Source organism: Tolypothrix sp. VBCCA 56010, from assembly GCF_050875635.1.
Classification (GTDB): Bacteria; Cyanobacteriota; Cyanobacteriia; order Cyanobacteriales; family Nostocaceae; genus Hassallia.
In genome coordinates, this window is sequence record NZ_JBPAOH010000031.1 from 1 (window position 1) to 57,671 (window position 57,671).

At 41.1% G+C, this 57,671-nt stretch carries 55 protein-coding genes and 2 pseudogenes (1 of these 57 running past the window's edge); 16 read left to right on the forward strand and 41 right to left on the reverse strand.

All coding sequences use genetic code 11. The features are described 5' to 3' along the window. The 4 genes from AABK37_RS13165 to AABK37_RS13180 form a co-directional block, all read left to right on the forward strand. Positions 1–566, forward strand: a 566-nt coding sequence (locus AABK37_RS13165; protein ID WP_432552014.1) for a glycoside hydrolase family 68 protein, incomplete at its 5' end; no start/stop codon positions are given. Between the two features lie 520 nt (positions 567–1,086). After that, entirely contained in the window at positions 1,087–2,037 is a 951-nt protein-coding gene (locus AABK37_RS13170) for an ADP-ribosylglycohydrolase family protein (protein WP_432552015.1), read from the forward strand. Between the two features lie 27 nt (positions 2,038–2,064). Beyond that, on the forward strand, positions 2,065–2,613 hold the full coding sequence (locus AABK37_RS13175; RefSeq protein WP_432552016.1) for a hypothetical protein: 549 nt from the start codon (positions 2,065–2,067) through the stop codon (positions 2,611–2,613). 10 nt (positions 2,614–2,623) lie between these two features. After that, complete coding sequence (locus AABK37_RS13180; RefSeq protein WP_432552017.1) at positions 2,624–2,782, forward strand: hypothetical protein; 159 nt, start codon at positions 2,624–2,626, stop codon at positions 2,780–2,782. A gap of 1 nt (position 2,783) precedes the next feature. On the opposite strand, the gene AABK37_RS13185 is transcribed toward AABK37_RS13180, so the two are convergent. The 10 genes from AABK37_RS13185 to AABK37_RS13230 all read right to left on the reverse strand — a co-directional run bounded on the left by AABK37_RS13185 (position 2,784) and on the right by AABK37_RS13230 (position 16,699). Beyond that, positions 2,784–4,127: a GH39 family glycosyl hydrolase gene (locus AABK37_RS13185; protein WP_432552018.1), complete on the reverse strand. Its 1,344-nt coding sequence runs from the start codon at positions 4,125–4,127 to the stop codon at positions 2,784–2,786. Between the two features lie 5 nt (positions 4,128–4,132). Next, on the reverse strand, positions 4,133–6,169 hold the full coding sequence (locus AABK37_RS13190) for a GumC family protein (RefSeq protein WP_432552019.1): 2,037 nt from the start codon (positions 6,167–6,169) through the stop codon (positions 4,133–4,135). Between the two features lie 88 nt (positions 6,170–6,257). Next, on the reverse strand, positions 6,258–7,595 hold the full coding sequence (locus AABK37_RS13195; RefSeq protein ID WP_432552020.1) for an O-antigen ligase family protein: 1,338 nt from the start codon (positions 7,593–7,595) through the stop codon (positions 6,258–6,260). A 21-nt stretch (positions 7,596–7,616) separates the two neighbouring features. Further along, positions 7,617–8,738: a glycosyltransferase gene (locus tag AABK37_RS13200; RefSeq protein WP_432552021.1), complete on the reverse strand. Its 1,122-nt coding sequence runs from the start codon at positions 8,736–8,738 to the stop codon at positions 7,617–7,619. 235 nt (positions 8,739–8,973) lie between these two features. Further along, positions 8,974–10,410 (reverse strand): oligosaccharide flippase family protein, encoded by a 1,437-nt coding sequence (locus AABK37_RS13205; RefSeq protein ID WP_432552022.1) that lies wholly within the window; start codon positions 10,408–10,410, stop codon positions 8,974–8,976. A gap of 41 nt (positions 10,411–10,451) precedes the next feature. After that, positions 10,452–11,423, reverse strand: coding sequence for a glycosyltransferase family 2 protein (locus tag AABK37_RS13210; RefSeq protein WP_432552023.1), 972 nt, complete (start codon positions 11,421–11,423; stop codon positions 10,452–10,454). A 236-nt stretch (positions 11,424–11,659) separates the two neighbouring features. Next, positions 11,660–12,604, reverse strand: coding sequence for a glycosyltransferase family 2 protein (locus AABK37_RS13215; RefSeq protein ID WP_432552024.1), 945 nt, complete (start codon positions 12,602–12,604; stop codon positions 11,660–11,662). A gap of 33 nt (positions 12,605–12,637) precedes the next feature. Next, a complete protein-coding gene (locus tag AABK37_RS13220; protein WP_432552025.1) occupies positions 12,638–13,576 on the reverse strand; it encodes a beta-1,6-N-acetylglucosaminyltransferase in 939 nt (312 codons plus the stop codon). Positions 13,577–14,080: 504 nt separating this feature from the next. Beyond that, on the reverse strand, positions 14,081–14,827 hold the full coding sequence (locus AABK37_RS13225; protein ID WP_432552026.1) for a WecB/TagA/CpsF family glycosyltransferase: 747 nt from the start codon (positions 14,825–14,827) through the stop codon (positions 14,081–14,083). 561 nt (positions 14,828–15,388) lie between these two features. Beyond that, positions 15,389–16,699, reverse strand: a complete 1,311-nt coding sequence (locus AABK37_RS13230; protein ID WP_432552073.1) for an aminopeptidase P N-terminal domain-containing protein — start codon at positions 16,697–16,699, stop codon at positions 15,389–15,391. A gap of 494 nt (positions 16,700–17,193) precedes the next feature. Here AABK37_RS13230 and AABK37_RS13235 point away from each other — a divergent pair, with 494 nt between their 5' ends. Then, positions 17,194–18,375, forward strand: coding sequence for an FG-GAP repeat domain-containing protein (locus AABK37_RS13235; protein ID WP_432552027.1), 1,182 nt, complete (start codon positions 17,194–17,196; stop codon positions 18,373–18,375). 303 nt (positions 18,376–18,678) lie between these two features. Next, positions 18,679–19,854 carry an FG-GAP repeat domain-containing protein gene (locus tag AABK37_RS13240; RefSeq protein ID WP_432552028.1) on the forward strand — a complete coding sequence of 392 codons (1,176 nt, stop codon included), beginning with the start codon at positions 18,679–18,681 and terminating at the stop codon, positions 19,852–19,854. Between the two features lie 7 nt (positions 19,855–19,861). On the opposite strand, the gene AABK37_RS13245 is transcribed toward AABK37_RS13240, so the two are convergent. Together AABK37_RS13245 and AABK37_RS13250 are read right to left on the reverse strand one after the other, a co-directional pair. Beyond that, positions 19,862–21,274, reverse strand: a complete 1,413-nt coding sequence (locus AABK37_RS13245) for a reverse transcriptase family protein (protein ID WP_432552029.1) — start codon at positions 21,272–21,274, stop codon at positions 19,862–19,864. A gap of 585 nt (positions 21,275–21,859) precedes the next feature. Beyond that, positions 21,860–22,669: an alpha/beta fold hydrolase gene (locus AABK37_RS13250; RefSeq protein WP_432552030.1), complete on the reverse strand. Its 810-nt coding sequence runs from the start codon at positions 22,667–22,669 to the stop codon at positions 21,860–21,862. Between the two features lie 165 nt (positions 22,670–22,834). Between AABK37_RS13250 and AABK37_RS13255 the strand changes: the two genes are divergently transcribed. Continuing rightward, positions 22,835–22,987 carry a hypothetical protein gene (locus AABK37_RS13255; RefSeq protein ID WP_432552031.1) on the forward strand — a complete coding sequence of 51 codons (153 nt, stop codon included), beginning with the start codon at positions 22,835–22,837 and terminating at the stop codon, positions 22,985–22,987. A gap of 100 nt (positions 22,988–23,087) precedes the next feature. Here AABK37_RS13255 and AABK37_RS13260 read toward each other — a convergent pair whose 3' ends face one another. The 12 genes from AABK37_RS13260 to prfB all read right to left on the reverse strand — a co-directional run bounded on the left by AABK37_RS13260 (position 23,088) and on the right by prfB (position 34,914). Next, a complete protein-coding gene (locus AABK37_RS13260) occupies positions 23,088–24,725 on the reverse strand; it encodes an SWIM zinc finger family protein (RefSeq protein WP_432552032.1) in 1,638 nt (545 codons plus the stop codon). A 33-nt stretch (positions 24,726–24,758) separates the two neighbouring features. Further along, entirely contained in the window at positions 24,759–24,977 is a 219-nt protein-coding gene (locus AABK37_RS13265; protein WP_432552033.1) for a type II toxin-antitoxin system HicB family antitoxin, read from the reverse strand. Then, complete coding sequence (locus AABK37_RS13270) at positions 24,974–25,228, reverse strand: type II toxin-antitoxin system HicA family toxin (RefSeq protein ID WP_432552034.1); 255 nt, start codon at positions 25,226–25,228, stop codon at positions 24,974–24,976. Before AABK37_RS13270 ends, AABK37_RS13265 begins: the two co-directional genes overlap by 4 nt. A gap of 17 nt (positions 25,229–25,245) precedes the next feature. Then, positions 25,246–28,413: a HEAT repeat domain-containing protein gene (locus AABK37_RS13275; protein ID WP_432552035.1), complete on the reverse strand. Its 3,168-nt coding sequence runs from the start codon at positions 28,411–28,413 to the stop codon at positions 25,246–25,248. Between the two features lie 1,581 nt (positions 28,414–29,994). Further along, entirely contained in the window at positions 29,995–30,606 is a 612-nt protein-coding gene (locus AABK37_RS13280) for a hypothetical protein (RefSeq protein WP_432552036.1), read from the reverse strand. 74 nt (positions 30,607–30,680) lie between these two features. Next, positions 30,681–31,454 carry an MBL fold metallo-hydrolase gene (locus tag AABK37_RS13285; protein WP_432552037.1) on the reverse strand — a complete coding sequence of 258 codons (774 nt, stop codon included), beginning with the start codon at positions 31,452–31,454 and terminating at the stop codon, positions 30,681–30,683. Positions 31,455–31,456: 2 nt separating this feature from the next. Further along, positions 31,457–32,056 carry an anthranilate synthase component II gene (locus AABK37_RS13290; protein WP_432552038.1) on the reverse strand — a complete coding sequence of 200 codons (600 nt, stop codon included), beginning with the start codon at positions 32,054–32,056 and terminating at the stop codon, positions 31,457–31,459. Between the two features lie 163 nt (positions 32,057–32,219). Continuing rightward, positions 32,220–32,708 carry a diacylglycerol kinase family protein gene (locus AABK37_RS13295; RefSeq protein WP_432552039.1) on the reverse strand — a complete coding sequence of 163 codons (489 nt, stop codon included), beginning with the start codon at positions 32,706–32,708 and terminating at the stop codon, positions 32,220–32,222. 142 nt (positions 32,709–32,850) lie between these two features. Continuing rightward, positions 32,851–33,378, reverse strand: coding sequence for an rRNA maturation RNase YbeY (gene ybeY / locus AABK37_RS13300; protein WP_432552040.1), 528 nt, complete (start codon positions 33,376–33,378; stop codon positions 32,851–32,853). A 40-nt stretch (positions 33,379–33,418) separates the two neighbouring features. Beyond that, positions 33,419–33,574, reverse strand: coding sequence for a DUF3285 domain-containing protein (locus AABK37_RS13305; RefSeq protein WP_432552041.1), 156 nt, complete (start codon positions 33,572–33,574; stop codon positions 33,419–33,421). Positions 33,575–33,592: 18 nt separating this feature from the next. Then, entirely contained in the window at positions 33,593–33,787 is a 195-nt protein-coding gene (locus AABK37_RS13310; RefSeq protein ID WP_432552042.1) for a hypothetical protein, read from the reverse strand. A 10-nt stretch (positions 33,788–33,797) separates the two neighbouring features. Then, a protein-coding gene (gene prfB / locus AABK37_RS13315; RefSeq protein ID WP_432552043.1) for a peptide chain release factor 2 occupies positions 33,798–34,914 on the reverse strand; the annotation gives its coding sequence in 2 pieces (ribosomal slippage) (positions 33,798–34,841 and positions 34,843–34,914; 1,116 coding nt in all). A 192-nt stretch (positions 34,915–35,106) separates the two neighbouring features. On the opposite strand from prfB, the gene AABK37_RS13320 reads away from it, so the two are divergent. From AABK37_RS13320 to AABK37_RS13350, 7 genes and pseudogenes are all read left to right on the forward strand, one after another. Beyond that, positions 35,107–35,817, forward strand: coding sequence for a GAF domain-containing protein (locus tag AABK37_RS13320; protein WP_432552044.1), 711 nt, complete (start codon positions 35,107–35,109; stop codon positions 35,815–35,817). 769 nt (positions 35,818–36,586) lie between these two features. Beyond that, positions 36,587–37,270 (forward strand): annotated as a pseudogene (locus AABK37_RS13325) (acyltransferase); the annotation flags it as partial. 57 nt (positions 37,271–37,327) lie between these two features. After that, on the forward strand, positions 37,328–37,831 hold the full coding sequence (locus AABK37_RS13330) for a GAF domain-containing protein (protein ID WP_432552074.1): 504 nt from the start codon (positions 37,328–37,330) through the stop codon (positions 37,829–37,831). Positions 37,832–37,972: 141 nt separating this feature from the next. Beyond that, on the forward strand, positions 37,973–38,608 hold the full coding sequence (locus AABK37_RS13335; RefSeq protein ID WP_432552045.1) for an HD domain-containing protein: 636 nt from the start codon (positions 37,973–37,975) through the stop codon (positions 38,606–38,608). A 120-nt stretch (positions 38,609–38,728) separates the two neighbouring features. Beyond that, positions 38,729–38,800: pseudogene (locus AABK37_RS13340) on the forward strand (Uma2 family endonuclease); the annotation flags it as partial. A gap of 198 nt (positions 38,801–38,998) precedes the next feature. Beyond that, the gene (locus tag AABK37_RS13345) at positions 38,999–39,253 is read left to right on the forward strand and encodes a type II toxin-antitoxin system Phd/YefM family antitoxin (RefSeq protein WP_432552046.1); all 255 of its coding nucleotides are present in this window, start codon (positions 38,999–39,001) and stop codon (positions 39,251–39,253) included. Continuing rightward, the gene (locus tag AABK37_RS13350; RefSeq protein WP_432552047.1) at positions 39,250–39,675 is read left to right on the forward strand and encodes a type II toxin-antitoxin system VapC family toxin; all 426 of its coding nucleotides are present in this window, start codon (positions 39,250–39,252) and stop codon (positions 39,673–39,675) included. The genes AABK37_RS13345 and AABK37_RS13350 overlap by 4 nt, the downstream gene beginning before the upstream one ends. Before the next feature lie 209 nt (positions 39,676–39,884). Here the strand turns inward: AABK37_RS13350 and AABK37_RS13355 are convergent, their stop codons facing one another. The 17 genes from AABK37_RS13355 to AABK37_RS13435 form a co-directional block, all read right to left on the reverse strand. Continuing rightward, positions 39,885–40,646, reverse strand: coding sequence for a phycobilisome rod-core linker polypeptide (locus tag AABK37_RS13355; RefSeq protein WP_432552048.1), 762 nt, complete (start codon positions 40,644–40,646; stop codon positions 39,885–39,887). Positions 40,647–40,809: 163 nt separating this feature from the next. Next, positions 40,810–41,553, reverse strand: coding sequence for a phycobilisome rod-core linker polypeptide (locus tag AABK37_RS13360; protein ID WP_432552049.1), 744 nt, complete (start codon positions 41,551–41,553; stop codon positions 40,810–40,812). Positions 41,554–41,700: 147 nt separating this feature from the next. Further along, positions 41,701–42,534: a phycobilisome rod-core linker polypeptide gene (locus AABK37_RS13365; protein ID WP_432552050.1), complete on the reverse strand. Its 834-nt coding sequence runs from the start codon at positions 42,532–42,534 to the stop codon at positions 41,701–41,703. A gap of 54 nt (positions 42,535–42,588) precedes the next feature. Continuing rightward, complete coding sequence (locus tag AABK37_RS13370) at positions 42,589–43,194, reverse strand: HEAT repeat domain-containing protein (RefSeq protein ID WP_432552051.1); 606 nt, start codon at positions 43,192–43,194, stop codon at positions 42,589–42,591. A 146-nt stretch (positions 43,195–43,340) separates the two neighbouring features. Further along, on the reverse strand, positions 43,341–44,165 hold the full coding sequence (locus tag AABK37_RS13375) for a HEAT repeat domain-containing protein (RefSeq protein WP_432552052.1): 825 nt from the start codon (positions 44,163–44,165) through the stop codon (positions 43,341–43,343). Positions 44,166–44,173: 8 nt separating this feature from the next. After that, positions 44,174–44,449, reverse strand: coding sequence for a phycobilisome linker polypeptide (locus AABK37_RS13380; RefSeq protein ID WP_432552053.1), 276 nt, complete (start codon positions 44,447–44,449; stop codon positions 44,174–44,176). Between the two features lie 114 nt (positions 44,450–44,563). Beyond that, entirely contained in the window at positions 44,564–45,433 is an 870-nt protein-coding gene (locus tag AABK37_RS13385; protein ID WP_432552054.1) for a phycobilisome rod-core linker polypeptide, read from the reverse strand. A gap of 163 nt (positions 45,434–45,596) precedes the next feature. Continuing rightward, positions 45,597–46,085 carry a phycocyanin subunit alpha gene (gene cpcA, locus AABK37_RS13390; protein ID WP_432552055.1) on the reverse strand — a complete coding sequence of 163 codons (489 nt, stop codon included), beginning with the start codon at positions 46,083–46,085 and terminating at the stop codon, positions 45,597–45,599. Positions 46,086–46,165: 80 nt separating this feature from the next. Beyond that, positions 46,166–46,684: a phycocyanin subunit beta gene (locus AABK37_RS13395; RefSeq protein WP_432552056.1), complete on the reverse strand. Its 519-nt coding sequence runs from the start codon at positions 46,682–46,684 to the stop codon at positions 46,166–46,168. A gap of 516 nt (positions 46,685–47,200) precedes the next feature. Further along, positions 47,201–47,461 (reverse strand): hypothetical protein, encoded by a 261-nt coding sequence (locus AABK37_RS13400; protein ID WP_432552057.1) that lies wholly within the window; start codon positions 47,459–47,461, stop codon positions 47,201–47,203. Between the two features lie 47 nt (positions 47,462–47,508). Then, entirely contained in the window at positions 47,509–48,138 is a 630-nt protein-coding gene (locus tag AABK37_RS13405; protein WP_432552058.1) for a HEAT repeat domain-containing protein, read from the reverse strand. Positions 48,139–48,272: 134 nt separating this feature from the next. Next, entirely contained in the window at positions 48,273–49,043 is a 771-nt protein-coding gene (locus AABK37_RS13410) for a HEAT repeat domain-containing protein (RefSeq protein WP_432552075.1), read from the reverse strand. A 388-nt stretch (positions 49,044–49,431) separates the two neighbouring features. Next, positions 49,432–50,262 carry a phycobilisome rod-core linker polypeptide gene (locus AABK37_RS13415; protein ID WP_432552059.1) on the reverse strand — a complete coding sequence of 277 codons (831 nt, stop codon included), beginning with the start codon at positions 50,260–50,262 and terminating at the stop codon, positions 49,432–49,434. Positions 50,263–50,451: 189 nt separating this feature from the next. Continuing rightward, on the reverse strand, positions 50,452–50,940 hold the full coding sequence (locus AABK37_RS13420) for a phycocyanin subunit alpha (protein ID WP_432552060.1): 489 nt from the start codon (positions 50,938–50,940) through the stop codon (positions 50,452–50,454). A gap of 54 nt (positions 50,941–50,994) precedes the next feature. Next, positions 50,995–51,513, reverse strand: coding sequence for a phycocyanin subunit beta (locus AABK37_RS13425; RefSeq protein WP_432552061.1), 519 nt, complete (start codon positions 51,511–51,513; stop codon positions 50,995–50,997). A 646-nt stretch (positions 51,514–52,159) separates the two neighbouring features. After that, positions 52,160–53,092 carry an RluA family pseudouridine synthase gene (locus tag AABK37_RS13430; protein ID WP_432552062.1) on the reverse strand — a complete coding sequence of 311 codons (933 nt, stop codon included), beginning with the start codon at positions 53,090–53,092 and terminating at the stop codon, positions 52,160–52,162. Next, complete coding sequence (locus AABK37_RS13435; RefSeq protein WP_432552063.1) at positions 53,089–53,784, reverse strand: Uma2 family endonuclease; 696 nt, start codon at positions 53,782–53,784, stop codon at positions 53,089–53,091. The genes AABK37_RS13430 and AABK37_RS13435 overlap by 4 nt, the downstream gene beginning before the upstream one ends. Positions 53,785–55,084: 1,300 nt before the next feature. On the opposite strand from AABK37_RS13435, the gene AABK37_RS13440 reads away from it, so the two are divergent. Both AABK37_RS13440 and AABK37_RS13445 read left to right on the forward strand, forming a co-directional pair. Continuing rightward, positions 55,085–56,170, forward strand: coding sequence for a response regulator (locus AABK37_RS13440; RefSeq protein WP_432552064.1), 1,086 nt, complete (start codon positions 55,085–55,087; stop codon positions 56,168–56,170). 925 nt (positions 56,171–57,095) lie between these two features. Further along, positions 57,096–57,671 carry the 5' end (the start) of a HEAT repeat domain-containing protein gene (locus tag AABK37_RS13445; protein ID WP_432552065.1) on the forward strand. It continues 2,136 nt past the right edge of the window, so the window shows 576 of its 2,712 coding nt (coding positions 1–576); its start codon is at positions 57,096–57,098; its stop codon lies off the right edge, out of view.

Here is a 57,671-nt window from a genome sequence, read left to right on the forward strand (position 1 = left end):
GAAAAACTTTATACAATGCTCTGGGAATAAATGTAGCACGTTTAAAACCAAATGGTATAAGGAGCATTTGTGCGTTTTTAAAGGAAGGAGGAGAAGGAAAATTTCGGGGATGTGTTGGTGTGGCAGTAGCAGACAAAATTACTGGACCTTACGAACTACTACCTCCAGCTGCTATATCCGTTGTCGAGGGAACAAAAGAATCGGCTTATTATGAAATGGAACGACCGCAGGTGATTTATAAAAATGGCAAATATCATTTGTTTTTCTCGTGTTGGACTAAGTGGCTAAACCCCAAATGGATAGAAAAAGTGGGTCAAGAGCAGATCACCAATTCATCACTGTACTGCTATGTTTCCGATCATATTACTGGTCCCTTTAAACCTGTAAATGAAAAACCTGTTGTTAAAGGTAGCGATAAAACTGGAATGTATGGAATAAACTTTTTTTCAGCATTGGATAATCCAGAAGAATTTATAGCGTATGGATGGTATCACAGACGGATGACGTTAGCAATTTCACCAGTGTATCAAGTTCGCTGGAACAATAACTCAATTGAAATCGAGTAGCTTACATTATACAAGAGTGCAAAAATCTTAATTTAGTAAATAAAAGCTGCTCCTCTGTCTTCCCCCCTCACCCCTCTATAGTCTCCCGTTTCAGGGAAGAGGCTGCTCCCGAATTTACTTTCCGTGGACAACAAGTAGCCGACTTCCTTAGCAGAAGCACAGAAGTAAAGCTTATTCAAGTCTCAATGAATAGATTTGAGTAGGTTTTACAAAGCGGCATCTCATCATCCCTTTTCTTGTGCTACCTACAAGGGGCTGTTTTATTTTCAAGGCTGGTAATCATGAAAGTCTATGCTGTGCCACTCAGGACTAGTGGACTTTCAAGGCAGGTCTATTCTGATTGAAGAGCGATCGCTCTTCAAGTGAGAGAGGTTAGACCCCGGAGCAATTCGCCAACAGTATCTTTTAGTCGTCGGGTACTTTTGTTATATTACATCAATAATACAAAATTTGCTGTTACATAAATGCTGGTAACAAACAATGCTCGCCTCATCCCTCTCTGCAAAAAGTAGCCAGTAGTTTGTTTGCCGGACAAGGTTCTTATGGGAATGGTGCAGCGATGCGGGTTGCACCTGTGGGAGGATATTTTGCTGAAGATTTAAATTTGGTTGTCACGCAAGCAAAGAAAAGTGCGGAAATTACTCATACTCATCCGGAAGCGATCGCCGGCGCTATTGCTGTAGCGATCGCAGCAGCTTTGGCTTGGCGATTACGAGATTCTTTACCTAGCAAAGAAGAATTTCTCAACTTTATTTTGCCTTATGTTCCAGAAAGTGAGGTAAAGTCAAAGATACGCCACGCTCGTGATTTATCCGAAAAAACACTTATGAAATCAGCCGCTGCTATACTAGGAAATGGTACTAATATCTCTGCACAAGATACGGTTCCTTTTGCTTTGTGGTGTGCTGCTCAACACCTCAATAACTACGAAGAAGCACTGTGGTTAACTGTGAGCGGATTGGGGGATAGAGATACCACTTGCGCCATTGTCGGCGGTATTGTCGCGCTGTCTGCTGGTGTAAAAAGCATCCCGACAGAGTGGTTGCAAGCGCGAGAACCTTTATCTAACTTCGATGCAGAAACTATGACTCTGTACCGTCCTACGGGAGCAAACGAACTGGCTTTGATTCGAGAAAGCGGTTATCGAGAGTTTCCACCGCGACTACCAGAACAGCCAATTTTTTACCCAGTACTTAACGAAGAATACGCTGTACAAATTGCCTGCGATTGGAATGCAGCAACCAATGATACAGGCATTGGCTATGTAACGCGCTTTCAAGTGAAGGCAGATTTTTTAAGTCGCTATTCAGTGAAAACCGTAGGAGCTTTGATGCATCAGGAATATTGGATACCTGCGGAAGATTTGCCAAAGTTCAATCGCAATATTGTGGGTTTGATTGAAGTGATAGCTGAGTTTCGCAAAACTTACAGAGTGAAAATCCGAAATAATGAAGATGGTAAGTGTAGATAAAAGCATACCCATTTTTATTTATATAAAATGAATAGCAAACATAAATTATTAACTTTAATTACGGCAACAGTTGCGTTTTCTTCTTTGACTGTCGGGACTGTTTTAGCGCAAGCGAAACTGACAAACCAATCGAAACTAACTCTCAACGGTATGGGAACAGTGCGAGTGGGAATGACTGTGAAAGAAGCAACAAGAGCTGCTGGTACAAAATTAGTTGACGATTCGCCTAATAATAATAGTTGTTACTATGTGAAGCCGCAAGGGGAACCGCAAAATATTGGGTTTATGGTGACAGGGGGTCGCATTTCTAGGGTGGATGTGTATAAAAATAGTCGTGTTGCTACTTTCAGCGGTGCGCGTATTGGGGATACAGAAGCGCAGATTAAATCTCTCTACCCAGGACAAATTACGGTAACACCTCATAAATACGTGCAAGGTGGACATTATCTGACTTTGATACCGAAAGACCGCGCTTATGGTAATTATCGCTTAATATTTGAGACTGATGGCAAGCGTGTTACTCAGTTGCGATCGGGTAAACTGCCGGAAGTGGAATTTGTCGAAGGGTGTTCTTAAAAATTCTGTAGTGAGCGGTTTACCCTTCGGGTTCGCCAGTCGCTCATGGGGGAAACCACGGCAGATGCTTCAAGTCGGCGAAGCCGCCCAACGCACTGCCTCCCCAAGACCGCGCTGGCTCACCGCTCATATCTTCGGTTTTAAGGGCTTCAGCCCTTACTACCTATAAATTAACCAGATAAACGAACTAAAGCCAGAGAATAGGCTTTTAAATTAAAAGCTTTTCCCAACAACAATTGTTGAGTGATGCTAGTATTTTGTACTCCATCTGCATTTAGGTAAAAAATAGGCAAAATATTCGGGAGTTTGATTTTTGACATACCTGTTAAAATAAGTTCGGCAGGTTTAGCTGATTTGTTGATTAACAATAAAGAACGTCTTCCGTCAGCATTTATGACTGCCATTGCTTCTACACTGGAGCGATCGCTTTTTGTCTGCATGACTGTACCTGTTAAATACTTTACTCCCCAGGCAAATACAGTCGCGGCGGGTCGCAAACGATTTTCTGAGTCAATCATGCCGTAAATTCCGTCTTTGAGATGCCAGGAGGTTGCCATATCTACACCCGCTTCTGCTAGATGTTTGAGTACGGAAGCAAACCAAACTGCCCCAATATAAGTATTTTGACGCTTTTCACCCGATTCCCAAGAGTAGTTAATGTTGTATTCGCCTAGTAATAAGGGTATATGACGCTGGGGAATATATTTTTTGGTAATTGCCCGGAATTCTCGCACTTGTTGACCGTAATTGGGCGTGTAAGCCATGATTTTATCGGTGGAGTCATTAGCATCACCGCTGGCATAACGATGCCAAGAGATAAAGTCTACATTAGAAGCGCAACTTTGCAGAAATGATGCGAGTCGGCTTGATTCATCCCAAGTGAGGACGGGACCGCCAATTTTAATTTTAGGGTCTTTGGCTTTCATTGCTTGAGCAACTTTGTTATATATACGCCATAGTTCGTCAAGCTTTCCTGCTTTGTGATAGCGCACATCTTGTTCGTTAAATGGTTCCCAATACACTATGTTGCGAGATAGACGTTGATTGAGAATTACCACCAACTCTGCACAAAAAGCTGCATAGTTGTCATATTCTTCAGGGTGTAGCAGACCATCTGGAGTTTTTCGCATCCACTTAGCCCAAGTGGGGATATTTTGAATAATAATGGGTTTTTGGGGATAGGATGCATCGTAACCTGCTTTAATTTTGGCTATATCCCAGGTTTTAGTCGCTGCATTCGACCAGCGATCGCTCAATTCAGCATGATGGATGCGAATTAATTTGATATTTAACTCAGATAATAATTTTTGGTATGCAGAGTCTCGCGCACGTTCGGGTGTGGTAATTTCATAATCATTAGAACCAAAGGTGTTGACTGTGGATTTAGCTATTGATGTTTGCCAATCCACACTGACTCGGACTGATTTTGTATTTTGGTGTAGCTGGAAGATTGTATGCCATAGCGATACTGCTGCGGCACTTGATACTCCCATCAAAACGTCTCTTCGTCGCATAATGCTTATTCATTTATCACGACATCATGCAAGCGATGCGTGTAAGGTTTAGCTGTAGTTTCCACGTCATTAACTACCAAAGCTAAAATTGATGCCTGATGTTGGATCAATTGTTCGAGGCTATCACGAACCAAGCTACTATGACTTATACTCGGTCGGACAACAAACAATACATTGGGAATTTGGGCTGTCATTAATGCTGTAGCAGTTGTGGAACTTACAGGAGCAGTATCAACTAGAACATAATCATACTCATCATGCGATTTGGCATCTGCCAGCGCTTGTTGAAAACGTCCCCCGGATATCATCTCCAGAATTTTGCCGCGTTGTGGGATGGCAGGCAATAAATGTAGATTGCGTTCTATGGAAATGGGCGTTAAAGTACTGTTAAGCTCTTTAGTGTAACCTAATTTGTGAGTAAGTTCTGCCTGGAAAAAATCTCCATCCACCATTAGTACCCGAAAACCTAAATCTACTAATGCCCTTGCTAACCCCAAGGTAACAGTTGTTTTACCTTCACCTTCCATTGCACTGGTAATCAATAAATGGCGGTTATTTAGAGGTTGCAAGCTGATTGTGGAAGCAAGACGTTGAAAGAAGTTGACCTTTCTATCATCTAGTTTTGATTTAAGTTCGGTATCTTTGATTCGAGGGATAGAGACAACTATCGGGAACTTCATATATTGTAAGTCTTGAGGACTCAACAGCGGGTTGCGTCTTTCTAGCAGTAATAATAGGGCAATGCTGCCAATTATTCCTGCCAGTAAAGCATTCAAGACTATTAACGATAACTTGGGAGAAACAGGCTTGCTATCAACTCTGGCTGCATCTAATATTTCCACATTGGGATAAACATCAAAGACATCAATATTAGTTTGCTGCACTTGGGCAACTAAACCTTTATAAACACCCTCTGCTACATCGACACTGCGTTGAAGTTCAGCTAACCGTTCTTGTTGACCGGGTATAGAATTTAAATTAGCTTTGAGCTGGTTTAGTTGACTTTGTATTTGTTCAGCGAGACGTTGCTGACCCTTAGCTTCTGTTTCTGCCAAAATTAACTGTTCGACTAAACTGGCACGTCCTTCTCCTTGACTGTTGAGTGTGGTGTCGATAGACGAACCAGCAGCAGTTTGGTTAACTTGGCTTTGTATCTGGCTCAATAATGCTTGCTTTTGTTGCAAAAGTTGTTTAACAACAGGATGGTCATCAGTATATTTAGTACTTTGCCGCACTAAATCAGCTTCTACTTCTGATAGTTTGGCTTTAAGAAATTGGTAATCTTTATTTTCACCCAAACTCAAAGAGCTAATAGCTTGATTTGGTGACATTCGCAGACGATTTGATAAAGTAGCAACCCGATTTTGACTGTATTCAGCTTGGGACTGTGCCTGTAATTGAGCTTTAGTTAAACTATCAATGGTACTAACTATTGCTTTTGTTTGCTCTTCAGCGTCAACTAGTCCGGTAGACTGCTTAAACCTGGCTAAAGCTTGTTGTGCCAAAATCAAATTATTTTTCGCGTCTGCTAATTCTTTTTTGTTTAACTGTCTTTTAGATGAACGGTTTGTTTGACGCAGTTCGTTGAGTCGCTGCTGAAACAAATTTGTGAGATTATTTGCGCGTACTTTTGCCAATTCTGGGCTAGAACCGTTGATGCTGATAGAAAGGATACTCGAAGTTTCTGCGAATGAAACTTCAAATAGCTTCTTGTAATCAGCTAATCTTTTGAATTGAGCTTTTTCTGGGTCTTTTGCCAGCACCCTTTCCATCAAAGTATCGCTGTTGAGAATACTCTGCTGCATATTCAATTGACTGTTCCCACCAGTCGCAGAAATATCAGAAGTACCATTTTTCAAGGAACCCAAAATGCCTAAATTGGCATCTAAATTGCCACTTGCTCCATTAACTGTAAACTGTGTTGTTGCCGTCCAAACACGGGGCAAAAACATAGCGGTGGCAACAGTTACTCCCAATACTAGTATGTTCCACAATATTAGGGGCTTCCAATGCCTGATGGCGATCGCTGCTATTTTAGCCATAAAACTAATACCAAATTCTTAATTTATCAAAACATACCACTTCGGATAGATGCAAAATCTCGATGAACAAATTTTCTTTTCAAGCCTTTTATACTGAAAGTTGTTCCCAACTGATAATATTTAACTTCTGTTGCCTTACTTGTGCGAGAATAGCCCCCAACCAAACAAAAAAGAACCAAAAATAAATCGCCATCCAAGTCAACGTAGTCGCTTGACACAATATATATAAAGCTATTAAGCTCGCAAATGCCCGTTGGCAAATGCGGTTTCCCCGCATAGCAGGTTCCCAAAAGCTACACGCAGTTGAAATTAGTGCTGTAATAAAAAAAACAAAGCCAAATATTCCGTGTACGTAAAGTACTTGGGCGTAGGAAGAAAATGTTCCCAAGGGAAGCTCAAACGCTCCATTTCCCCAAGTCACTGTTTTATCAGCAATTCCCCACCCTACCCAAGGTGACTCTTTCCATGCATCAATAGTAGCATTAACAACATACTCCCGATCTTTCGATGAGTCAGCACGAGCGCTGTTAAAAGTTTTTAGGGGTGTATTAATTACATCTTGTAAAGCTAAACCGAAAATGGCACAAAATAAAGAAGTAAAAGACGCTACCCATAAAGAACCTTGTCGAGCTAAACCACTACGGAAACAACCAATAATTACAAATACTAACGGAAAGCATATCCAAGCTAGACGACTTTGAGAAATTATCAAAGCAATTAAGTATCCTGCTAAAGCAAATTTACGCAGCCGTTGGTTACTTTCACTCAAGCAAATAAAGAAACATAAAAGGGCACAAACCCCCAAAATAGGAGGGTCTGCGGTGTATAGGTCTGTCCTAGGTAAGGGAATACCAAAAAAGGGCTGAATGATAGCAAACTTCACCATCAAACTGACTTTATCACCCGGAATTAAACGAGCTAAAGGCGGTAAAAAAGGTTCTTGAGAACCGATCGCAAAAAGTATTACCATTTGAATAGCAAGGAGTGCTAAATAGCTTATTGCCATCCAAGATACAGCCCGCACAATCACTTTTACTCTGATGCGATGCCAAAATGGTACAGTCATGCAGGCGAATATCATCAAGTAGCCCTTGAATAAAGTAAAGAATGTGGCTGCTGTTTTCAAAGGATCGAAGCCTATTTGTTCCAACCCCAAAATATTTGTCCAAAGTGCAGCTAAAATCATTGCTAACCATGCCCAATTGCAAATTGGCAAAGAGTTTTTAATCAGCTTGTCGAGTTGAAAACCTGCAACTAGTAGAAACGCACTAACAACTGGATAGACAATAGTTTGCACTCCCAGCAACCACCAAAGCGGTGTGAGTACAATAGTCCAGTAAATTATCCGTTCTGCAAATGATAGCGCTTGCAGTTTAAACTCAGATTGTTTGGAGGTAATTTTACTAGTGCGGCTAAATTCCAGCATTCTTTAAATTATTGAAGTTTTTTAGGCTAATATTTTTGTTGGTATACCCAACACTTGTAGATATTTTTCGGCACAAGTTTCTGAGGTAAATTGATTTAGCCAACTGAAATCTACTTTCTTGGTATTGCCAGCGAGAACATTTAAAATAGCCTCAGCCATTGCCTTAGAGTCGCCAACTGGTGTTAAGTCACCATACTTACCATTTGCCAATATTTCCGATGGACCACTTTCGCAATTTGTAGACACTACTGGAGTTCCTACAGCTAATGCTTCTACAAGTACATTGCCGAAACCTTCCCAAGCAGAAGACAAAACAAAAACTGCGGCTTTTGCCATGTAAGCGTAAGGATTATCCGCAAAACCCAACATGGCAACATCCTCTTCTAAACCTAATTTGCGAATCAAATTATTTAGATTATCTTCTTCTGGTCCCTCCCCTAAAATTACTAACCGACTGCGACGTACTTGCCGCACTTGGGCAAAGGCATTTATTAAAGTAGGATAATCTTTCTGTGGATATAACCTTCCTGCTGCCAGAATGATTGGCGGTTCTCCGGGTTGAAACCACGGGTGATTAACTGGTTCTTTTGCCTTTGTAAACACCTCAGGAGTTACAGCTGGATTGTAAATTAAATCAATGCGGTTTCTTGGTAGGTGAGTTACATTGGCTAAGTCCTCGGCTACTCCTTGGGAAACAGCCACAATAGCATCTGCCCAAGGGTAAAAAAGTTTTACTGCTAAAGGTGTTAAGCGTACTGAAAGTTGTGGAATGCGTTTTGCTTCTTGAGAAAGATTATTATGTTCAGATACTACTATACGTGTCGATACCCCAGCAATACGCTTTGCTAAAATGGCTATCTCGCAAGGATAGTGTAGCGCTGCCAGCATACTCACAGGACGCTCTCGCTGCAAATATTGAATTAATTTAGGAAGGATACTAAGCTTTGATTGTGCGTTTAAATTTATCAGTCGAATTCCTGGCGGCAATTGTTCTAGTAAAGAGCCTTCTTCCTTAACAACTACCATATCAACTGTGAGTTTTTGCTGTAAAAAATTACGAGCTAAATTCAGCATTCCTCGTTCAGCGCCACCTCCATAAAGGCAACGTAAAAAAATTGCGATATCAGGCGAAGATTTAGGCATAGTAATTAATTATTCTTTAGGTCGATAGACGAAAGTCACAAATACACAGGACTTACACAAAAACTCTCTTCAACTCTTACTCCTTCTCCTTCGGAGACGCCAAGGGCGAAGGCGAACAAAAGCGTACTTGGCGGTTCGTTTTCTGGTCATTTTGCGTTAGTACTAATACACTCAAAACTTATTTTATAATATCATCGTTTTAATTATTTCCTGATTTATTAACGATTAAAATTAATTATAAATGAATTTTTTTCCTCACAAATAGAAAAGCTTTTTCAGTAACATGTTGAATTTTCATAAAATCTTTGGGCTGAAACATACGAATTACAATTAAATAGGCAATTGCAAAAAGAATTGGTTTAATAATTATTGGTAAATAAGAGAAACATATCATCAAGATGACTGTGAAGAAAATTGGCATAAAGCTTGGCTGTAAAATTTTTATCATTGACCATTTTAGAGCCTTACAACCTACCCACCACCAATAAAATGTCCAACCAATTCCCAATATAATTGCTACAGAAATACTGACTCCAATAATTTTTCCTTGAATTGCTCCAATTACAAAACCTATTACGGCTACTGGAGCAATTATTAAGTTGACTTTGGCATTAACTCCCGGACGACCTTTGGCTTGTAACATCGAGCTGATAGCAGAGTTGACTACACGGAAGTAAGCAAACACTAACAACCAAGGAATTAATGCGGCAACAGGTATCCATTGTTCGCCAAAAATTAGAGAAATAGCTTGCTTATCAATGATTAAAAAGAATAAAGCGTATATGGGAGTAATAAAAACAGCAATTTGCTCAATTACATTCTTGAGAGCATTTTCTTGCTGTTTATCGTCTGTCATTTGCGTAAAAGCAGACATTCCAATTTGATTGACGACCTGGCTTAAAATTACAGGTAATGCCATTGTCAATTGGTAAGCTAAATTGTAATAACCCAAGCTGGTTGTACCTAAGAGTTTTCCAACTACGAAATTGTCAGAGTTAGCATTGACGTAGTATCCCAAACTATAGCCTGTACCACCTAAGGAGTATGAAAGTACTTCTGAACAAACTTCTTTGTCTATTTGTAACTGAAAATTCTGTTTAACTTCACGACGGGCAAGAATCGAAGCTATCACCCAAGAAATCATATCTCCGATTAAAAAAGACCAGTAGCTTAGTCCGATTAGAGCGCTAACAACGGTAGAAAAAACTCGTGCAATTGAAGCTATTAAGGTTAAATTTGTCAGGCTTTGAAACCGCATCTGGCTTCTGAGGACTCCAACATAAACGGACTGATAGAAAGACAGCACCAAATTGAAGGCAAATCCAGTTAGAAGCCAAATCAAATCAGGGATGCCAAAAAAATTAGCTATCAAGGGAGATGTAGCGATAAGCCCTACTGCTAAAACTAAACCGATGCCAAGACTAATTGTGTAAGTGGTATTTAAATAACGTTTATCTTTGATACCCTTATAAACAATGAATGAAGCAGCAGTATCTTGGGCAAATAAATTTACAAAAGACCAAAAAATATAAGCTACACCAATGACACCAAATTCTGATGGCAGCAGCAATCTTGCTAGTAGCAAGTTATTAACTAAAGCCAGAAAACGTGTAGCAAAAGCTCCATAGCTTGCCCAAAATCCATTTTTTATTAAGGAATTTTTTTCCATCATTTATAATCAGATAATTAGTTAGTCCTCAAGTTCTCTGATTGCTAACTAGCTTCATGTAATCGCTTCCGTAGATAGAATAGACTTCGCAACTTACGCCTGATATTGGTAGGAAATACCCACATGCCCAAACATAAACAAACATCCATTGGTCTGGGCTTGCCAAATCGAAAAGCTTCGCGCAATAGAGGTAAAAATGCTTTCCAGTCACCGGCAGCAGCAGCCCGTGAACTGACTTCTCCCAAAATGAAAGATGAATAAGCGCGTGGTGTGACTAAATTTCGGTTGCTTTGAATCCATTTAAACGAAAATTCCCAACTACCGCTTCTACTCAAACTTTTATGCGTTTCTTCTAAGTGCCAGATTGATAGGACTTGGGGAACAAAATCAATTTCAACATCTTCTTTTACTGTTACTTTCAATAACCAGTCCCAGTCATGATGTTTTTTTATGAATATATTGAAAGGGAATATTTTTAATAGTTCTTTTTTTGTGAATATAGTGGAAGTTTGTATTAATCCTTCTCCCTGAAAAATAGTGTTACGAACAAATAGATATTCACTAATGTGTTCTAATTTTTTTGGTTGTCTTCGGGGCCAAATTTCATCTTCTCGCAAAGTGCAAGCATTTACATAAGAAGAGACTATTGGATATTTAAAAGAAGAAGCCTTTGCAGTTATTAATTGTAATTCAAGTTTTTGCGGTATCCATTCATCATCGTCATCCAAAAATGCTACCCATACAGCAAATGCAGCATCTACTCCAGCATTACGTGCTACACAAGAACCTTGATTTGTTGGTAATTCAATAATTTTCAGTCGGTGGTCGTTAATTTCCGCCAGTACTGCACGAGTTTCTGGATGAGAACCATCAATCACGACAATAACTTCAATTTCACTGAGAGTCTGTGCTAAAGCACTGTTTACCGCCCGCTTCACTAACTGGGGTCGTCGGTAGGTTGGTATAACTACACTAACTAAAGGTTCCATAAAATCTCGATGATTTACTTTCGTCAATTAACTTCACCAACTTTTATGCTGAATAGCCTTCACAAAATTCATATTGGGGGTATTTCGTGTTTTTAATTATCCACTGTAGGAATCTGAAGCCTAGTTAGGCAATTTTTGAGAAACTGCTGATGATTTTGATGCTGGTAAACGCAAAAACTTTGTTGAATACTCGTCAAAAAATAGAGTCACTGAGGATACTTTATTATTTGAGCTTGTCATACTCTAGCTTTGCTTCGGGATACTTAGCTCTCACCAAGAGAATGCTTAACTGCTATTTTTGCCAAGGGTGCTAAATACACGGATAGGAGAGTCACCAAAGACCGCACATCCCGATAAAAAATTGACTTGTCGCAAATCAAAGCTTGGTGAATAAAATCACGCGCTGTTTCTATATCCCCACCCTGAAGGCACAACCGCGCCAAATAGCGGTACATATAAGCGTAAGCTGTTGGTAAAATTGGTTTTATTAACTCTGGCGATCGCCGATAAGCACTCTGAATGACCTGTTCACCAGAAATCCGCATTTGCACGAGATTAAAAGACAATCCGGAAGGACGAACGCGATAGTAGCATAAAATACGCTTCTCTCGATAAAAACCCCATTTCTGCGTTGCCGCTATCCGCAACCAAAAATCGACATCTTCCCAACTGCGTAAGTCTTCGTCAAACTCCCCAACCTCATCCACTAAACATCTGCGAAACACTCCATTAGAACCGTGTCCGACGAAATTTTTGCACAACAAAGCCAACATCAAATTTGAATGTACTGGTTTGCCACTCAAGCTAATAAGCGTTGGTCGTCCATCGTCGCGAATTGTCTGCGAAGCACTGTAAACCACTCCAACATCAGCATCTCTATCTAATTGAGCGACATGAGTTGCTAATTTATCTTTGTGGTAAACATCATCTCCATCCAGCAAGGCAATATATTCACCCCGCGCATGACGGATGCCATAGTTGCGTGCAGATGACAAACCGCCGTTTGATTTCTGCAATAGTTGAAAGCGTGAGTCTCGCTCTTCAAATTTTTTTACTATAGCTGGGGTATCATCGCTAGAACCATCATCAACTACCAATACCTCAAAGTCTGGAAAAGTTTGTAATTCTAGTGATATCAGCGTCTCTTGAATGTAGCCGCTAACATTATAAGCGGGGACTACAACACTAACCTTTGGTGTAGTAAGCATTATTAAGATCCTTGAAACTCCAAACCACAAAAATTAGCTATAAAATACAACTTTCCCAATTTCCTTATCTAAAAGGTCTAAAATCCTCCTGTCTTTACATATGTCGAATTTTCTTGCAAAGTGAGCGTCGCTTTGTATTATTGCATTATAATCATTTGTTGTTAAAATTGCGGGATGCCCATTCCGACTTTGAGAAAAATCATAGTAGCGCTTATTATCATTACATAAATTGAATAATCCACTATTAACTAATATTGTTTGTAAAAAAGATTCATCGGCTACGCATACTCCTTTGTAATATTTGACTACTTCTGGATGGCTTTGACAAAATTGGTGCAAATATTCTACACATTTTCTGGATAAAGTAGTAAAGAATGAACCTCCATAAAAAACAAAGTCTTTAATCAATAATGATAATGCTCTCACACCTAACATGTCATATGCCAAATTTATTCTGACAAAAGGCTGCAAGTAATTTATTATTTTGATTGGTGTAAGTAATTCCTTGACCCAATTTGGTAATTTTGTCAGGTAATTAATTTTTTTATATCTAAATAAATAACGGCTTGTAGCCTCTTTGATACTCCAATGGCTTTCGGGTGAAAAAATATTAAAATATTCTATAAATCCATCATAATTAGTTTCGGCTAAAAAATTCTCAATGTTTGATATTGGTTTGATGGGATAATCCTGACCAGAAAGGTAAATTAACCAATCATAGTTAATTTGGTTATCAATCAACCATTTGATAGCATCCAGATAAGATTGGAGTAGCATAAAATCGCCACGTCCACCCTTACCTGTTAATACTTGAACGCCAGAGTTTTCTAAAGTTCTCACATCCAATTCACAACAAGAAAAATTATGACTAACAATAACTTGAGCCTCCGGACTGGATTTTTTAATAATATCAATTAATCGGTAAATTTGCTGAGGATTTCTATGACTCTGTATTAAGTAACAAACTTTCATGATTTTGCCTAATCAGCTTTTATTAATGGCTTAAAATCTAGTTAGTGAGACGATAATATTTACTTGCTATGAAGTCAGTTCTTGACAATGAAATTGACATTTAAGCAAGCTTAATATCCATTGACTGAAAGGATGTTCGCATAGTAGCTCGGCTTTCTAGCATCGCATACCATCAAAACGTTATTTTTCACTGACTTTGATTTTTTCAATGCACCATAATTAGTGAGAAGCGAAAAGCTTTTGCACCACTGATTGTGACTTTTTTTAATAACCCGGGTTATGTGCTTTGATGAGCGATCGCTTTCTAGCTAAACAAGGAAATACTGAACACTAGCGCCAATTTGGCTACAATTAATACTCTACAAATCAAGATATCTCTCTGGGAATTATTCACTCTTTAATCATGTTTTCTTCTTGACATACACACATGCAGTCAACGAACATGCTAATTGGATGATGTAGTGCAGCGCTGAATCAATAAAATGAATATTACCTTCACTCGAATTATCTATCTACATTTGACGTGAGTTCTACTCGTAGTGGTGATGCATTAGACATTGCTAAAGCAATATGTAATGCAAAAGCTGGATTTCCTAACAAATAGCGAGCTGCTAAACGTTTTGGTTCGCGAGTGAGCCGATAGAGCCACTCAAAACCCATATTAGATATAAAATGCGGACAATCACAGACTACTCCAGCCATGCGATCGATAATCGCTCCACCAAGCATGATGGCATTAACCTGCAAGCTGCTGCGATGCTTTTGCACCCAAGATTCTTGAATTGGCATTCCCATCCCTACAACCAAAATATTCGGCTTTACTTGATTGATTTGCTCAATTACAGCTTGATTTGCCTTTGGGTCTTCTTTGTCGAAATAGCCGTGATGTCCAGCAAAGCAAACACTCGGATACTTGACTCTCAAGCGCTCAAGGGCAGTTTGTAAATATTCGGGCTTTGCTCCGAGGAAAAATACTGAAAACCTATGTTTATTGCAACTTTCCAAGACTTTGGGCATTAACAATGTGTACGAGGCTCGGTAATCTAAGGGTAAATCCAACCCCATATAAGCGATCGCCTTTAATATTCCCACGCTGTCACAGTTAGCAATTTCTACACTTTGCAAAAACTCGTAATACCACGGCAATTGCATCGATAAGTTAAAGCTGTGGATATTGTAATTTGCTACAATTATTTTCTTGCCTTCAATACATGCCCTCTGAACTGCCTCCACAATTGCAGGGATAGTCATACAATTTATCCGTCGTTCCAATAAATACACTGTAAAAACTGGTCTTTTATTTACAGTAGTCGCATTTATTGCTTTGTTCTGTGTTATTGCAGATTGAACTTTGACATTGTGAAAATTACGTGGACTTGAGTAAGGATAAACCCCAATCCCACGCAATAATTTACTTACCAATTGTGTCATAAGATGCTATTTGATTGTTGAAAAACGGCATCGATTCGGTAGAAACACCCATGCATACATAAGTATGTTACATTATTCTGTAACCGAATTATATAAATTTCGTAAATTGTATGTTAAGTTTTTATAAAGATAATAGATTTATCCGGAAAATACGTCTTAAGCCTTGTTAGACAAGGCTTTCATACTCATTTGGGCATATATCTAAAGTATTATTTTCACTTTTACAAAAGGAAATTGCATCGTATGCTTCTGCAAAATTGTTTGAAAAGCGAGAGTCAGGCAGATTTTTGGTAGCATTTTATACTAAATCTCAATCATTACAAAATGAAAAGTTCTAAGTGCTGAAATTATGTCCGGGATGGTGTGTACCATCCCCATTTTTTATCTTTCTATTTCGTCTACTGCTTTGGGAACTCCCGCAGTCAACACTTCATGTCCTGTGGGTGTAACTAATATATCATCCTCGATGCGAATACCAATACCAACCCAACGGGGGTTTGTTTCTGGTTGGTCTTCTGCCAGTTTGGTGTCTGGAACAATATAAAGTCCTGGTTCTACTGTTAAGACTTGACCTGGTTGTAATATCTGCGGTTTATCGTCACCATGTTGGTAAACACCTACATCATGGACATCTAAACCTAACCAATGACCGGTGCGGTGCATGTAATAAGGTTTGTATTTTTCTTCTTCGATTAATTTGTCAATTTCACCAAAGAGAATGCCGAGTTCTACTAAGCCTTCGGTGAGGACGCGCACTGCTGTATCATGAATTAATTTGTAGGGGTTGCCTGGTTTTACTTGGGCGATCGCTTGTTTCTGTGCTTCTAAAACAAGTTCATACAGTGTCTTTTGTTCAGCCGTAAATTTACCACCTACCGGAAATGTCCGCGTAATATCCGAGTTGTAATAACCATACGCACAACCAGCATCAATCAGCAGCAATTCGTTATCTTGCATTTGCCGATGATTTTCGATATAGTGCAAAACGCAAGCATTCACACCAGAAGCGACAATTGAAGGATAGGCAGGTCCGATCGCACCTCGTTTTCTGAAGATGTGTTCGATTTCTGCTTGAATTTCATACTCGTAACGACCAGGTTGCGTAAATGCCATTGCGTGATTGTGTGCTTCAACGGCAATATCGGCAGCTTTTCGCATTAATTCTAATTCTACTTGACTTTTTACCAATCTCATGCCGTGGATAATTGTGCAAGTATCTTCAATCGCGATTGGTCCGGTACCGCGTTTGGGATAAGTGCGTAGTAAGCTTTGGTAATGTTTGAGGATAGTGTCGTTGAAAGAGCGATCGCGTCCTAAGTGATAATAAAGGCGATCGGCTTTTTCTAAATACTGCGGCAATTTTTCATTTAATTCGGCGATCGGGTAAGCTTCATCCGCACCGTAAATTTCCTTTGCTGCATCCACCCCGCAGCGATAACCACTCCAAACTTCTTTTTCTCTATCCTTCGGTTGCACAAACAATATAAAGCGGTGTTCTGGGTGATGGGGTGCTAAAACCGCTACCGCTTGCGCTTCGTTAAAACCAGTCAGGTAGAAAAAATCGCTATCTTGGCGATAAGCATATTCTACATCATTGTGCATGACTGAAGCAGGCGCACTGCGAAATATCGCAGTCCCATTGCCAATTTTTGCCATCAACTGTTCGCGACGCTGCCGATATTCTGCTTGCATGGTTACTTGATAACTCAAATTCTCGTTGTAAGTACGTGGGCAAAGTCAAACCTAGATATATAAGTTATTGTTTTTTTGTCAAACTGGCAACACAGCTAAGTTTGATTTGTGTCTTTATATCTACCTACTTATTTTAACTCTTGGCAAGTACGGACTTCATATATCGCGAATGCGCGATTATTCATGACTTGAATTTACAAAGTCTTAGAATCCCGGTTTCTTTAAGAAACCGGGATTCTCGGGATTCTCGTTTTTCAATGATTTAGGACTGCTATATCTAAGCTAGAGGTTTTTTTGATAAGTATTTTACAAACTCTAAATCACATAAAGTTCATATATTACTAAAACTTTTATAACTATATAATAGTGTAAAATCGACAATTCATGACACTTGTAAATAAAACATTAAACAACCAGAAAAGTGTTTAAATAACACTTGAATTAACTTGAATAAAGCAGCTAAAACTTATGAAACTGCGTGATAAACAAGCAACATGTTTTCAGCTAAAAATCCCCAAAGTGCGACAACTAGTGCATTAACAACAGACATAACTTCAAATACTTCGACCAAAGATGATTTAAATACTTCTTTGAGCTTGGGGAAAGCCTCACAATCACCGTTAGCGACAGCAAACCCCAATCCTAATCCTTACCTAACCAGTGCAGCGATTGTTCCTGATTTCAACGGTGATGGTAAAGCCGATAAAGTCTGGGTTAATAGTGCCACCGGTGAAACTCAGGTTTGGCTGATGGATGGTTCAACAGTTACTGAAAAAGGTTCGCTGGGGACATATGACATATCCTCATGGAATTACAACATTGCCGATTTCAATGGTGATGGGAAAACCGACTTTTTGTTACACAACAAAAATACGGGTGAGAATGTCGTTGCGCTAATGGATGGGACAAAAGTTGCTAGTTCAGCTTCTCTAGAAAACGTTGACCCAGCGTTAACTTCTAGCATTGGCGATTTCAATGGCGATCGCAAAACCGATATCTTGTGGCATAACAGCCAAACCGGTGAAAATACCATTTGGCAGATGGATGGCACAACAGTCACTTCTTCAACTGTTTTAGATAACTCAGACCCAGCGTTTACTCCTACCGTTGTTGATTTTGATGGCAACGGTAAAAGCGATATCTTCTTGCGTAACATGACAACCGGAGAAAACAAAGTTTTGTTTATGGATGGCGATCAAGCCACTCCATTTGATCTTCAATCGCAGGATGCAGCTTGGACTGCTACCCTTGGCGATTTCAACGGTGACTTGAAGACAGACATTTTGTGGCGTAATGCTCAAACCGGAGAAAACAAAATTTGGACGATGAATGGTGTCCTCGTTAATGAAGGTGCTGTAAAAACGCTTGATGCCAACTGGGAATCTAGCATTGGCGATTTCAACGGTGATGGCAAGACTGATATCTTGTGGCACAACAAGGCATCCGGTGAGAACATTGGTTGGTTGATGGATGGCACAACAGTTAGCAGCGAAGCTGCTCTACCGCAATCTAACCCAAGCTCAAAAGCTAGTATTGGCGATTACAACGGTGATGGCAAGAGTGATGTGTTCTGGCGCGATTACCAAACCGGTAACAACACCATTTGGACAATGGATGGAACGAATGCAACTGAGACTCCTACGGATGCACTTCCTCCTGAGTGGTATACCATGTAATTCGTAATAAGCGTTTTAACGCTTAAATTAAGGACTTCAGTCCTGACTGCGAATCTAATTTTCAATTACTGAATATGACTTGTATATCCATGTGGATATACAAGTCATATTTTTTTACTTTAATCGAAGGTCGCAACAGTGTTTTTTATCTTTGAATAAAAACCCGGTTTCTTTAATAAATCGGGTTTCTTGGCATCTATATTGCTATAGTTGAACAAAACAAAAATTTTGGATGTTATAAACTAACAAAACAATCAGAAATAAACAGTTAGAAATAGTTATGAGAACTAGTGAAAAAAATCCATGTTTGAATCTAAAAAAACCTTAAAAATTTCTACAGATAGTGCATTAAAATCATTTGAATCGGTAAAAGATTTGGGAGAAAAGCTTAATTTAAATAATTTTTTAGGTTTGGGTAAATCCTCAGAATCAGCACAAGCAGCAGAAAATCCGAATTCAATTTTCAACAGTCCGGCAATTCTTGCCGATTTCAACGGTGATGGTAAGACAGATAAATTTTGGCGCAACTCTCAAACGGGTGAAACCTCAGTTTGGCTGATGGATGGCACAAGAGTTGCCGAAACGGGTAATTTGGATCAAGCTGACTCATCTTGGAATTACAAGATTGCTGATTTTAACGCCGATGGTAAGAGTGATATTTTATGGCGTAATAGTCAAACTGGTGACAATGTTATTTGGTTGATGGATGGCACAAGAATTGCCACTAATACTTTTGTGTTGCAAGTTGATCCATCTTGGAGTAGTGACATTGCCGATTTTAATGGAGATGGTAAGACTGATATATTGTGGCGTAATGCTCAAACTGGTGAAAACGCAGCTTGGATAATGGATGGGACAACAGTTACCACTGCGGCTTTTTTACCGACATTTGATGCCAACTGGACTCGTAGCATAGTCGATTTTAATGGCGATCGCAAGACCGATATCTTGTGGCGTAATAATCTAACTGGTGAGAATAAAGTTTGGTTTATGGATGGTACGAAAGAAAGTGAGTATTCTTTATCCCAACTCGACCCATCCTGGAATTATACCCTTGGCGATTTCAACGGAGATTCTAATACTGACATTTTATGGCGCAATGCTCAAACTGGAGAAAACAAAGTTTGGACGATGAATGGCATCTTGATCAATGAAGGTACTCTAACAACACTTGATGCTAACTGGAATCCTAGCATTGGCGATTTTAACGGCGATGGCAAGACTGACATTTTTTGGCGCAACTCTGTAACAGGAGAAAATACTGCTTGGCTGATGGATGGTACAAATATTGATACTTCTGCTTTTATGCCGAAAGTTGACCCAGCCTGGAGTTCTAGTATTGGCGATTTTAACGGTGATGGCAAGACCGACATCTTCTGGCGCAATACTCAAACCGGCGATAATACAATTTGGGAGATGAATGATACCATAGCCACTCCCACCAATCTAGACCAAGTTCCTCTAGAGTGGTATTCTTAATATCGGTCTAACTCCTGCCGTTGCGAACATATTTATTTTTGATGCGTTCCACTTGCTGTTGAAACTCCGCACCTTTTTCTGGATTCACCATTGCGACAAAATTGGCAAAGCCATTAATGGCAGCGATTAAATTAGCATTACCCCAGTGCTTTCCTTCTAAACCGTCTTTCTCAATTTGAAAGAGGGTAGCGCGAAAGCGTTTTAATGTTTTGTTGTCAACGTTGGGTTTATCGTTTACCACTACTCCCGTAACTTCCTGCTGGCGAGATTTTCGCAAAATTCTGGTTTTTTCTGGGTTTATGGTGAAGCCTTCGTGAGTAACAATTGATTCTGTGCGTTTGAGTATATTACATATATGGTGCAGACTGTCTCCAGAGGCGGAAAAGGTTAAATCATCGGCGTAGCGGGTGTAAGTAAAACCTAATTTTTCCGCCATCGCTGTTAAGCGTCGGTCTAAGCGGCGACAGAGTAAGTTAGTAATTGCGGGACTTGCTGGGGAACCTTGGGGAAGGTGACGTTCATCGACTGCAACATAATATGTTTTGCCGTCAATTTCTAAAGTTTCCACTTCGGCAGCGGTAGACACCAAGCCAAAAATTGTCGCCGCTGCTTCGGAATAGCCGAAGGAGTGAAATAAACCTTTGACTCGTTTATAAGAAATAGAGGGGAAAAAGTCCTTTAAATCAAAGTTGATAATTACATCAGCGCCGACATGGGGTGTAGCATTGGTGACAATAGAGCGATCGCGTCTAAAGCCATGTGCAGCGTCATGAAGTTCCAGCTTTTCCAAAATATTCGCCAAAATCCAGTGCTGTGCCTGTTTTAAATTCGGCATCGGTGCGGAAATTATTCTTTCTCCCCCCGTCTTTTTCGGCATTCTGAAGCGAATGTAGTGCGAAACTGTGGAGGTTTTGCGGTCAAATGCCAAAAAGCGGAGTTTTCCTACAGTGATTCCCATCGCAGCGGCAATTTGTTCAGCGTTGTTGCATAACGGTAAACCTAGCGAATGCAACCTTTCCTCATTGCCTTGAGTGTTATTTAATCCAGCAGATACATCCTCCCCAAGATAGATAATATCCTGCTGCTGTTTCTGCTTCCAAACTTCCGCACGCGATCGCCGTTCTTGTTCGCGGCGTTCTTTTGTTTCTTGACGCTTGCGTTTGGATTCTTCTAGACGTTGCTTTAATAAGCGCTTCCGCAGTGCTTGTTCATCTTGTAATTTTCGACTTTCTTGCCGCAGTTCGTTTAATTCGCGGCGAATTTCTCCAGCGCGGCGAATTTCATCTGCTGGATCTTGCGGCATTTCGCCTTGTGCAGACCAAAAACCATAACGTATCATTTCTTCAAGGATAAATTCCTCTGTGCCAACTTGTCGAATGCGATCGTATAGTTCTTGGCGGGTACGTGGTTGGTCAGACATATATATGATGTTGTAGAGACCCTAAATATCACGTCTCTACCTTAGCCTTGTGTTTTTAAGTTGTCAGTAGTGCTAGAAAAAATCACGCGCATCTGAAGTGCAAATTACCCCTTCGTAAAGGTCTCAGGACTAGCCTGCTCTACTCAGCGGAGCCACCAAGCACCCCGTAGTCATTAGTTTTACGAAAACTAAACCGTAATACTGGGGGGTGGCTCCGCAAAGTAGAGAGCAGGCTAGTGATGTATGGTTAGACTAAGCGCAAGGACGACGAACCATCGCCCAGATTGCAAGGTTGTTTCGCGTAACTTATAGATGCGCGTGAGTTGTATCCAGTTTATTCGCGGTTTACCGATTTTGGGAAGATGTGAAGGTAAATTTAGGACTTACGCACTGTACAAATTAATCATGATATGCGTTCACGAAAATAGTTCGTTTTAGGCTTTGATTAATCGTTCTTTAATGATACCTAAACGCGCGTTGTAGGGGCACAGCAATGCTGTGCCCCTACGATAATATGGTTTTCAAACCGTGTATACTTTGTATTTTACGTCAATGCGTAAGTCCTAAAATTATAAGTTTGACAAACTAAGATTGCAGGTACTTTAGCAAGGTTTCGGCGTAAAGTTTAGGATCGCGCAGATACATCAGGGGGCTGCCGTGTAGAACCTTGGTGGTAGAATGTGGAACAAGTCGGGCAGTGTCCTCAATAAAAGGTGTAAACATGGTGTCTTGCATTGCCCACATTAGTAAAGTGGGAACTGAGATAAGTGCTAAACGGCTTGCTTCATCGTACCTCAAGACTGCTTCTATCCCCTCGTAGGTGCGCTCCTGCCGAGACATCACTTCTTGAAAATAGATTTCAAAACATTCAGAGGGTTCATCAATACATAGTGATTTTATCCGTTGCCAATTAATGCTGTAGTGGCTGCCATCTTCTTTTACTTCTGGTGGTCCATAAAAGAATGGTGATTGACGTAAATCTTGACGTGCTGCTTCGTCTTTCCAACGAGGCATTCCAAAAAGTACCAGTTTTTTAATTCTAGTTGAACAAATAACTGCTGCTTCGCAAGCAATTGCAGCGCCGGTGCTGTTGCCGACTAAGTAAAAATCTTCAACTTTCAGTGTGTCCAGTACCTCAAATAAATCTGTAGCATACTGGGGAATAGTCCACTGAGTAGGTGGATTTTCTGACTCACCTTGACCGGGAGTATCTAACACAATTACCCGAAAATCAAGAGCTAATAGCGGCATAACTCTGATAAAACTACGAGAAGAAAAGTAAGTTTTATGGGTAAGTATTAGTGCCGGACCATTGCCTGCTGTCCGGTAATGCACTTGACCCCACGACCGATCCACAAAGCCTCTTTTAATTTTGATTGCCTGTTGTTGAATCATTTTCTATTGTGTACACAGCAGCCCTAAAATAATTATCCCGTGCAACAGACGTGCTGAAAATACCGTTCTTTCTTGTTGTAGTTTAGACCACTACCACAGAGGTCAGTTTATTATGTGTAGGCGCGAATAAAATTCGCCAGCCTAATTAGTGGAAGATATATATAAGTGAAAAATAAAAAATCACGCGCTATTTTTTGTTGGTTTCCCTTCGTAAATCGCTCTGGACTAGACTACTCAACTCAAGCTAGGCTCGGTACTACCGGACTCATTCACTTCGTAGAAGTCAAACCGGAATGTCCGGTAGTACCGAATGCCTAGCACAGTCAAGAGTAGGCTAGTGATGTATGATTAGGCTAAACGCAAGGACGACGAACCATCGCCCAGATTGCAAGGTTTCAACTCAACAAATGCGCGTGATTTATCTGCACTGACGAGCGTGTTGCATTCGCAGTGCCAGAATGTGTTCGCAAGGACCTTTATACAGCTTGTTTTGCTGATGCCAGTTGCAAGTACATTCTGCGTCGATTATACGCTCATCTCTATCAATCGTCAAAGATAAATTTAAAGTTTTATCTTTGTCGTTAACGCTACCTTGCAAAATCAACGCGCCATTGTCACTTACTGAAGTTACGCGCACTGCATTTTGACTCAAAAACCGAGTTGCGCTTTCTTCGCGTGCGTTAGCGAAGCGCAAACGCTGGATTGGTAAGGGTTCGCGGCTGAGTTCTCGCACGCGATAAACTTGTTTATTTAAGTCGTAAATTGCACGTCCAGCTTGCGTGTATGCACTTAAAGCACCCAGTACCGCCGTGCGACTTAAATTTAAGCGTTGTGCAAGGCGATCGGGACTTTCTAACCAATTTTCCCGCAGCGCGTCAAAAATGAGCTTTTGCGTCCATTCGTCAACGTCTGCGCGGGATGCCATTAAATCAAAATTACCAGATTGCGCCCAATCGTTTGCCGTCCATCCAGATAAACCGAGGGTAAAGGACATATCGCCTAAATCGGCGACGTAGAATGAAGGCATACCCGTACCCAACAAATGAACGGTGAACTTTTTGGCAACGGGGATGAGACGTTCTAAAATGTTCAAACGCCGACGTCCCCAAACGCGAATTGTTTGGGGTTGAGTTCCAGTGTAAGGCGATCGCGCACAAACTACTTCAATATTCCACGGTTCAAATACCACCCGCACAGGTTCACCTGGGTTCAGATGATAGCGCATACTGCGCGGTCCGGTTGTCTCTTTATGACGACGCAAGACAAAACAGATATTATGAATATCCATCGGGTGCAAATCGAACTGCGTCGCGGGTAAAGACATCGCCGAACTAACTTGTAAAAAGCCTCTTACCCAACTATCAGGTAAATCGATTTTGACTTCTTTGTAAGCTTCTTCGTTTGTAGTTTTAACTTCAAACCCAGAAGGATCAACTTGTAATTGAGTACTCTTATAACTGCGGATTTTCTGAAACTCATCGTACAACGCTGCCGAATAATCAACATTCGTTGTACCGCAAGCGAATTCATTAATATTTTTAAAGACTTCGTAACTTGCACTCAGGCGTCCATAACTCGATTCATCTACGCTAAAGCACTCAAAAAACACTTCATCGGGATGAACTGTGATTACCGGATCGAAGACAAAATAAAAGTCTAATTGCTTTTGCCAAACATAACGCCTGAACTTATCTCTAGCTTTATAATAAGGAGCAAAGCGTTCATAACTGCGCTTACTTAACTGATTTAATTCTTCTTGTAGGGGTTTAATTTTGGCAGCGACATCTTGACGCATAGCTGCAACTAATTGCCAATCAATTTCATCTTGTTTAGCACGCCATTCTTTGTAAGCAGTTTTGTCTTTTGGTTTAAACTGCATATCAGAGACAACCACATCATGTAAAGCGCTAATCGCTTCACGAAAAGCGACATTTTGCCGCAATTCTCCGACAAAGTAAGTCGGGGGACGTTTCGTATCTGGAGAAAATGACATTTGAGTGTTTCCACCGCTTTCGTTAACAGCGGTACTTTGTTTATAAGCGTAGTTAAATTCCATAATTTTAGTTTTGATAATTTGTTGTAATAGCAATCAGCCAACTTGATAAATTATTGGTCGATATTTAGGTTGAGGAATAGATTTACCTTCAGCAGTAGCTGTTTCTAGCCAAGCAGCTTTAGCAATCATTATCTCGCGAACTGCTTCTTCTGGTGTTGAACCCCAAGCAGAACAGAATTTCAAGTCAGGTATGTCAGCAATATAACCTTCATCTTCTTCGCTGTAGAAAATGTTAATGTGATAATCTTTCATGATTCATCCTCTAAAGAAAGATTGTACTGTTCTACTATTAATATAAATTGACGAACTTGATAAGGTACTGCTTTGCCTTTTTTATTTTGAATGTTGATTATTTCTGGTATTTCTGGATGCTGAAAGATGTGATGGCTGCCATTAATTCGTGACAGAGTAAAACCAAAGGCTTCAATCAGTGTCACCAGTTCGTCAAACTGGATATTCTTTGAGCCAGATAGAACTTTTTCCAGCAGCTTCCGTTTTTTCATCAGTAATTATATGGTAGCTAAATTCTGACTTCAGCAACAGGCTTTACATCAATCGGCAACGAAAACTGAGGATAAATTTTATGAATTTTTAACATAATTTGTATCGCCTTTGCTTTATCTCCAATTGCCATAGTTAGCGATTGTCTCGTCATAATCTCAGCCACAATTTTCGCAGCTTCTTCGCTTTTTTGTGCCTCAGCATTCAAAAAAGCAAAAATTCGCTTTTTCGCAACACGTCCGGAATTCACGCGGCATAATACACTTATAAAATAAGGCATCAACTCCCGCAAACGTTCTGGATTATCTACAGCATACTCTTGCAAATAGTTAGTTGCAAATAACTGCATATCTGCTGATGGATGTTCGCTGAATTTCAATAGATATTCTTGTCCATCTGCTTGTTGGAAATTACGAGTTAATAAATCACGTCCAAGTTTACGCGCATCTTCACGCACGCTATCACAAATGCTAACCAAAATTTTCGGGGTGAATTCTTCCGAACCAAATTCTGTAGTAAATATCCTCAAAGCAAATTCTCGCGAGTCTTGCCATTTTGACTCTAGCATCCGCACTGCTGATAACATTTCTTCGGAATCTAAACGCAAGCGATTTAATATTTGTAAAAACATCTGCCGTGCAGCTTCTCGCACTGATAAAATTTCGTGATTGGCAAGTTTGACAATTTCGCTAGCGGCAAATTCTGTTATCCAAGCGTTGCTATTTGCACCCAGCACTACACCACCTAATTCTTGTGCAGCGGAAGACTTTGCTGCAAGTAGATTTAAAGCGGTTTCTTTTGTAACGCTTGTCATCCATCCCTGCAAATCTTCCCGCAACAAATGCACCAAATAACTGTGAACACCTTCATGTTTTTCGGGAGTTAGCAGCACTTCGATAAAATCAGATGCTAGATCGATGGTGAAAGCTGGATAAGCGGCTCCTAAACGGTGGATAATAGGTTTTATCGCATTGCGAATTTCTGCATTTGCATTTACTGCCATTGCGACAATTAAAATGCTTTCCTCACCGATAAGTTTTTCATCAGGTAACTGTCCAAATAGTCTAATACCGATAACTCGCACTGATTCGTCAGAAGATGCAAGTAATGATTCAATTATTTCTGGCGGCAAGTTTTCTGCTCTAATTTCGTGATTTAATAAAAGACGAGCGCCTAATTCTTGAATTTCCACTAGCGGGTGTGTCAACAAATCATTGATGACACTTAAACCTAAGTTACGCAATTGAAGTGCAAAACTTATTAGTAAAGTTTCACCAATTTCTTTTGCCATTTCCCCTTGGTTTGAGGATAATGTTAATAATTCAGCAATGATGCGTCCAATTAATACTTTTGCTGTGGTATCTGTGAGAATAGTAGAAGTTAAAAGTCTCCGGGCAAAGGTGCGAGTGTCTGTCTGTTGACTGGTGACTAAAGCAGCGATCGCATTACTATCTTGTAAAAAATATTCGCGTTTTTCATCTATCCAGCGGTAAGCTTGAATACGAGCGCGTTCATACACGCAATTGGCTAAGGCAAGAACTAATTCAATGTTGGGTGAGGTGGAATTGTAGTTAAGCAGCGCTAGTTCAAATGCAAATTGCGCTGTAACTTCATAACGTTGATTAACAAGTTGGATGATTGTAGGTATATTTACATAAGCACAGAACTCAGGATTCGCTCGTAAGACTTTGACTGCAAAATGATGAACGCGATCGCACTCACTCTGCAATAATAAATCTAAAAGCGCATCTGGGTTTTGCTCCCAAAGTTGCCCAAAAGCTTCTTCTCTAACTGCCGGTTCTGCATCTCCCGGTTTATAATTTTCCCGACATTGCCACGCTTGAGAATTGCGTTTCAACTCATAGCGAGGACTGTTTTCGTAAAGTATATGGTTAAATGTCAAATATCCAGCAAAATCATCCCAATTGCGTCGAAACTCAGTGCGTGTCCAGTTAGAACGATTCCAGCGATAGAAAACTGACTCTCTTACTTCTTCAGCATCTTCATCAGAATATTGAAGAAGAACGCCTACAGCCATTTTAACATAGTCAGGGTCACTTTCTTCGCCTAACTGTTTGAGAGTACGCCATACGCGACGTAGCAGATATTCACGAGTATTGCTGCTGTAAGCTATTCTTGACTCAGGATGTTTTAATTCGTCTTTAACTTCACTACCTTTAGATTCATAACGCTGTGTTTGGCGATTATAATTTCCCCATAAAGTCTTTCTTAGGTGTCCTCCGCTTGGCAGACTAACATAATAAGATTTGCTAGAGAAACCTGCTTTCTCTATCTCTAACCCATAAGCAAGAATACCAAACACTTCTGCATCGTGGCGATATTCCGCCATTTTGAAAATATGGCGAAGTTGTTTAAAATAGTTTGGTTTGAAAGGTGCGTTGCATAAAATATCAAGTAGTGCAGGACGAACGTATTGATTATCAATTTGATAAATCGTATCTAAGACGGCAAAATGCTTGTAGTTGCCGTGTTCTAGATAGTTAGATAAAGCTGTTGCAAAATTTTCTGACGAACCATTTCGCGTTAATTTTTGTAACTCAGGTGGTAAAAATTCAATTCGTTCAGCTTGCAAAGAAGCTGTCTTTTCTGCATCAGATAGTTTTAAGAGTGCTTCAAAAGCGATGCGGCGAACAAATTCGGGGTTAGAGAGATTATTATAAAGGTGAGTGATGGGAGCGATCGCACTATCATCTCCACACCAACCTAAAGCCCAAGCAATGCAATAATCTCTTAATGGTTCACCAGTACCAATAAGCTTGATTAATAAAGGTGTCGCTTCACTAATTTTAAGTTCTCCCGCTCGCCAAATTGCCCGTTCTAACTTTGATTTACTCGGTTTGTCGTCAGCAAGGCGATTGAGAATTGCTTGTTTGCGTGCATTGCTAGACTCAACTGGTGGTGTTGATTCTAAATTAACTGGTTGAGCGTTAACATCACGATATCCCTTTTTGGTCTTTTCGCCAACCAGCTTGTCGAAGACTTGCTGCGCTTCTGTTAAAGGTACGGAAGAAGTAGTTTTCGTACCTTCTTTTAGATTAGCGCCCCGCCGTCCGTAACGGAAGTTAACTACATAACGATCTTTACCAGTCTGACAAAGATCCACTTCGTAGATTTTATCAGAAGTTCCTTCTTGATAGTGCAGTGTAGTCTGTTTAATTAGTTTCATCGCACCCATCTTGCTACTGTGCTGATGACAATCTATTGTGGCTCTATTTTGCCAGAGTTGCCAGATGTGGGGTAGTGATAAATTGTGTTTTTTATACAAGACCTTCCAAAGAGCTTACACCCTATAGGATTCCTATTTGATTTTTGAACATATACGTAGGGGAGGCTTTCTTAGGGTGTGGATTTTCGAGGCAGTTTGCGGTGTAGATTTTCTTCCCGCAAAACTGCCGTCCTCCCCTAATAAAGAATTGGGCGTTTTATTTGACAAGACTTGCTAATTTCTCACTTGAGGGGGAAATAGCAGTTGCTCTTTTGTGAAAAGCCTACCAAATAAATCTTGTACACATCGCTACACCCAATTGCTACACTTGCCGCATGATTTAAATTTAAAAGTAAGCCAAAATTAATAATCCCCCAACCAACCTGGAAGAGGGATTTTTTTAATGCCCAGTCACTAGTGTAAAAGTCAATAAAAATTAAACGAGACTATCAAGCAGCATCACAGCCATTTGCAGTTTGCGAATCTTCTCAGAATTTAAAGTCTGAATCCACGCCAACCCTAAAACTGCCAGAATGCAGCAGGGATTTTTTATGACTTTAGTAACTATAGAATGCATGACAGGTTAACAGATGATGGACTTACCCAATGGCATCCAGCATTTTTGTCTTTGGGACGGCTGTGGCATCGGGTACACAAGCATTAAAGTATTTGCAGAAAAATATATAATTTTAGCTGTCTTGCTTCGGATGTGTTTTTCCAGATTTCAGACTTTTTAGACCACGTTTAAATATCATCACGAATATGATACCAAGGACAAAACTGATGACTAATAAAATCGCTATTTGGGGAAAACAATTTACTTGAGTTGTACTCCATGAACACAAGAAAAGTAGAAATTTTATCCCAAAAATGCTTAATCCAATTAGGCTAAATATGCCAATACCACCAATAAAGAGAAGGATATATGCAAGAATTTTCTTTTTGTTCATAAATAAAGGTTAACAATTAAAACAGAGGCGGATCTAAACCAATAATTGATATTTCTCTTGAGCTAGATTGTAAAGAGGTCGCAGGCATCAAATGATTGGTCAACACTACCAACAAAAACATGACCACAGTTAAAGCTAATAACAGAGAAAAATTACCTTCCGCTTAGGCATCGCCCCTAACACCTTGTCCAATTTATCATTTTTCCCAAATTGCGAATTATTATTTATGAACCTATCCCACTAATAAAATTCTTTGAACCCAAAGATGGATAGTAGCAAGGTCAATAAATGTATGAAAATATACATTTTAACGCTCGCGGGCGTACAGCTAGGCGACGGTATTTACGTTGAACACAGCGTAAAACACCGCTCTTGCTGGAATCTAGGAACAGAGATTTTGATGGGTCTGCCTTTATTTTTCTTGGTTTTCCAGACTCGTGCGTGGTATTTGAGGTTTAATGCCTCGTTTACGTAGGGAAAGCGCGTTGCTGTTTAGAATCATACCCTTTATCAGCAGCCCGTCCAGTATCCTTCTAGGGTGTTGGATTTTGGCAAAGATTATTGTTCTCAAAACCCAATTTATTGAAGTCAATTATTTCGTCAATTGGAAAGTTGAAATAATCCGTTGAAAGTCTTGTCTAATTTTGTCTGACTTGTTTCCGTAACCGACATTTAGTATGATTATATACTGTCCCTTTTTACTGGGTAAGACTATATTATCACCACAGTTCAGCCCACACCAGGAATAATATATAGCACTTTGACCGACAAAATTTAATGTTTGATAATTACCTTGACGGAAACGTTTAAAATTTGACTGCGGAGTATTTTGAGTTACCCATTGCAGCGCTGAAAGTTTATTAGGATTACTGAATGCAGAAATGCTAATACTGCTGGATGGTGCTTCAGTCGTAAATAATTTTCCCGCCTGAATTGCTTGATAGTCAGAATTTTTCCACAGTGTTAGATATCCTTGGTCAGGATATTTATTTTCAAAGGTTTTATCTAAAGTGTAGCTATTAGGATATGTTATCTTAAAGCCAAATTTCTGACTTTGGTAAGTTACCTGACTGCTTGCTGCAAAAATTTGGGTACTGCCAATTTTTGGTATGACAAAGATGCTAGTTGGTATCATGCAAAAAAGTGCTAAAAATAACACCTTTTTGAATGTTAAACCAGTTAATTTACTGGTAGATTGAGACATTTTCCTAAATTCAAAATTTTTATTTACGCCAATCGCAGGCAGGATGCCTGCGCCACAACTGTCCGAGAATCATCTTAATATTTGTAACTTAAAAGTTGAATCTCGCCATTTTTTGGTAGACTACCAGAGCTAATAGCAAGAGTATCACTATTGTTACGACGTACATTCACGCCCTGCATCAAAGTTAAAAAATCATCAAGTGGGGAAATATCGCAGGTAGCGGTATCTGCGGCTTGTGTACGGTATTGGGTAGGAATTATCAGCTTGGGATTTAACACCTGAACTGCTTGCTTGGCTTCTTGGGCATTGTAAGCTTTGACACCACCTCCCACGGGGATGAATGCTACATCAGGACGCCCCATGAGGATTTTTTGCTCAATTGAAATCGGTGCGGCGGCTCCTCCTAAGTGTAAGATATTAATTCCGCCTTGCTTCCAACTCCAAGCGGTGTTAATGCCAAACTGTTTACCGCCTTTGCGATCGTGGTCTATGGCAATTCCCTGGAATTTTATGCCTTGAAATTCGTAAACTCCCGGTTCGTAAATTAGCTTTGGATTTCCCGATAATCCTTCCACCGCACCTTCATCCAGCAGTTGACTGCTAATCAGTACTAAATCTGCGGTGACGACTTGGGGAGGACGATATTTAGCAGTACAACCCACTGACCGAAACGGATTTACGAGAATTCTTTTACCACCACCAGTAAACAGAAAGCAAGAATGACCCAACCACTGAACTGATAATGAATCGCTAGATTGTGCGTTAGCTTGAAGGTGTGAACTAAAGTCAGTAACCAAGGCTGTTAGTAACCCCGTCCCAGCATACCCCATCAACTGTCGTCGTTTCATTACTACTCTTTTGACTGTAATTGTTCCAGAAAGTTTCGCAATAACTGCTTGCCTGAAGATGTCAGGACACTCTCTGGGTGAAACTGGACGCCTTCAATGTGAGGATAGTTCCGGTGTCGCACTCCCATAATGGTTCCGTCTTCTACCCAAGCAGTGATTTCTAACACGTCCGGGCAAGTTTCGCGGTCGATCGCTAAACTATGATATCTGGTTGCGGTCATAGGATTCTCCAAACTCCGAAAAACTCCTACTCCTGCGTGAGATACAAGAGAAGTTTTGCCATGCATCAATTCAGGGGCAGAAACGATTTTACCACCGAATACTTGACCAATGCTTTGATGTCCTAAACATACGCCTAAAATAGGCAAGTTAGATCCGAGATTTTCAATCAAATCTAGACAAATTCCCGCATCTTCTGGTCGTCCTGGTCCTGGGGAAATCACGACTGCATCGGGCTTTAGTGACTGAATTTCCGAAACAGATATCTTATCGTTACGAAAAACTTTTATATCCTCTGCTACTGGAAACTCTGCTGCTAGTTCTCCCAAATACTGCACCAAGTTATAGGTAAAGCTGTCGTAATTATCAATGACTATAAGCACAGCGATTAACTCCTAGTTTTTACAACTGAATATAATGAGTATTTTACTCTCGCCAGATTTTAATAGCTGTGCGGTCATCTGAATATAAGACACGATTAATCATGCCTAATTAATGTTAGATTGAATATTTTATCAGATTTGGGAGGTTCTCCGGGCAACTCAGTCACTTTTGCAAAGGGGCGATCGCTTCTGGGGATTTCAATGCCGACAAAATTAAACTAAACATTGGCGGAAGTAAAAGTATACCAGCAACCAGCACCGCGACTAAAGCAGAAACTAGCACAGCACCAGCAGCACAGTCTTTAGCAATTTTTGCCAAATCGTGATACGTTTGCTTGACTGTTAAATCTACCAAAGACTCAAGCGCTGTATTCAGCAACTCTAGCGCCAAAACTAAACCGCTAGTTAAGGCAATCACCGCTATTTCCACTGGTTGTAGATGTAAAAAAAGGCTCAAGCCGATTGCTAAAACGCAAACACCTACATGAATGCGAAAGTTGCGTTGACTTTGAAAAGCGTAACTGATTCCAGCCCAGGCATACTTAAAACTAACAAATAAATTAGAGGCAACGCGCCAGGAGAGTGAGCGATCGTTGGTCACAATTGTTTCTAAGTGGTTTGGCGTGGGTGATGAAGAAACTTGTTTGGACATAGGCTGAAAATATAACAGCAGATTAAATAAAGTGGGAATCTTAGCTGATTTTAATCGCCCAATCAATTTTTCGGTAATTTTATATAGAAGTATTATATAAACAATGACTAAAACTTAACACTTACGGTCACGCATATAAGTGCTATTCTAGGTCAATGGTAATACTAATTGCCTTCAGTAATATCGCTTGCTGTTTCAGCATTCGCGTTTCTGTTTCTTCATCAGGATGATCCCAGCCTAGTAGATGCAATAAACCGTGAGCCGCTAACCATGCTAATTCCGTTGCTAAACTATGCCCTTGCTGTTGAGCTTGACGTTTAGCAGTATCTACAGAAATAACTATATCACCTAGATATAAAGGCACAGAAGCAGTTATTTCCTCAAAGTCAGGAAAGTCTACCTCTGATGTTGCAAAAGATAAAACGTCTGTGGGCTTGTTTTGCTGACGATACTGGGCATTTAAAGTTTGAATTTCCGCATCGTCTGTCAAACGTAAGCCAATTTCATAAATTGATTTTTGGGAAATATCAGGTTGTAATATTTCCAACCAGCGACGAAACCAGTTTGACCAAGTTTCCGCTGAAATTGTCATCTCAGCCTCCCCAAGATTTACAGCTTCGGCTGGGGAAGCAAAATGAAAACAATTTTCTACATATAATTCGACTTGCACTTTTGTTTACAAAGTAGGACGGCGCGATTGTAATGTATCGTCAGTGAGTCAGATAAGCAAGACCCACGAGGACAGCCAAAAGCCCGACTGCGGTTAGCGCAAAATGTTTAATAGAAGTGCCACCCTTACGCACCATGTTTCGCATGGCGAGTTTGACGTAGCTTGGTTTAGGTTCGGTTTTATGAGAGTTGCTCATGATGATTTGATAACAAACTCATTTATAAATGTAACAGTTTGGTGAGGCGACAGTTGCCAGTTTGGCAAATTGGAATTGGGCAATGGGCAATGGGCATAGGGCAATGCGAATTAAAGACGCTTGATTTTTGATGCACGTTCTAATAGGATTCTTTCCATGCCCAATGCCCCATGCCCTATGCCCTATGCCCATTGCCCAATGCCCATTGCCCAATTCCCAATTCCTATTTACTTTCTACCAACTGGTTTTCTTGCCGCAGGTAAGATTGGATGAACATGTCAATTTCGCCGTTCATCACATCGCCGATCGCAGTCGTTTCTACATTGGTACGCAAGTCTTTCACCATTTGATAAGGGTGAAACACATAGTTACGGATTTGGTTTCCCCAAGAGGCTTCGACCATATCGCCCCGAATTTGGGCAATTTCTTGAGCGTGTTGCTCTTTGGCAATAACTAGCAGCTTTGCTTTCAAACGGGCGAGAGCTTTCTCTTTATTTTGCAGTTGGCTGCGTTCTTCTGTACAACGGACGGCAAGACCGGTGGGAAGGTGAACAACTCGCACTGCTGTTTCCACTTTGTTGACATTTTGCCCACCTTTACCACCGGCTCTAGATGTGGTAATTTCCAAATCCTTATCTGGAATATCTAGTTGTACGGTATTATCTATTTGCGGCATTACTTCCACCCCTGCAAAACTAGTTTGGCGTTTGCCGTTGGCATTGAAGGGTGAAATTCGCACTAAGCGATGAGTGCCTGTTTCGGATCGCAAGTAGCCGTAGGCATAGCGACCTGTAATTTCTATGGTTACTGATTTTATTCCGGCTTCATCACCTTCAGAAAGTTCGCTTGAGGTGACTTTATAACCATGCTTTTCTGCCCAACGAGTGTACATTCGCAACAGCATTTCTGTCCAGTCTTGGGCATCTGTTCCACCAGCGCCGGCGTTAATTGTCAGGACTGCGCCTTTGTCGTCGAATTGACCGGAAAGTAACTGTTGTAATTCCCACTGGTCAAGTTCGCGATTCAGGTTGCTGAGGGTGGTTTGTGCTTCTTGCAGTAATCCCTCATCGGTTTCTGACTCCAAAAGCTCAAAAACTGCTTTGGTATCTTCTAGGCTGGCTTGCCACTGATGATACTGCGATAAATGTACTTTCAGGTCGTTGAGTTCTTGTAAAGTTTCTTGAGCCTGGGTTTGGTCATCCCAAAATTCTGGCTGTGCGGATATTTGTTCTAAATCTTGAATTTTAGCTGTTAGTGCAGGGATGTCAAAGATAGTCCTGAGTTTTACCCAGGCGATTAGACAACGTTTCGATTTCGCGTTTGAGTTCTAAAACTTCCATAGGCTTGGGTGAGAATAGAGTGCTTTTTATTTTAGGCGATCGCTCTACTATACCTTATTGATTTTAGCTATAGTTGACCAAATTGAGGTCTACATAACTCACGTTTTTAAGGGCACTTTAAATCAGACTTTGGAGAGTCCTTATATTCTGACCGCAGCGTTATTATTTACTTAAAAGATACTGGAGTTGAGTATGATATTTTGGGGAAACCACACTGGTCAACCAATGCCTTATAGAGGCTGGAATGTAGTTGTAGGTCAGACGAATAACACAAAAGCTAAATTTGCGGCTTCCCTAAAAAAGCTGCTTCAGTGGCTGCAAGAGTATACTTCGGTAGATACAGTGACGCTTTTGCTACCTGTATCAGACCAACAGCATCTTGCTGTATACGCTACTTTAGGACTAGAAGAGGAAATTAGACAACAGATCCGTATCCCCATCGGGCAAGGAATTGCTGGTCGCATTGCTCTTAGTATGCAACCGATGATAATTGATGATGTGTCGGCGGTAGAAGTCTATAGTCCAATTCTCCGCCAGAAAGGTTTGCGATCGCTTGTCGGTATCCCAATACCTATCAATGAACAATCGGTTGGAGTTCTACACGTCGGTAAGTTTAATTCTCATCAGTTTAACGAACGTGATGTACAGCAACTGCAACTGATTGCACATCGCCTGAAGTTAATGATAGGGGATGGAGATGTGTTGCAGATCGAGGGCGCTAGGCATCACAAGTTCGCTAAACTTATATCTGACATCAATATTATGCATCTGGATTTTTTGCTTAATTTATCTGCCTTGAGAAAGCAATTTATTAAATTTAAAAACTTTGTCAAAAATTTAGATAATTCATCTATCCAGAGATATATTTATGTATTCAGCGTCATGCGATCGCAAGTAGATTAAGATTTTTATTATTTGTTTTGCAGGCTTGGTAAATAAATAGTTTTCTGAATTGCTATAAAGCATTATGCAGGTAACAGATATAGGAATGAGCGCAAAAATAATTCAAAGGCACATTATACAATCGCGGTAATTCATGAATTACCGCTACGAAGCGACACGGTGTCAGATATTCTCATTCCTGAGATAGCTATTTTTTGTGTATTGTTATCTTTTTGTCTTCACTGTTTTATAAACATACTCCAAAATAACTTCATTAATACTTTACAAAAAAGAGTGAAGTTACAGTAAAAATATTGTTATGCTTGTATTCAAAGTGTTAAGTGGTCAGTTATTTAATCATCTTTATTTGTAGTGAACACAATATTAGACGGTACAAACTGGCGACAAAAAAGCCGTTACAGCAGTAGGGGAAGTAGATACTTATTTAGCCCAATGGTGGACTTTAATGTGATGTCCGAAGTTGGAGATACTCCCCCCTAGATTGCGTCTAGCCGTCTAAAAAATGTAAACATAAATTAAATAATTACATCCAGGTATAAATTGTGCATAATTGCTTGTAGCAATTATCTTTTGAGGAAAATTTAATTGAATATCTCATCAACTCAACAACTTTATTTTGACAAGTTGATGAGGTAATTTAACACGATTACAGACGTAATTAGAAAACGGTTACGAAAAAAGTATTATTTGACTCTTGATAGCAATTGAAACTTTTGATAGTGTAGTTGCTTCGATATTCACAGCAAACTTATTTTGGAGTTATCAAAAAATGAATACAAAACAATCTGCTTCAAGATGGATGCGATTGAAGGAAGTTTTAGTTACGACAATCCTTGGATGGATTCCGTCAATTGCTCTCGGTGCAAAGTTAAGAAATGTACTGTACCGTAGTATTTTTGCCCGTATTGGTAGCTCAGTTTATATTCAAAACGGCGTTGAATTTCTTGGTGCTTATAGCATAGAAATAAGCGATGGAGTGCATATTTTCAAGAATGTTCGTTTAGATGGAAGAGGACATGAAAATAATAAAATTTATCTTGGAGAGCGAGTAGCCCTAGAGCGTGGTGTTGAAATTGGAGCGTTAGACAATACCTATATTCATATTGATGAAAATACATATATCGCTCCTTACGTTTGTATCGCTGGTCCTGGCAACATTAAAATTGGTAAGCACTGTATGATTGCATCTCACTCAGGGATATATGCTAACAATCATAATTTTGCCGACCTGACTGTGTTAATCAGAGAACAAGGTGTGACTCGCAAGGGAATTATTATAGAGGATAACTGTTGGCTTGGGCATGGAGTGACAGTATTAGATGGAGTCACCATCGGTGAAGGTAGTGTGATAGGTGCAGGATCGGTTGTTAGCAAAGATATCCCTGCGTTCTCAATTGCAGTGGGTGTGCCGGCAAAAGTGATCCGCGATCGCCAAGACAAAGAACAAACGAAGCTAACACATAATAATAACAGCCGCCTCGACATTAAGCTAAGTGTAGCTCTAGCTCAAATTGAGAAGACTGCTGAACTAAGTTATCCCCTGACAGTAAACGATACTGTATTTCCTCATTTTGTTTTGGAAAATCTGCTTTCCGTGCTGCTTGACTGCATCCGTCAAGTAATGAATGTGGATACAATTACGATTTTATTGCCAACAAAGAGCGGGCAGCAATTAGCTGTATGCGCCACTATCGGTCTTGAAGAAGAAATTGTAGAAGCTGTGCGAATTCCGATTGGGCAAGGCTTTGCAGGTCGTATAGCCGCAAGTGGTGAGCAAATGATTGTAGACGATTTGTCAAAAGTAGAAGTTGTGAGTCCGATTTTGCGAAATAAGGGAATTCAATCAATGATAGGTGTCCCTTTGCAGCTTAAAAAGGGGATAAGTGGTGTCTTTCATGTTGGCACATATCGTCACTGTGAATTCACCAAAGATGATGTACAGCGACTGCAACTTGTAGGCGATCGCATTGGATTGGCAATTGAACCGTTTGTTACAGATATACTGGAAAGTTAAACTGTTTAAATGAAACTTGACCGAATAATTATTAATTCATAATTCATAATTCATAATTAAAAAATTGATGAGCGTGGTGCTTCTAGATGGAGAGTACAAGCTGACAATTATAGTGTAATTAGGAATTATGAATTATTAGTTATGAATTATTTGGACTCATCATTATTTTGTCAGTGGCAACGGACACTTTCTGGTTTTGAAGTAGACCAAGTAGCGGCACACAAAGCATTTAATCTTTTAGTTGAGGCTTACTCTAGTAGCGATCGCTATTACCATACGCTCAAACACATTTACCACGTTCTCAAAATTATTGACAATTTGCAAGCTTATACCAGAAACCTCGCTACTGTTCAACTTGCTGCCTGGTTTCACGATGTAGTTTATGACACTAAAGCTCAAAATAATGAAGAAAAAAGCGCTGCGGTGGCTTGTGAATTGCTGAGTAGTTTGGGCATTCCTCTTAGTAATATTACTGCTGTAACTCGTCTGATTATAAATACCAAAAATCATCAAGCTGCGGCAGATGACTTTGATAGTCAAGTTTTACTTGATGCTGATTTGGCAATTTTGGCTGCTAACCCAGTCCGATATCGAGAATACGCTCTTTACATTCGTCAGGAATATGCTTGGGTGTCAGAAGCAGAATATATTATGGGTCGCGCTCATGTTTTAGAGAGCTTTTTGCAGCGTCAGCGTATTTACTTCACTACTTTGATGTTCGAGGTTGGGGAAAAACCTGCTCGTCGCAATCTTAATGCAGAAATTCAATCTTTATAGCTCAATAATTTTAGTAAGCGCGAAGCACTTTGTTTGTATCGCGCTTATTACTAATTTGTAACTTTAATTTCTGCTAATCTACAAATAAAAATGGAATCAGTGCCATTGGATGAATCTCCCATGAATGTTGTCACACCTAAGCGATTTACAATCGACGAGTATCATCGATTGATTGAACTCGGATTTTTCCGGCTTCGTGATGTGCGCTAGCTGCGATCGCTCAAACTAAAATTTGAATAAGTGCGATGGGCAAAGCCCCGCAAAGAAGCGATCGCACTAATTAAAACTTCACGATGAATATGCGGTTTGCAAAGAACTAAAACTTCCTAATTGTTAGAAAATCTACAATTAAATTAGTTAAAATCTAGACAGACTAGCCAGGAAAAAGTGATGAATCGAATTTGGCAACTCCAAGAAGCGAAGAACAAATTCAGTGAAGTGGTGGAAGAAGCTATCCAGCAAGGACCACAGGTGATTACAAAACGTGGGGTTGAAGTGGCGATCGTCCTGTCTTACGTAGAATACTGTAAGATGATGGCTTCGCAGAAAAAACTGTCTACTTTTTTCCGAGAGTCTCCCTTAGCTGAGGTTGAGTTGGATTTGAATCGGGATAAAAGCGATACTAGGGGAGACTTTATTTTGTGAGCTATTTGCTTGACACCTGCGTGATTTCAGAACTGGTTGCCAAACAGCCAAATCTCAAAGTTGTTGAGTGGATTGATGCTCTCGATTTTAACAACGTTTATCTGAGTGTGCTGACGATTGGTGAGATATACAAAGGAATTGAAAAATTGCCTGATTCCAAGCGTAAAACCGCTTTGCACAATTGGGTTAATGATGATTTAATGCTGCGCTTCAGTGGCAAGATTTTGTTGGTGGATATTGAAGTAGTGCGCCAGTGGGGACAATTAACTGGCAAACTTGATTTGAGTGGACAGCGCATGTCGGCGATCGACTCTTTGATTGCAGCGATCGCTATGAATCACCGTTGCAGTTTAGTCACGCGCAACGAAGAAGACTTTAAACACGTAGGGTTAACCATCATCAATCCGTGGAAATTACTGTAAGATGTGGAACTCAAGCGCGATCGCTTCTTTGCGGGGCTTTGCCCATCGCACTTCCCAAAATTTCACGCTAGAAGCGAAAGCGTAAAAAACTACTGGGTCTAGTCTCCACTTAAAGTAACGCCCAGCCAATAGAGAAACTATCAGCTAATTGTCACATCAACACGGAAACCAGACCCAGTATAAAATTTTAGGTATTTCTAGTTGAAATCCTAGCGTCTACCACGAGATGGCACTAAGCTCAGATAATCAAGGTCAAAAGCAGAAACCTTTTGCGCGTAATTACCTGAAGCATCTAAAGATGCTGCCATATCCGCATATTTGCGGGGGTCGCCTTCTGCCAAGCGCCGTTCTTTGGACTTGCTGCTGTAGTATTTGTCCAGGGTGAAGCGCCAGTCTGTTTGAACGGTGCCTTCTCTTTCTTGGAAGTCTTCGCCGTAGCGAGGAGTTACCAAGTTGTGGGGGCGTCCCTCCATGCGCTTGCGTTGGTAAGGTACGGTGTTCTCACCAAATGCGCTGGTGTACTCTTCACTGTCAATTAAGGCATCAACAAAGCCACCCCATCCAAGGGTTGCTATCTTGATTGACCAAGCAATTTCTTCTTCTTTGTTATAAGAAGAACGACCTAACAACCGCCTTAGACTAATGTCTACTAAGCGGTAGTTGTTGTTAACTGAGACAACCAAACGATAGAATGCCTCGGATTTAGCTAAACCACGGATGAAGTCGCGTACAGTTAGCGAGCCATTTTTCAGTTGAGATTCGAGATTTTTCTGGCGGTTAAAGCTGAGAATCTCATGTTCGCTGAAAACTTGGCGATAGCCCGCCCAAATGATATTTTCCATGTCAGTATAGCTGCTGACATCTTCTATTCTGTAGATATATGGTGTTTCTTCATCAAGGTCAGCTTTGCCAAAGCTTTTGACTCGTTGATTTTGACTGCTGGGTTTGTATTGAAGTAATGGCAGTGCCATGCTGCAATCTTCCTCGTAATTTATTAATGAATTAAACGTTATTGCAAGAGAAACTGAAAACTGAAAGAGGCTTGATTGCTCAAAATCCTCATTCTTTATTTATTGTCCCTTATTTGGATTTGAGATTTGAGATTTTAAATTTTAGATTTAATCTCAAATCGATTTACCGCACGGGAAAACTAGCGCTGGGACTAACAGAAACGGGAATACCTTGGGGCTTAGTATTCTTTGTCATGTCAGGAATTTGGATATTGGCAGTGCTAACTGGTGTATAGTTAACTGTCCTAATCTGAATTCCACTCGCCATGTCTAGGAAATTACTGATATCGCCGGACTTGTAACGCTCAGTTTCTTCCTTATCGCGCCAGTAATTACCGTAGCGAGGTGTCACCAAGTTAAAGGGTCTGTCTTTGAAGCGGCGCCGTTGATAGGGAACTGTATTCTCGCCAAAGTTGGTTAGATACTCTTCGCTATCTACCAATGCATCGACAAAGCCACCCCAACCGAGGGTTGCTATCTTGATTGACCAAGCGATTTCTTCGTCTTTATTATAAGACGTGCGCCCCAAAATCCGTTTGAGACAAACTTCGACGATGCGGTAGTTAGAGTTTGTCTCTACTACCAAACGCCGAAACGCTTCTGATTTTGCCAAACCTCGAATGAAGTCGCGCACGGTAATTGCGCGGTTCTTCAACTGAGATTCGAGATTTTTTTGGCGGTGAAATTTCAGGGTTTCGTGTTCGCTGAAAATCTGCCGATAAGCAGCCCAAATTAATTCTTGGATTTCGCCATCATAACCACAGTCTTCTGCGCGGTAAGTTCTGGGGGTATCTTCGTTACCGACTTCGTAACCGTCTACGCGCTGGTTTTGAGAACTGGGTTTGTATTGTAGTAAAGGGATTGACATTAATATTTACCTTCTTGGTGATTGGTGAAGAGGTAATTGGTAATTGGTAATTGGGCATAGGGCATTGGTAATTGGGCATAGGGCATTGGTAATTATTTTTATTCCCCACTCCCCATTCCCCATTCTCGATTCCCCATTACCCATTTCCTAGGTTGTCTTGTTTCCTGGGATGTAACGGTAAGGTAAAGCAACTTCCGTAGGTTTGACGGTAGTTTCTGTAACTTGTTTTGATGTCTCAGGCAGCTTGACACTTGAGATGTAATTTCTGGCGCGATCGCTCGATCGCTGGTAGTTCATGCCGCCTGGTGATATACTCGCTGCCATTGACAAGAATGTGTCCGGAATCGCTTCCCGAACTCCGCGTTGTACAGATTCTCCTGTGCGTACCGCTTGATAAAAGGTACGTCCACTTAAGTATTGTCCCAATAGGCGATTGCGATAATCTGCATCGTACCGGGGGTTAACTAAGTTGAAGGGTCTATCTTTGAAGCGGCGGCGTTGGTAGGGTACAATGTCGTTGCCAAAGTTGCTTAGATACTCTTCGGAGTCAAGCAAGGTGTCGATGAAACCGTGCAAGCCTTTGGTGGCAATTATAATTGACCATGCAATTTCTTCGTCTTTGCCGTAGCTAGCACGTCCTAAAAACCGCTTTAAGGTGATGTCAACTAGGCGGTAGTTAGAGTTGGTTTCTCCTACTAGTTCCCAGTAAACTTCAGTTTTACCCAATCCGCGAATGAAATCCCGAACGGTAATCGCCCGATTTCGCAGTTGTGATTCTAAAAAGGGTTGGCGATGTCTTTTTAAAATTAAGTGTTCGCTGAAGATTTGCCGATATCCTGCCCAAATTATCGCATCAATATCTGGAACTTCAGAGGTTGGTGTTAACCGATAAGGTTGTGGGGTGTCTTCGCTGGGTACTTCGTATCCTTCAACACGCTGATTTTGCGAGTTGGGAGTATATCCAAGTAGTGGGATTGACATCTTGACTTTTGCCTTTTTTTATGATATAAATCCATGACGCGATAAATCGTGTCTCTAGACTGCTAATTGCGCTAGTTGTACGCGGGCACGGATTGCTTTTTCTGTGTCAGTGAAAAGCATTTCTTTGAATTTAGCCTGAATGGGCGATCGCAAATCAGGAATTTTCGCCAATGCTTGCAACCCGACGACAGCAGCATAACGAATTGACCAGTCTGAGTCAGTAGAAATATTGAGTAATGTTTCCAAACATCGAGACAGGGCAGATGCGCGATCTTTATCGTTCAGTTTATGCCAGTGTAAGTTTCCTAGCCCTTTGGCAGCGGCGCGGCGGACACTTGGGGCAAAGTCGGTGGCAGCAGCGGTGAGTAATATATCTATTGCGCGGGGGTCAGCGATCGCACTCAAAGCACGAATCGAGTAAGCCCGTGCGCCATAGTTATAATCATCAATTTGAGAGAGCAACTGTGGTACTGCCACTTCCCCCAATTCCACCAGTCCGGCAACTGCCGCAACTGCTGCGGTTGGGTTGTTATAACCAAACACAGCAATTAAGGTAGGAATTGCCGCTTCATCTTTCGCCGCTGCCAACTTTTGCACTGCTGCCACCATCAAAGCAGGTGAATCAGCCGACTCGACGGCGCGAATTAGTTCTTTAGTCATTGGTAAGAGTGTTAGTTGTTAGGTGTTAGTTGTTAGTTGTTAGTTGTTAGTCGTTGGTTTTTGACCACTAACACTCTTACCACGCTCTCACTAACACTCTTACCATGCTCCCACGCTCCCACTAACACTTAACCACTAACCAATAACTACAACAGCGCATCCATCAGGTTCATTAGGCGGATGGTATCCTCTGAAAGGGAAACATCTAATGATGGAAGTTGATGCTCTAACAATCCTTTGAGGGCGATGAGTTTGAAGCTATTTTCAACTTTTGCCTGAGCGATCGCATCTGCTGCTGCTATATATCCGATTGCACCCAAATCCCCTAATGCAACGCGGCGCAATTTCAGATCGTCACTGTCCAACGCTTTCACTAAGCGATCGCCATAACTGGCATCTTGTGTTAGTTGGTACATTGCTCTGGTTGCGGCGCATTGCACTCGTGGTAGTGGATGCTCTAGGAACGGTTGAATTAGGGGAATAGCCTCTTTTGCTCCAATCGCTCCCAAAGCTTCTAATACGGCTTCGTAGGGTTGGACTAAGTGCGGGCGTCCGGGTACTTGGACGGCTGCGGCAACACCCCCTTCTAATAGTTTTGCCAGTGCTGGGGCGGCAACTGGATCGCGCAACATTTCCAGAGACTGGGCAGATGCTTCGCGCACGTAGAAGTCGGAGCATTCCAAGCACTTAATTAAGCCATCAACGGCTTGTGTATCGCCTAATTTCCCCAACGCTCTTGCTGCGTTGCGTCGTAGAGGATAGCCTCCGAGTTCTGTTCTGTCGGCTTCATCCTCTAACGCTGCAATTAAAGCATTTACAGCAGAAGAGGAATTAACGCGGAATTTGCCCAGCCACCAAGCGGCGTAATAGCGAAGACCTGTATCTAGTGAATTTAGATTAGCGATCGCTTGTTCTTCATTTAGCGGTGGTGCGTTTTCTGGTATATATTCTTCCGCGCCATTTTCTCTCATTGCCGTCGTTAGTTTTGCCCTTCAGATTCGCTATCTGGCTTTAGTGCTGATTCAGCAGTCAACGGCTCAATTTTCACAATTGTGCCGCCCATGCGGGTAATCCGCTGCATTTCTTCGTTCATCCGGTTGTATGGAACTGTGACATACACGCTGCCACTGTTACGGATTTCATAGTTATTTTTGTCGTTTTCGGAGTTTTGCCGCAAGCCTGTGACTTCGTAACGGAACATCCGGCTACCCGCACTAGAAATTCCACCAGTTCCAACTGTGGTTTGACCGAACATATGATTAATTTCTCCTTTAGTATTTTCCTAAATCATTGTTAGTTGTTAGTTGTTAGTTGTTAATTCAATTTATTGACAACTAACTACTAACTACTAACTACTAACTACTACCAATTAAGCTGGTGACACGCTGACGATTTTGCCACCTTGCTTTTGAATTTGCTGCATCTTTTCGGAAAGCCGTTCGTAGGGTACAACGATCGCGTAGCTGCTGCGACGCACGCGGGGATACCCAGGACTTAGCTGTCCGGTTACTTCGATGCGGTAAACGCGATCGCCTACGCCGACTGCGTTACCCATATTCTTCTTGGGTGTTACATCCGCAGTTGCGCGGAAATTCCAGTTCTCGTTGCTACCTGATGGTCCGACAATTGAGGAAGCGCTATTGGTTCCTAATTCCCGTGCGAGGCGAGATTTTGTGCCTTCTACTTGAGCGCGATCGCTGTTAGCATAACCTCGGTATAACCTAAACATCCGGTTAAAACCGACGGTTTTTTGCCCTGGTTGGGTAGCAAAGCCGCGATAGTAGGGCACAATGTTGTCGCCGAAGTTGGTTTGATATTCGGTTGAATCGATGTATGAGTCTATTTCCGCGTCGTATCCTTGGTTTTCGTAAATGTCCAAGTGATAAACTACTTCTGACTCATCATAGGGAGCGCGACCCAACAAATGCTTGTAGTTGAGTTCGATTACTCTGGTTTGGAAACTGTTGTAGAAAAACTTTTTTTTGTAAAGTTCTGATTTGGCAACGCTGCGGACAAATTCCCGCACTGTTAGGTTGCCATCCCGCAGTAGTGATTCGGCACTTTTCAGGCGTTCTGATGCCATCAAATAGTCATTTCCCAAGACTTGCCGATAAACGGCACGAATCACTCCTTCGATGTCTTCTTTCGTGGCAAAGGGACGCAGTTCGACTCGTCGTCCTGTTCCTGTTTCACTGTAAGCTTCTGTTCCTAGCCTGGATGCTGCTGCTGTAATCGCCATTTTTATTTCCCCCTTGTCGAAAGCACTACTCGGCTGCTACTAGAGAAGTGCGCGTGATAAGTATTTTTTATCTATATTCCAGATAAAACGATGCCCGGAGCGAGATCCAACTGCTAGGTGATTTCATCCAGCACTTGCATCCCTCTCCGGGCCCGATCGCTATCTAGCTTAATGCGTTGATTGCGTAGTCGAGGTAGGTGTTGGCTTCGTTAGCTGCTTGACCGCTCAAACCATGATTTGATTTGATGTGCTTCAGAGCTTCTACGTACCAGCTGGGAGACAATTCAAACGAGCGGTTGATTTCATCCAAACCAGCAATCAAGTACTCATCCAAGGGACCTGTGCCACCAGCTACTAAGCTGTAGGTAACAATCCGCAGATAGTGACCGATGTCACGAGCGCACTTGGATTTACCACGAGAATCAGCAGCAAATTGAGGACCTGCTGTTTGGGCGGTGTAGGGGTACTTCTGATAAACTGCTTGAGCCGCGCCATCAATCAAGCGTTGAGCATTAGAGGTCAATCCACGAGCCGCTTCCATGCTGGCAGCAGCGCGTTCAAAACGACCGTTAACTGCTTGCAGTTCGGTGTTGCTCAAAAAACGTCCTTGGGTATCAGCAGCTGCGATCGCTTCGGTAATTGGTGTTTTCATTGCGTATAATCTCCTTCTTTTTTCGTAGCTTTTGCCTATCAACCTAAATTTTTAGGCTTCGGACTTTGTTTTGTTTTAAATTAAGCAACTGCTGCTGCTGCGCGATCGAAGTAGCTAGCTAATTCCGAGATCAAGCTGCTGCAATCGCCTTTGGTGATACCGTTAGGATCGTTAGCAATCTTGATTGCTGCATCCTTCATCTTTTGAACACCAACTGCCACGGAAGAACCAGGTGTACCCAAAGCTTGGTATGTTTCGCGCAAGCCGTTCAAGCAGCGGTCATCTAACACGCTTGCATCACCAGCTAACTGAGCGTAGGTGACATAGCGTAAGATGATTTCCATGTCGCGCAGGCAAGCAGCCATGCGACGGTTGGTGTAAGCGTTACCACCAGGAGCAATCAAGTTGGGCTGTTCTTCAAACAATGAACGAGCAGCGTTGGTAACGATTGAGGAAGCATTGCTGGTGATGCGGTTGACGGTATCCAAACGGGAGTTGCCGTCTTTTACCAACTTGGTGAGAGCATCTAGTTGCTCGTTGCTTAGGAATTCTCCACGAGAATCAGCTTGAGAAACTACTTTTGCAAATGCGTCTAACATGGACTGTTTTCTCCTAATTCCTTACGTTGAGTGCTGTCTTGATTAAAACTGGCAATGTTTTATCAATGCGGAACCGCTAAACAACAGACTTCAAATAAAACTGTTTCTCAACTCCTCTCACATTCCCCTTTCACTGTCTGAAAGACAAATTATGAGAACCTGGGGTGATTTTATGAGAAACCAGCAACCTTTACGAATTGATTGCCTCGTTTAACTTTTGTCTGTTCTTTAACCCCTCCAGCTTATGTTTATACAACGCCATAGATCCATAATTTGTTACAAATTGTGAAGAAATAAGTTGCACAGATAAGAAAAGCCTCAAATCCTTTACATACAAGGGCTGCGCCTGAGAAAAACGAAGATTTTTTGTAACAAAACTTAATAAATTGGGGATGTTTATGCAAAACATTACTGTTTTAATATTTTCTTAATTTTTGCGCCAAGGCTTACGATACATATATTACAGTCTCATATAGTCTTCACGGCACAGGGCAGATTTATTACAAAAAGTTAAATTTACCTTTCAAAAGATTGTTGCAAATTTTTTAAATTCTTCGTCCCAAGGGGGGATGGGGGGGATGGGGAGAGGGGGAGAGGGGGAGAGGGGGGGATGGGGGGACAAGGGGAGCTTTTCTCCGTGCGGAGGTCACGAGCGTTGAGGCGACTGGCACAGGACTTGGGGAGCCAGCGCGTTGCGGAGGTCACGAGCGTTGTAGCGACTGGCACAGGACTTGGGAGACAAGGAGACAAGGAGAATTTTTGAATAATACTCCCCAAGTCGTCCCCCCCTCTCCCTCTCCCCCCCTCTCCCCATCCCCCTGCCCCTACCCCACGCCAAGCGCTTCTAAGGCAGTTGTAATGCGATGAAGGACAACTTTATCGGTTTCTTGGGCTAAAGCCTGTTGTAGGGCTACTAGAGCCTCTGGTGTAGCAATTTCTGACAGAGAAACTACAGCAGCGTAACGCAGCCCCCAATCTTCGGGAGAGGACAACGCCCAAGTTAGCTTGTCCAAAGTACGGTGGATGTTTTCTGGGTTGTTAGAATTCTGGGCGATTCGTCCGAGTCCTCGTGCGGCGATACGGCGGACATTTCCCTGACAGTGATTGGCGACTGATGTACCGATAACTTCAGCTAATACTTCAATTGCTTCTGGGTCGCCAATTTGGGCTAAAGCTTGAATAATGTCAGCTTGTAACCCTTGATCGCTAGAAGTATGAAAAGCCGCAATTAACGGTTTTACTGATGCGGGTGCTAATTGCACCAAAACTTTAACAGCAGCAGCACCAACAGAAGGATGGTGATGACTGAAAGCTGAAATTAACGCTTTGATAACTGATTGTTCTTTTATACCAGTAGTAGCTATAGCAGAAATTGAAGCGATCGCATCGGTTGGTGTCGAGGCGTGGTTTAATTGCAAAATCAAGCCGTCAATATCGTTATTGATTGTATTCATAGTTCAATGTTACTGATATTAAAAAAGGGACTAAGAGTCGTTAGTGGTTAGTAATTAGTAGTTAGTGGTTAGTAGTTACCAACGCTCCAACCATCAACTATCAACCAACAAATAACAATTCCTAGTCCCTAATTTCAAAGTTGAAATAACAAATCATCAATTGCTTTAAAAAGTAATTGCGATGTTTGCTTTTGTGAGTGCTGATTATCCAAAACAGCTTCTAAAATTCGCTTCAAATTTAACAGCTTCAAACTATTAGGAACCTTTGCCGTCAAAATCGCTTCTACAGCTTGCTGATGACCAACAGATCCTAAATCAAATATCGCTGCCCAGCGCAAATACATATTTTCATGGTTGAGATTTTTAACAATACGTTCAATGTACTGAGGCTGTTGAGTCAAAAGATACATATACCGTGCCGCTGCACATTGTACCCGCTCAGAAGGATGATGAAGAAAAGGTTCAACTAAAGAGCGAGCTGACCAAACTTGCAAAGTGGCTAGTGCTTCAATTAGCGCTTCATAAGGTTGCTCTTGAGTGGATTGCAAAAGCTGAAGCAAAGGAGTAGCCGCTTTTTCGTCACCAATAGCGGCTAAAGCTTGAATTGCTGCTTCCCGCAAACGCAAATCAGTATCACATTCTAACGCTGCAATTAATGCGTTGACGGCTTGCGGATTTTGCAGTTGTCCGAGCGCTCGTGCGGCTTGACGGCGCAGGGGATACCCACCTGAGGGGATGCGATAGGTTGTATCCAAAAGGGCATTACAAAGCGCTTCACAGCCGGATTGTACCCGATGCTTCCCCAGCCACCAAGCAGCATAATAACGGATTTGATTATCTTCGCAAGACAGCGCCGCGATCGCTGAATCCGGAGACAAAATCGGTTCGGGGTGTTGAGTATTCATAAGAATTAGGCATTGGGCATGGGGCATTGGGCATGGGGGATAGGGAGATGGGGGGACAAGGAGAGGGGGAGATGGTGAGTCCAGCGCCCCTTCGGGGTTCGCCAGTCGCCTGCGGAGGGAAACCCTCCCGCAGCGCTGGCTCACCGTGCGCGGGTTCCCAAGCCAGCCGCGTGCGGAGAGAAGTCCGAGCGGAGGTTTCCTCCGATCGGAACTTCGGGAGGTTCCCTCCGTTGAGCGGACTGGCGCCGCGTTGAGGCGACTGGCTCTCCCGAAGGGAGGGAAAGAAGAATTATTCTCCTTGTCCCCTTGTCCCCTTGTCCCCTTGTCCCCTTGTCCCCTTGTCCCCCACTCCCCCCCTCTCCCCATCCCCCCCTCTCCCCATCCTCTCCTACACTTGGGAAATGTTGACGATCTTCCCACCGCGCTTGTGGATTTCTTGGTATGTGGCGGAGAGTCGTTCGTAGGGTACGGTGTAAACTTGTACGCTACGACGCACTGCTGCTTTAGAGCCAATTCCACCAGCGATCGCTTGAATCACAAACATGCGAGAATCTCCTTTTGGAGCCGCACTGATTAACGTCGGTGCTGTTGAGGTAAAGCCACTGCCCGCTGATGAAGGTGCCGAAATCCAGTTAGCCGAATTCATCGAGATTTTTGACCGCAAGCGTGAATTTTTACGCCCCCATTGCGCGTTATCACTGTTACCGTCACCGCGATAAAGCTCAAATATGCGGTTATATCCTACAGTCTTCATTCCCGGAATTGATTGAAATCCACGGTAATAAGGAACGACAGAAGTACCAAAAGCATTTTCGTATTCTGTGCCGTAAATGTAAGACTCAATATCCGCATCGTAGCCACGAGATGCGTAAAGGTCTGTATGATAAGCAATTTCTGATTGATCGTAGGGAGCGCGTCCTAATAAGTGCTTGTAGTTCAACTCAATAAAACGCCCTTGGGAATTACTGTAAAAAAAGCATTCCTTGTAAAATTCAGATTTTGCTAAAATCTCAATGAATTGTTGAACGTTGATTTTGCCGTTACGTAACAACGCTTCAGCGCTACTAAATTTTTCACTTGCGTATACTCCTTGACGCCCAAAAATTTGTTCGTAAGCAGCCTTGAATAGTATTCGCAAATCATCTGGAGTCCAATTTTGGCGAAGCTCAACTTTTTTGCCGATTAAATCTCTAACCCCTAGTCTTTCTGCAACAGTCATCTTGCTAATCGCTCCTTTGCATTCGATTTTTCTTATTAATAAAATTGGGTCTTTGAAATTACATAAAGACTGAACTTAATCAAGATAAACAATACTGTTTTTAGTAGCGCTACACTACGACAAAACATTTAATTTTGCCTATCTAATTAATCAGTAATTATCTACTTCCAAAGACCCAAGAGTTTTGCCTTAGCTTAATGCGTTGATTGCATAATTGAGGTAAGTATTAGCTTCACCAGCTACGTCACCACTCAAACCATGATTGTCACGGACAAATTCTAAGGCAGCTACATACCAGCTAGGAGATAAACCAAGAGCGCTGTTGAGTTCGCTCAAACCTGCAACTACATATTCATCTAAAGGTCCAGTTCCACCAACTACACAGCAATAGCTGATAGTGCGGAGGTAGTGGTCGATGTCACGCACGCACTTATTTTTACCTTCGCTTGAAGAAGCGTATTGGGGTCCTTGCATTTGCGTGGTGTAGGGGAACTTTTGATAAACGTGATTGGCTGCTGCTTCCGACCATTTCTTACCATTATCAGAGAAAGCTTTGGCGGCGTCTAAACCTGCACGAGCGCGGTTGAAACGACCAAATACCGCTTGCATTTCGGTATTGCTGAGGTAAGATCCGCGAACATCTGCGGAGGCGATCGCTTCAGTCAATGGGGTTTTCATGAGTCTCTTTTTCTCCGATAATTACTAAAAAAAATGCTTTGAAAAAACGCTTGCTTAAGCAACTGCGGAAGCTGCGCGATCGAAATAGCTAGCCACTTCAGACATCAACTGGCTGCAATCACCTTTGGTGATATTGTTGGGGTCATTGGCAATATTCAGTGCAGATTCTTTCATCTTTTGAATTCCTGATGCTACTGCATCACCAGGAGTACCAAGTGCTTGATAAGTTTCACGCAAACCGTTCAAGCAGCGATCGTCCAATGCACTGGCATCGCCTGCTAATATAGCGTAGGTGACATAACGCAGAATAAATCCCATGTCGCGGATGCAAGCTGCTTGATTGCGGTTGTGGAAGCAAGCACCACCAGCATTAAATACTTGGGGACGTTCTGCAACTAAGGCGCGATAAGCATTCGCCACAATGGAGGAAGCATTACTGGTAAGTCTGTTGACTGTATCTAAGCGCTTATTGCTATCACCAACCAATGCTGATAGAGCATTGATTTCGTCACTGCTTAGGTAAGAACCTTTTCTGTCGGCTTGTTCAACTACTTTGGAAAAAGCGTCAAGCATTTCTTAAATTCCTCTGAAAATCATGGCAGTTATTTTTCGGTTAAAAACAATTAACTCATCATTGCCATTAATATAATTCTGGCAATAATCGCACATCAAAAATACTCGATGCACTGTATTAATTTGCAATCAAGTAATTTGAAACAGCGTTTTTTTGCTTGTTGTAATTGCTTTTAAAACCATGTTTGTATTTTATATATCGATTGAGTTCCTTTTTTATTAAGTTTTTTCAATTTGTGTAAAAGTCTACAGCAATTCGTGAAAATCATTACCAGTAAGGGTTTGTTTAAATCAATTTACTAAATGCTTTACAATTAAATACTTTTCTTTACATCGCTTCATACAAGCGTGTTTATACTGCTTTTCGTAGTCATCAAAAAATTAATCAACTCTAAGTATTGTAGTCTGCTAAAGCGTTATGGAGATTATGTAAACAAAATTATGTATCTTATATCACAAGTTTTTGTAAATTAAGTAGAGTAAAAATGCTCATCATTTAAAACGGCTTGTGTAAAGCTGAAATCCTTGACGCAAGCGGTTATTGCCGCGATTTAGGGCAACTTTGATGCAGCAGCTATTTATAACTTTTTGTAAAGCTTAATTAAGAAAACTCGAAAAAATTTATCAGATTTCTCAGATTTTATGTCTAAGAGGAGATGGCAGCGCGTTTTCGGAGAACTTCTAGCAGAGTTGTGAAAGTTTGGGGAGGGGGTGCTGTCACTTCAATCAACTCTCCAGACAGCGGATGTTGTAACTTGAGTTGCCAAGCGTGCAATGCTTGACCGGGTAAATTTACACCTATGGAACGATTGGAACTATAAATAGGGTCGCCGACAATGGGATGATTAATTTGGGCGCTATGTACGCGAATTTGATGGGTGCGACCAGTTTCTAGCTGGAAGTGCATTAATGTATAGTTGCCCAAGCGTTCTAATATTCGCCAATGAGTGACAGCGTTGCGTCCACCTTGTTCAACGGGTACGATCGCCATTTTTTTCCGGTCTTGTGGATGCCGTCCAATCGGCAGTTCAATTGTACCACTTTCCGTTTTAGTAACACCGTAGACAATACCTAAATATTCTCGACGTGCGGTTTTGGCTTTGAGTTGCGCTTGGAGATGTTGATGAGCAAGTTCTGTTTTGGCGATCGCGATCGCTCCGGTTGTATCCTTATCTAATCGATGGACAATTCCCGGACGTTGCACACCGCCGATACCTGGTAAATTAGGACAATGAGCTAACAAAGCATTAACCAACGTTCCATCTGGATGACCGGGTGCAGGATGAACGACTAAACCGGCAGGTTTGTTGAGAATTAATAGAGAGTCGTCTTCGTAGAGAATATCTAAGGGAATATCTTCGGCTTGCAGTTTTAAAGGTTCAGCTGATGGTATTTGTAGAGTAATGCGATCGCCTGCTTTGACAGTTATCTTTTTAGATGTGCAGACTTTGCCGTTGAGTTGAAGTTGACCTTGTTCGATTAACTGCTGAATGCGCGATCGCGATAATGGTAATTCTTGGGTAAGATAGCGGTCTAAGCGTACCCCATTTTCTTCGACTTGTAAATTAAATTCAGTCACAATTGTTCTGGATTAATTCCTCTTTCTTGTAGTAAAGTACGAAGAGCTTGCAACTGTGCTTCAGCTTGCTCTGCTCTTGCTTCAGCTTCTTCTGCTCTTGCTTCAGCCTGCTGTCGTTGTCGATCTAGTTCTAAATAGGTGAAAAATGGCTTACCTGAGGGTGAGAAAATTTGTAGTTTTTCCTTCGATAACTCAAAGCGCACCCCTAATCTCGGACTCACCCAACCAGTCATCTGGTCAATTACTTCTAAATTTGATTCACGACGCCGCCAACCTGTTAAGTCTACAACATCAGGTTTATACAGATAATATTCTTCTACGCCGTAGCGTTCATAAAACTCAAATTTCTTAGCCATCTGGGAGAGACGGTTTCCTGGAGACCAAATTTCAAACACTACCTGCGGGGGAATGTTATCTTCTAGCCACTGTTGATAAGAGCCTCGGTATCCTTTCGGTCTGCCAAATACTACCATTACGTCAGGAGCTAGGCGAAGGTTATTATCGCCTTCAACTGGATACCATAGTAAGTCACCAGCCACAAACACATGCGGATCGTTAGCAAACAACAACTCTAAGTTTTCTTTAATCCAGACAATTAATTGAAACTGTTCAGTATTGTCCGCCATTGGTTCTCCGTCGCTGTCGGGGTAGATGATATCTTTTCGGCTGGACGATGACAAGTGTGTAACCATTGCTGTCAGTTTTTTTGACTGGTGGTGTTATTAATTTTAACGAAAGTGGCGATCGCTTTTTTCCAAGCAGAATGTTATTCCTTGGCGGATAGCAAAAGAATCTATACAAAACTGTTTTTATTTATACGATTATTATAATTAAGTAAAAGCGCGTAATATATTATAATTGATAAAATATTTGCGACTAATTATATATTTATCGTTCATAGTTTCTTTACTTTATCCCAATTATTTTTACATAGTTTTTAACTGTTTTGAAAAATTTGGAGTAACCTAAATACTAGGAGTAGCTTACTTACATCTACCATTTAGGTGAAAATTTTCCTTTTTCAGATATGCACTATGGTTTTTGAGTTTCGCTGCCAAGTTGAGAATTTGGTATTTAGAATTCTCCAGGTGAAGAAGGAATCACCAAACAACGCGATTAGCATATTTTGTGTACTGATGAAGGAATTGCCTTCTTCTGAGTGATTAGCCGCTGCATCTGATTACACTCCTTCGCTACGTAATTTATCAGATACTTCACTTTTATTAGGAGTTTGCCATTTTTGTTTCTAAAGCGAAGATATTGCCCAAACCTGGGAAAAAAGCTCTACAATCCGACGTTTGGGTAATATTTTCAACTTTGATAAACTAGATACGCAATTTAAGTGCAGCTTTGCGCTCTTATTCCCTTACCGCTCAAAGAATACCTATTTAACGAACCGCGAAGACGCGAAGGACACGAAGGAGGAAAGAAAAGAAGATAGGTTAGGACTTACGCAAAATATCTCTCAAACTCCTATTTCTTCTCCTTCGGAGACGCGAAGCGCGAACGTGTCCTTCGTGCCTAGCCTGCGGCTTCTGCGAAGCAGTACGCGGTTCGTTATTCCATGAAGGAGTGCGTAAGTCCTATAGGTAATTTTGTAGCGGGAAGGGAGTAGTTGCCAGAAGTCGTGCAATGGTTGTGAGACAAGTTGTAAGATACGCAAATTTTGCTTTTTTTTGCCAGAAAGTAAATTACAATCTCACACCTCGAAACACGCTCAACAGCGTTATTCTAGCACCGCGCCCAGTAGCGATGAACCTCTATGTCGGCGTTTAAGCTACTGTTAGATTAGCGAAAGATACAGAATGTACAATCTGATTTTTGGAATACTGTTGAATGGCAATAATTTGAGCCATTTTGCTATTTGGCAATAATAGCATGGCGTGTCTCTTCTATTCGCCTCCAGTAACCATGACAATATCCCTGTGAATTCCGGACAGGATATTGACCAATTTCAATTGCAAATATTAATTTTATATAAGAGCCGTAGCAATGAAGACACTTCCCATTAGTAGATACAGATTTTACCAGAAGCTACAACCCCTCTCTCTATTGACCAAAATTAGTAATAAGTCTGTTACTGGTTGTTTGCAAGTATTCAGCACAACAGGTTCTTGGTCAATCTATATAGAGTCTGGTAAATTAACTTATGGCTGCTACTCAGATCGCGTCTTTGAGATGCTTTACAAAAATTTGCAGCGATTGAGTCAACATATTCCTGCTTTTCCGAAAGGAATTTACGAGCAGTTACGGGCAATATTTGAAACAGGTATTGATAATGAAGCAATACCGAATCCAGATTATCTAGCTATTTGCTGGTTAGTTAATCAAAAGTATCTTAGCCCAACGCAAGCGGGGATTTTGATAGAACAATTAGCAATAGAAGTTTTGGAATCGTTTTTGAAATTGCAAGAGGGAAGTTATGAGTTTACTCATGAAAGCTTTCTTGATGATATGCCAAAGTTCTGTCATTTGAATTTGCGATCGCTTGTCGAAAAGAGTCAGAAGCGAGCTTCATACCGCAAAAATACTCAGTCCCAAGTTTCGGAAGCACAGCGATCGCAATTTTTACGCGAACCTCAACCAAAATCGCAACAATTACCCAGACAAAACCGTTATAAACCGATAGAAAATACTAACTCTGCTTCACCTCGCGATGTTCACATTGCTGATAAAAGTATACAGCAAAACAACCAGCAGTCAACAGAGAAGAAACTTTATAAAATCTTCTGCATTGATGATAGTCCCACAGTGTTGAATGCAATGAAAAGCTTTTTAGATGAGCAAATGTTTTCTGTTATTGCAGTTAACGAACCATTAAAAGCTTTAATGCAAATTCTCCGTACCAAACCAGATGTGATTTTACTAGACATTGAAATGCCGAATTTAGATGGATATGAATTATGTTCTTTGTTGCGGAAACATTCATATTTTAAAAATACACCTGTAATTATGGTTACAGGTAGAACAGGATTAATAGATAGAGCTAAAGCAAAGATAGTTAGAGCTTCTGGCTATTTAACCAAGCCTTTTACACAAGCAGATTTATTGAAAACTGTTTTTCAACACATTGTTTAATTCAGCAATCAGGATAATCAAGACGCTAAACTAACTTATTTATGCTAAAAGATTTAACTTTTAGTGTTAGTTGCTTTGGCATAATTATGATGCTCAAAGATGCTTGCATTCCAACACTATTAAAGTGACTGGCGTTGTGTTGCTTTCTCAAAATAAATCTGGCTAATCAACAAGTTTTGAGTGTAATTTACAGTTCAAAAAAATTAAGCGAATCAGCATTTTATGACTTGGAGATAAAATGCTGACATCTATAACTCAAGCTTTACAGCCGCAAACAGCTACTAGTGCAATTTAATTAGTGGCTGCATGGATCTACATTCTATCATGAGCAGGTCAAAAATTGCAATTCATACCTGACAAATCTAATCTTACTAAGCTATAGCGATCACATAGAACTAAACCCTTATTTATTAGTATCTTTGATTTGATTGATTAAAAAAAATTACTAATAACCTAAGTTGCTAGTTACAATCCGACAACGATTAAAATCGCCGTCTCATACATAAAGTCCGTTAAAACGGACTATAAATCTCAATCGCGTTAGTCGGTTTTAACCGACTTGCACTGTTAGACAGCGATTTTAATCGTTGTCGGGTTCGGTCTAAAATCGATGGAATAATAAAAACGCAACTCACGTTAATAATTAGGAATGAGCGCAAAAATAATTGTAAGGCACATTATACAGTAGCGGTAATTCATGAATTACCGCTACTTACGACGTGACTATTGCGCTCATTCCTGATAATAAAGAAAGTTTTGTGCGACTGGTTACAATTTTTGCCAAATAACAAGGGCTAGGTTCTTTGATTTGAATAAAATCGACCATTAAAGTTTACGTAAGCTGCATAATTAGCACATAAAGTCACCTATTACTTTAAATCAGGGATGTAGAAATAATCGAGAGTGATTCAATAGGGGCGCACTTATGGCTAAACGTATCTACCGAAAGCTTTTAACTCATATTAGTTTATGTGCGATCGCTATTTCATCGCCTTTACTTTTGACCGGCATCAGTTGGGCGCAAACCTCCACGGACACGAACGTTGAGCAAATTCAGCAGCAAAAGCCAGAAGATATCCAAAAACGTTCAAATCAAATCAATGCTTTAATTAAACGCAATTCGCCAGATGCTATTGTTGAGCTAAAAAAGGCTTTGAAAGACAATAATCAGGAGATGCGTAGCTATGCAACCGATGGTCTGAGAAGCATCGGTACAGGTGCTGAAGCTGCTTTGCCTGACCTGATTGAGACTCTTAAAAAAGACCCCGATAAGGATGTGCGTGCTGGTGCAGTCAGGGCTATCAGAGCGATCGCTCCAGAAGCTGGTGTCCCTGCATTCATCCAAGCTTTCAAACAAGACTCAGATGCTAGAGTGCGCGAACTAGCTGCCCAAGCTTTAGGGGAGGTTCCGACAAAAGCCAAACAAGCTATTCCTGACTTGATCGAAGCTCTTCTAAACAACCCGAAGCTAGACGTGCGTAAAGGTGCGGCTGAAGCCTTG

Excerpts from the sequence above, each read along its gene's own strand:
- AABK37_RS13175 (WP_432552016.1), top strand. The coding sequence starts at position 2,065 with ATGAATAGCAAACATAAATTATTAACTTTAATTACGGCAACAGTTGCG.
- AABK37_RS13185 (WP_432552018.1), bottom strand. The coding sequence starts at position 4,127 with ATGCGACGAAGAGACGTTTTGATGGGAGTATCAAGTGCCGCAGCAGTA.
- AABK37_RS13190 (WP_432552019.1), bottom strand. The coding sequence starts at position 6,169 with ATGGCTAAAATAGCAGCGATCGCCATCAGGCATTGGAAGCCCCTAATA.
- AABK37_RS13195 (WP_432552020.1), bottom strand. The coding sequence starts at position 7,595 with ATGCTGGAATTTAGCCGCACTAGTAAAATTACCTCCAAACAATCTGAG.
- AABK37_RS13200 (WP_432552021.1), bottom strand. The coding sequence starts at position 8,738 with ATGCCTAAATCTTCGCCTGATATCGCAATTTTTTTACGTTGCCTTTAT.
- AABK37_RS13205 (WP_432552022.1), bottom strand. The coding sequence starts at position 10,410 with ATGATGGAAAAAAATTCCTTAATAAAAAATGGATTTTGGGCAAGCTAT.
- AABK37_RS13215 (WP_432552024.1), bottom strand. The coding sequence starts at position 12,604 with ATGCTTACTACACCAAAGGTTAGTGTTGTAGTCCCCGCTTATAATGTT.
- AABK37_RS13220 (WP_432552025.1), bottom strand. The coding sequence starts at position 13,576 with ATGAAAGTTTGTTACTTAATACAGAGTCATAGAAATCCTCAGCAAATT.
- AABK37_RS13225 (WP_432552026.1), bottom strand. The coding sequence starts at position 14,827 with ATGACTATCCCTGCAATTGTGGAGGCAGTTCAGAGGGCATGTATTGAA.
- AABK37_RS13230 (WP_432552073.1), bottom strand. The coding sequence starts at position 16,699 with ATGCAAGCAGAATATCGGCAGCGTCGCGAACAGTTGATGGCAAAAATT.
- AABK37_RS13235 (WP_432552027.1), top strand. The coding sequence starts at position 17,194 with ATGTTTTCAGCTAAAAATCCCCAAAGTGCGACAACTAGTGCATTAACA.
- AABK37_RS13240 (WP_432552028.1), top strand. The coding sequence starts at position 18,679 with ATGTTTGAATCTAAAAAAACCTTAAAAATTTCTACAGATAGTGCATTA.
- AABK37_RS13245 (WP_432552029.1), bottom strand. The coding sequence starts at position 21,274 with ATGTCTGACCAACCACGTACCCGCCAAGAACTATACGATCGCATTCGA.
- AABK37_RS13250 (WP_432552030.1), bottom strand. The coding sequence starts at position 22,669 with ATGATTCAACAACAGGCAATCAAAATTAAAAGAGGCTTTGTGGATCGG.
- AABK37_RS13260 (WP_432552032.1), bottom strand. The coding sequence starts at position 24,725 with ATGGAATTTAACTACGCTTATAAACAAAGTACCGCTGTTAACGAAAGC.
- AABK37_RS13265 (WP_432552033.1), bottom strand. The coding sequence starts at position 24,977 with ATGAAAGATTATCACATTAACATTTTCTACAGCGAAGAAGATGAAGGT.
- AABK37_RS13270 (WP_432552034.1), bottom strand. The coding sequence starts at position 25,228 with ATGAAAAAACGGAAGCTGCTGGAAAAAGTTCTATCTGGCTCAAAGAAT.
- AABK37_RS13275 (WP_432552035.1), bottom strand. The coding sequence starts at position 28,413 with ATGAAACTAATTAAACAGACTACACTGCACTATCAAGAAGGAACTTCT.
- AABK37_RS13280 (WP_432552036.1), bottom strand. The coding sequence starts at position 30,606 with ATGTCTCAATCTACCAGTAAATTAACTGGTTTAACATTCAAAAAGGTG.
- AABK37_RS13285 (WP_432552037.1), bottom strand. The coding sequence starts at position 31,454 with ATGAAACGACGACAGTTGATGGGGTATGCTGGGACGGGGTTACTAACA.
- AABK37_RS13295 (WP_432552039.1), bottom strand. The coding sequence starts at position 32,708 with ATGTCCAAACAAGTTTCTTCATCACCCACGCCAAACCACTTAGAAACA.
- AABK37_RS13305 (WP_432552041.1), bottom strand. The coding sequence starts at position 33,574 with ATGAGCAACTCTCATAAAACCGAACCTAAACCAAGCTACGTCAAACTC.
- AABK37_RS13320 (WP_432552044.1), top strand. The coding sequence starts at position 35,107 with ATGATATTTTGGGGAAACCACACTGGTCAACCAATGCCTTATAGAGGC.
- AABK37_RS13335 (WP_432552045.1), top strand. The coding sequence starts at position 37,973 with ATGAATTATTTGGACTCATCATTATTTTGTCAGTGGCAACGGACACTT.
- AABK37_RS13345 (WP_432552046.1), top strand. The coding sequence starts at position 38,999 with ATGAATCGAATTTGGCAACTCCAAGAAGCGAAGAACAAATTCAGTGAA.
- AABK37_RS13355 (WP_432552048.1), bottom strand. The coding sequence starts at position 40,646 with ATGGCACTGCCATTACTTCAATACAAACCCAGCAGTCAAAATCAACGA.
- AABK37_RS13360 (WP_432552049.1), bottom strand. The coding sequence starts at position 41,553 with ATGTCAATCCCTTTACTACAATACAAACCCAGTTCTCAAAACCAGCGC.
- AABK37_RS13365 (WP_432552050.1), bottom strand. The coding sequence starts at position 42,534 with ATGTCAATCCCACTACTTGGATATACTCCCAACTCGCAAAATCAGCGT.
- AABK37_RS13370 (WP_432552051.1), bottom strand. The coding sequence starts at position 43,194 with ATGACTAAAGAACTAATTCGCGCCGTCGAGTCGGCTGATTCACCTGCT.
- AABK37_RS13375 (WP_432552052.1), bottom strand. The coding sequence starts at position 44,165 with ATGAGAGAAAATGGCGCGGAAGAATATATACCAGAAAACGCACCACCG.
- AABK37_RS13380 (WP_432552053.1), bottom strand. The coding sequence starts at position 44,449 with ATGTTCGGTCAAACCACAGTTGGAACTGGTGGAATTTCTAGTGCGGGT.
- AABK37_RS13385 (WP_432552054.1), bottom strand. The coding sequence starts at position 45,433 with ATGGCGATTACAGCAGCAGCATCCAGGCTAGGAACAGAAGCTTACAGT.
- cpcA (WP_432552055.1), bottom strand. The coding sequence starts at position 46,085 with ATGAAAACACCAATTACCGAAGCGATCGCAGCTGCTGATACCCAAGGA.
- AABK37_RS13395 (WP_432552056.1), bottom strand. The coding sequence starts at position 46,684 with ATGTTAGACGCATTTGCAAAAGTAGTTTCTCAAGCTGATTCTCGTGGA.
- AABK37_RS13405 (WP_432552058.1), bottom strand. The coding sequence starts at position 48,138 with ATGAATACAATCAATAACGATATTGACGGCTTGATTTTGCAATTAAAC.
- AABK37_RS13410 (WP_432552075.1), bottom strand. The coding sequence starts at position 49,043 with ATGAATACTCAACACCCCGAACCGATTTTGTCTCCGGATTCAGCGATC.
- AABK37_RS13415 (WP_432552059.1), bottom strand. The coding sequence starts at position 50,262 with ATGACTGTTGCAGAAAGACTAGGGGTTAGAGATTTAATCGGCAAAAAA.
- AABK37_RS13420 (WP_432552060.1), bottom strand. The coding sequence starts at position 50,940 with ATGAAAACCCCATTGACTGAAGCGATCGCCTCCGCAGATGTTCGCGGA.
- AABK37_RS13425 (WP_432552061.1), bottom strand. The coding sequence starts at position 51,513 with ATGCTTGACGCTTTTTCCAAAGTAGTTGAACAAGCCGACAGAAAAGGT.
- AABK37_RS13435 (WP_432552063.1), bottom strand. The coding sequence starts at position 53,784 with ATGGTTACACACTTGTCATCGTCCAGCCGAAAAGATATCATCTACCCC.
- AABK37_RS13440 (WP_432552064.1), top strand. The coding sequence starts at position 55,085 with ATGAAGACACTTCCCATTAGTAGATACAGATTTTACCAGAAGCTACAA.